The sequence below is a fragment of the Nocardia cyriacigeorgica genome (assembly GCF_010858045.1).
Taxonomy (GTDB): domain Bacteria; phylum Actinomycetota; class Actinomycetes; order Mycobacteriales; family Mycobacteriaceae; genus Nocardia; species Nocardia cyriacigeorgica_E.
In genome coordinates, this window is the sequence record NZ_JAAGVC010000033.1 from 1 (window position 1) to 57,671 (window position 57,671).

At 65.3% G+C, this 57,671-nt stretch carries 38 protein-coding genes, 1 pseudogene and 1 riboswitch; of the genes and pseudogenes, 23 read left to right on the plus strand and 16 right to left on the minus strand.

The annotated features are described in order from the left end of the window. Window positions 1-431: WS/DGAT domain-containing protein (locus GV790_RS22280; RefSeq protein WP_163815672.1), on the plus strand; the 431-nt coding region annotated here is incomplete at its 5' end. A 471-nt stretch (window positions 432-902) separates the two neighbouring features. Here GV790_RS22280 and GV790_RS22285 read toward each other — a convergent pair. After that, window positions 903-1,274, minus strand: coding sequence for a hypothetical protein (locus GV790_RS22285; RefSeq protein ID WP_163815674.1), 372 nt, complete (start codon window positions 1,272-1,274; stop codon window positions 903-905). Window positions 1,275-1,461: 187 nt separating this feature from the next. Here GV790_RS22285 and GV790_RS22290 point away from each other — a divergent pair, with 187 nt between their 5' ends. Continuing rightward, a complete protein-coding gene (locus GV790_RS22290) occupies window positions 1,462-3,606 on the plus strand; it encodes an AIPR family protein (protein ID WP_163815676.1) in 2,145 nt (714 codons plus the stop codon). 43 nt (window positions 3,607-3,649) lie between these two features. Here GV790_RS22290 and GV790_RS22295 read toward each other — a convergent pair whose 3' ends face one another. From GV790_RS22295 to GV790_RS22315, 5 genes are all read right to left on the minus strand, one after another. Then, window positions 3,650-5,194 carry a serine/threonine-protein kinase gene (locus GV790_RS22295; RefSeq protein ID WP_218586455.1) on the minus strand — a complete coding sequence of 515 codons (1,545 nt, stop codon included), beginning with the start codon at window positions 5,192-5,194 and terminating at the stop codon, window positions 3,650-3,652. Window positions 5,195-5,298: 104 nt separating this feature from the next. Beyond that, window positions 5,299-8,466 carry a type I restriction endonuclease subunit R gene (locus GV790_RS22300; RefSeq protein WP_163815680.1) on the minus strand — a complete coding sequence of 1,056 codons (3,168 nt, stop codon included), beginning with the start codon at window positions 8,464-8,466 and terminating at the stop codon, window positions 5,299-5,301. A gap of 5 nt (window positions 8,467-8,471) precedes the next feature. Next, window positions 8,472-9,689, minus strand: a complete 1,218-nt coding sequence (locus GV790_RS22305) for a restriction endonuclease subunit S (RefSeq protein WP_163815682.1) — start codon at window positions 9,687-9,689, stop codon at window positions 8,472-8,474. Next, window positions 9,686-11,677, minus strand: a complete 1,992-nt coding sequence (locus tag GV790_RS22310; protein ID WP_163815684.1) for a type I restriction-modification system subunit M — start codon at window positions 11,675-11,677, stop codon at window positions 9,686-9,688. The genes GV790_RS22305 and GV790_RS22310 overlap by 4 nt, the downstream gene beginning before the upstream one ends. Then, window positions 11,674-13,683 carry an N-6 DNA methylase gene (locus GV790_RS22315; protein WP_163815686.1) on the minus strand — a complete coding sequence of 670 codons (2,010 nt, stop codon included), beginning with the start codon at window positions 13,681-13,683 and terminating at the stop codon, window positions 11,674-11,676. The genes GV790_RS22310 and GV790_RS22315 overlap by 4 nt, the downstream gene beginning before the upstream one ends. Before the next feature lie 171 nt (window positions 13,684-13,854). Here GV790_RS22315 and GV790_RS22320 point away from each other — a divergent pair, with 171 nt between their 5' ends. From GV790_RS22320 to GV790_RS22340, 5 genes are all read left to right on the plus strand, one after another. Continuing rightward, a complete protein-coding gene (locus tag GV790_RS22320) occupies window positions 13,855-14,193 on the plus strand; it encodes a hypothetical protein (RefSeq protein WP_218586456.1) in 339 nt (112 codons plus the stop codon). A 15-nt stretch (window positions 14,194-14,208) separates the two neighbouring features. Then, window positions 14,209-14,499, plus strand: a complete 291-nt coding sequence (locus GV790_RS22325; RefSeq protein ID WP_163815688.1) for a hypothetical protein — start codon at window positions 14,209-14,211, stop codon at window positions 14,497-14,499. Between the two features lie 178 nt (window positions 14,500-14,677). Then, window positions 14,678-15,052 carry a DUF732 domain-containing protein gene (locus GV790_RS22330; protein WP_163815690.1) on the plus strand — a complete coding sequence of 125 codons (375 nt, stop codon included), beginning with the start codon at window positions 14,678-14,680 and terminating at the stop codon, window positions 15,050-15,052. A 77-nt stretch (window positions 15,053-15,129) separates the two neighbouring features. Further along, window positions 15,130-15,753 carry a DUF4352 domain-containing protein gene (locus tag GV790_RS22335; RefSeq protein WP_163815692.1) on the plus strand — a complete coding sequence of 208 codons (624 nt, stop codon included), beginning with the start codon at window positions 15,130-15,132 and terminating at the stop codon, window positions 15,751-15,753. Between the two features lie 235 nt (window positions 15,754-15,988). Continuing rightward, the gene (locus GV790_RS22340) at window positions 15,989-18,235 is read left to right on the plus strand and encodes a 3'-5' exonuclease (RefSeq protein WP_163815696.1); all 2,247 of its coding nucleotides are present in this window, start codon (window positions 15,989-15,991) and stop codon (window positions 18,233-18,235) included. Window positions 18,236-18,304: 69 nt separating this feature from the next. On the opposite strand, the gene GV790_RS22345 is transcribed toward GV790_RS22340, so the two are convergent. Together GV790_RS22345 and GV790_RS22350 are read right to left on the minus strand one after the other, a co-directional pair. Further along, window positions 18,305-23,257, minus strand: coding sequence for a DEAD/DEAH box helicase (locus GV790_RS22345; RefSeq protein WP_163815698.1), 4,953 nt, complete (start codon window positions 23,255-23,257; stop codon window positions 18,305-18,307). Next, a complete protein-coding gene (locus tag GV790_RS22350) occupies window positions 23,254-26,640 on the minus strand; it encodes a hypothetical protein (protein ID WP_163815700.1) in 3,387 nt (1,128 codons plus the stop codon). The genes GV790_RS22345 and GV790_RS22350 overlap by 4 nt, the downstream gene beginning before the upstream one ends. Before the next feature lie 175 nt (window positions 26,641-26,815). Here GV790_RS22350 and GV790_RS22355 point away from each other — a divergent pair, with 175 nt between their 5' ends. Next, on the plus strand, window positions 26,816-29,029 hold the full coding sequence (locus tag GV790_RS22355; RefSeq protein ID WP_163815703.1) for a DEAD/DEAH box helicase: 2,214 nt from the start codon (window positions 26,816-26,818) through the stop codon (window positions 29,027-29,029). Here the strand turns inward: GV790_RS22355 and GV790_RS22360 are convergent. Next, the gene (locus tag GV790_RS22360; protein ID WP_163815705.1) at window positions 29,024-34,336 is read right to left on the minus strand and encodes an AAA domain-containing protein; all 5,313 of its coding nucleotides are present in this window, start codon (window positions 34,334-34,336) and stop codon (window positions 29,024-29,026) included. The two genes, GV790_RS22355 and GV790_RS22360, sit on opposite strands and share 6 nt — an antisense overlap. Before the next feature lie 294 nt (window positions 34,337-34,630). Next, window positions 34,631-35,263 carry a hypothetical protein gene (locus GV790_RS22365; RefSeq protein ID WP_163815708.1) on the minus strand — a complete coding sequence of 211 codons (633 nt, stop codon included), beginning with the start codon at window positions 35,261-35,263 and terminating at the stop codon, window positions 34,631-34,633. Between the two features lie 236 nt (window positions 35,264-35,499). Between GV790_RS22365 and GV790_RS31910 the strand changes: the two are divergent. Both GV790_RS31910 and GV790_RS31800 read left to right on the plus strand, forming a co-directional pair. Further along, window positions 35,500-35,646: pseudogene (locus GV790_RS31910) on the plus strand (DUF4236 domain-containing protein); the annotation flags it as partial. 144 nt (window positions 35,647-35,790) lie between these two features. Further along, the gene (locus tag GV790_RS31800; protein ID WP_309139028.1) at window positions 35,791-36,609 is read left to right on the plus strand and encodes a DUF2510 domain-containing protein; all 819 of its coding nucleotides are present in this window, start codon (window positions 35,791-35,793) and stop codon (window positions 36,607-36,609) included. A 76-nt stretch (window positions 36,610-36,685) separates the two neighbouring features. Here GV790_RS31800 and GV790_RS22375 read toward each other — a convergent pair whose 3' ends face one another. After that, window positions 36,686-38,401: an N-6 DNA methylase gene (locus GV790_RS22375; RefSeq protein WP_256673464.1), complete on the minus strand. Its 1,716-nt coding sequence runs from the start codon at window positions 38,399-38,401 to the stop codon at window positions 36,686-36,688. Here GV790_RS22375 and GV790_RS31805 point away from each other — a divergent pair. Then, on the plus strand, window positions 38,309-38,929 hold the full coding sequence (locus GV790_RS31805; protein WP_256673468.1) for a hypothetical protein: 621 nt from the start codon (window positions 38,309-38,311) through the stop codon (window positions 38,927-38,929). The two genes, GV790_RS22375 and GV790_RS31805, sit on opposite strands and share 93 nt — an antisense overlap. A gap of 73 nt (window positions 38,930-39,002) precedes the next feature. Here GV790_RS31805 and GV790_RS22380 read toward each other — a convergent pair whose 3' ends face one another. Then, a complete protein-coding gene (locus GV790_RS22380) occupies window positions 39,003-39,338 on the minus strand; it encodes a hypothetical protein (protein WP_163815714.1) in 336 nt (111 codons plus the stop codon). A gap of 910 nt (window positions 39,339-40,248) precedes the next feature. Between GV790_RS22380 and GV790_RS22385 the strand changes: the two genes are divergently transcribed. Then, a complete protein-coding gene (locus tag GV790_RS22385) occupies window positions 40,249-40,653 on the plus strand; it encodes a hypothetical protein (RefSeq protein ID WP_163815717.1) in 405 nt (134 codons plus the stop codon). A gap of 128 nt (window positions 40,654-40,781) precedes the next feature. Here the strand turns inward: GV790_RS22385 and GV790_RS22390 are convergent, their stop codons facing one another. After that, window positions 40,782-41,300, minus strand: coding sequence for an MmpS family transport accessory protein (locus tag GV790_RS22390; protein WP_256673456.1), 519 nt, complete (start codon window positions 41,298-41,300; stop codon window positions 40,782-40,784). Between the two features lie 313 nt (window positions 41,301-41,613). Between GV790_RS22390 and GV790_RS22395 the strand changes: the two genes are divergently transcribed. The 6 genes from GV790_RS22395 to GV790_RS22420 all read left to right on the plus strand — a co-directional run bounded on the left by GV790_RS22395 (window position 41,614) and on the right by GV790_RS22420 (window position 46,408). Further along, window positions 41,614-42,195, plus strand: coding sequence for a dihydrofolate reductase family protein (locus GV790_RS22395; RefSeq protein WP_163815719.1), 582 nt, complete (start codon window positions 41,614-41,616; stop codon window positions 42,193-42,195). Next, on the plus strand, window positions 42,192-42,605 hold the full coding sequence (locus GV790_RS22400; protein ID WP_163815722.1) for a VOC family protein: 414 nt from the start codon (window positions 42,192-42,194) through the stop codon (window positions 42,603-42,605). The genes GV790_RS22395 and GV790_RS22400 overlap by 4 nt, the downstream gene beginning before the upstream one ends. Before the next feature lie 195 nt (window positions 42,606-42,800). After that, window positions 42,801-43,283, plus strand: a complete 483-nt coding sequence (locus GV790_RS22405; protein ID WP_163815724.1) for a hypothetical protein — start codon at window positions 42,801-42,803, stop codon at window positions 43,281-43,283. A 45-nt stretch (window positions 43,284-43,328) separates the two neighbouring features. Then, on the plus strand, window positions 43,329-43,673 hold the full coding sequence (locus GV790_RS22410) for a hypothetical protein (protein ID WP_232052021.1): 345 nt from the start codon (window positions 43,329-43,331) through the stop codon (window positions 43,671-43,673). A 714-nt stretch (window positions 43,674-44,387) separates the two neighbouring features. Next, entirely contained in the window at window positions 44,388-44,642 is a 255-nt protein-coding gene (locus GV790_RS22415) for a hypothetical protein (protein WP_014350007.1), read from the plus strand. Between the two features lie 95 nt (window positions 44,643-44,737). Then, window positions 44,738-46,408, plus strand: coding sequence for a bifunctional metallophosphatase/5'-nucleotidase (locus GV790_RS22420; RefSeq protein ID WP_256673457.1), 1,671 nt, complete (start codon window positions 44,738-44,740; stop codon window positions 46,406-46,408). Window positions 46,409-46,537: 129 nt separating this feature from the next. Here GV790_RS22420 and GV790_RS22425 read toward each other — a convergent pair whose 3' ends face one another. Continuing rightward, entirely contained in the window at window positions 46,538-47,245 is a 708-nt protein-coding gene (locus GV790_RS22425) for a histidine phosphatase family protein (protein WP_280212716.1), read from the minus strand. 4 nt (window positions 47,246-47,249) lie between these two features. After that, entirely contained in the window at window positions 47,250-49,601 is a 2,352-nt protein-coding gene (locus GV790_RS22430) for a UvrD-helicase domain-containing protein (protein WP_309139029.1), read from the minus strand. 261 nt (window positions 49,602-49,862) lie between these two features. Here GV790_RS22430 and GV790_RS22435 point away from each other — a divergent pair, with 261 nt between their 5' ends. The 4 genes from GV790_RS22435 (at window position 49,863) to GV790_RS22450 (ending at window position 55,962) form a co-directional block, all read left to right on the plus strand. Further along, window positions 49,863-50,216, plus strand: coding sequence for an Rv3235 family protein (locus GV790_RS22435; RefSeq protein ID WP_163815726.1), 354 nt, complete (start codon window positions 49,863-49,865; stop codon window positions 50,214-50,216). 217 nt (window positions 50,217-50,433) lie between these two features. Further along, window positions 50,434-52,434, plus strand: coding sequence for a UvrD-helicase domain-containing protein (locus GV790_RS22440; RefSeq protein WP_163815728.1), 2,001 nt, complete (start codon window positions 50,434-50,436; stop codon window positions 52,432-52,434). A gap of 118 nt (window positions 52,435-52,552) precedes the next feature. Beyond that, a complete protein-coding gene (locus GV790_RS22445; protein ID WP_163815730.1) occupies window positions 52,553-54,715 on the plus strand; it encodes an elongation factor G-like protein EF-G2 in 2,163 nt (720 codons plus the stop codon). Window positions 54,716-54,887: 172 nt separating this feature from the next. Next, a riboswitch (M-box (ykoK) riboswitch) is annotated at window positions 54,888-55,064 on the plus strand. Window positions 55,065-55,248: 184 nt separating this feature from the next. Then, the gene (locus tag GV790_RS22450) at window positions 55,249-55,962 is read left to right on the plus strand and encodes an MgtC/SapB family protein (protein WP_163815732.1); all 714 of its coding nucleotides are present in this window, start codon (window positions 55,249-55,251) and stop codon (window positions 55,960-55,962) included. A gap of 45 nt (window positions 55,963-56,007) precedes the next feature. Here the strand turns inward: GV790_RS22450 and GV790_RS22455 are convergent, their stop codons facing one another. After that, on the minus strand, window positions 56,008-56,346 hold the full coding sequence (locus GV790_RS22455; protein WP_163815735.1) for an ArsR/SmtB family transcription factor: 339 nt from the start codon (window positions 56,344-56,346) through the stop codon (window positions 56,008-56,010). A gap of 83 nt (window positions 56,347-56,429) precedes the next feature. On the opposite strand from GV790_RS22455, the gene GV790_RS22460 reads away from it, so the two are divergent. Next, window positions 56,430-57,653, plus strand: coding sequence for an MFS transporter (locus GV790_RS22460; RefSeq protein WP_163815737.1), 1,224 nt, complete (start codon window positions 56,430-56,432; stop codon window positions 57,651-57,653). Window positions 57,654-57,671 lie beyond the last annotated feature (18 nt).

Below are 57,671 nucleotides of genomic sequence, written 5' to 3' on the forward strand. Positions count from 1 at the left end.
GCCTCCAAGCCATCCACCACTCCGCAACCCTAGAAAAACAACGCACCACCACCCCCACCGTCCTCCGCACCGAATCCCGAGTAGAAACCTCCCCCGCCTGGCTCCTCCGCCTGGCCGGCTGGGCCCGAGCCCAACGCACCTTCGAAACGGCCACAACGGTTCCCCTGATGAACACCACCATCAGCAACGTCCCGCCGGTCGCGACCGACCTCGAATTCCTCGGGAGACCGATAGCCAGGATCTTCGGCGTGCTACCGACGATGGATGGGGACGGTTTGCGTCACCTGATCACGTCGCAGGGCGAGGAGATCGTCATCTCGTTCAGCACGGATACGTCGATGATGCCGGACCCGGAGCACTACGGCGACCTGCTCCGCGAATCGTTCCGCTCGCTCGGCGACGCTCTCACCCAACAGCCGACCAACCACTGACACATGGCGACGCGCCGACCGCACACACGGGCCGGGCCGCCGCATTCGACACCGTCAGTGGCGCGCTCCGCCACTCATGGGGTTGAGCTGCGACGAGGCATGGCAGCGATTGCTCCGATCGCTCATCACCAGGCTCGCCGGCACACCGGATCGGCACGCCCCACCTGGCGGGCCAACCCGCGGGCGAGAACGCCCGGCATTGGCCGGATTGCCTGGCAGGCAACTACGTCTGTGTCGGCTGGGCGGCTGGGACGAGTCGGCGATCTCGTCCTGACTGTCCTAGCCACTGGCGGAGGCTCGACGTTCTTCGGCAAGGTGGCCGGTCGCATCGGATCTCACCTGGGCAAGTTGCTCACCAACTCGGTCCCGGCCACACCATCCGCTGATCAACAAGGTGATCGGCGGCAACCGCGTCGCGGATTACGGAGCGAACCCGCAGGTCCCAAGCCCGATCGAGGTCTTCCCTGTCGCCTAGGCTTTTGCTTTCGCCGCGATCATTGCCTCGGCAATCGTCGCGTGGTCACAACCTTCCCAGGTGGCCGGCTGCAGATTGCGGGCCTGAACGAACTGGTCGAGCATCGACTCCAGTTCTCGGCGGTGCTTGGTCAACGACCGTGAGACGAGCTTGTGATGTGCCTCGGAAGTCTTCAGCACCGTGTGGGTGGTCCGCAGCTCGCGCAGACCGACTACCAGGGCGACATCAGCACGATACTGCTCACACAGAATATTCCGCGCACTGGCGATAGTCTGCTCGAAATGTTCCGGCTCGGTGACTCGCACCTGCTCGAGCCGCAGCCGCTGCCACAGGAACAACGATTTCTGTGCGACAACCAGCAGCTGCAAAGCTCTGCACGACCGAGCGGCGCACGGGCTCGCGCGCAGCACCCCTCGGTCTCACGAAGCGGCCGGGCGGGCCGAGTCGTGCACCGTTTGCCGTCGAATAACATTGCTGTTCAGGTACTCTGACGAAACCCGGGCCGCGCAGTACCCGGAGTATCCAGCGAGACCACCCCGGCCAGAAAGGACGCGCGTGAGCAGCACCTCGCGTGGCGAGCATATCGATGTCCCCAGCCAGGTGCGTCAGGTAGCCCGCTTCCTTCGCAACACCTACATCGAGCCCGGGCTGCTCGACCTCAGCGATCTCGACGACAAGCCGGAAGAAGAACGTTCACCCCGAGCGCTTTCCCGGGCATTGGCCGCGCAGGCGGTCCGCGTCGTCACCGGATTCGGTCCCGAACAGGCCGCGCAAACGGTGATCGATGGTGTGGCCGACCAGGGAATCGACGCGTTGGCGGTCGTCGAGGGCCCTGACCCACACATCTACCTCGTGCAGGCGAAGTGGAGCAAGACCGGACGCGCCCCGAGTGAGCGGTCGGCCGTGCAGGAGTTACTGCACGGGCTGCGCCTCATCGACGATGAGGACTACGCGCCGTTCAATCCCCGCGGCCGGCATCTCGCCGAATACGCCGGAAAAGTAATGACCTCCGACGCGGTCCCGGTGACCCAGGTGATCGCTCTGATGCGGGCCGACGAGGTCACCCCTGGATTCCGGGACGCGATCGAGCACGGGGAGAAGGAGTTCAACCGGCACGGCGAAATCCTGAATCACCGGATCATTCTGGCCCCCGAGATCTGGCAGTCGGTACGCGATGATCATTCGGCAGATCCCATTGTGCTGTCGGTCGATCTCTTTCCGTGGTTCAGTATCTCGACGCCATACGAGTCCTATCAGGGTGTTGTCGACGCCGAGCAGGTTGCCCAATGGGTGGATGCCGGTTCGCACCTGTACAACTTGAACATTCGTAATCCACTCGGTCGCACGTCGATCAACAACGGTTTGATCGAAACCCTGACGACCGAGCCCTCTGCCTTCTGGTACTTCAACAACGGCATCACGATCCTCTGTGATTCGGTGCAGAAGGCGGGTCAGTCGATGCGAAATCCGTATAGTCGTCCGCTTGGGCTGACCTTGCATAACGCCAGCGTGGTCAACGGAGCCCAGACCGTCCGGTCCATCGCGGAGGCTGTGGCCTGCGAACCTGATGCCGCCGAGGCACAAGTCGGTGTCCGCATCATCGTGACCGGTGAAGAGAAGGAATTCGCCAAGAAGACCACTCAGGCCACGAACCGCCAAAACCGGGTCGAGCAGCGTGATTTCATAGCTCTGGAGTCGGTGCAGGCCGAAATCATGGCGGAGCTTCGTGCCGAGCTCGGCCTGGAATACGGTGTCAGGCGCGGCGAGCTCGACCCTCCGCCAGAGTCCGGCTGTTCGGTCGTGGAAGCTGCATGTGCATTGGCCTGTGCCCATCCGGACAGCCAGTACGCGGCGCGCATCGCGACCGACCTCGACGTCCTGTGGGAACGCGGCCCCCAGGGAATCCATGATGCCCTATTTCGCCCGCGTCCGAGCGCCTACCTACTGTGGAACGCCGTCAATATTTTACGGGAGGTGCGGACCAGCCTGTATGCCCTGCGCTCTCGTTACGAGGGGCGTGCGATTGCACTCGCCGAGCATGGCGTCTATCTGCTCGCCCACCTCGTGTTCCGGAGTCTCGACACCGAGGCCATCAGCGAACCGGACCAAGACCTCATCTGGCTGGCAGGGGCTCGACCGCAAGTCCCTGGGATCGTCGGTATCCTTCTGCCTGCGGTCGTTGCGGCGATCGACGACCTATATGGAGAACGCTCGCAAATACGCGCTGTGTGCGCCGACGTCGAGCGCAGTCGCGAGGTTGTCGCACGTGTCCTCGCCGGAGACGCGGACCAGTCGGCGCCAATTGCTGGAAACAAGTACAAGCGCAGTCGCACGACGAAACGCCAACGGCGCCCGACTGCCGTGTCGGTGTTGATCGACCGGAATGTCCTGCCCGAGGGCGAACCCCTGACGTTGGTCGCCGGCCACCCTTCCGAGGCCGAAGCGATGCGGGACTGGCTTGCCGAGGACCCCCAACGTGCGAGAGCAACCTGGGCTCTGCATCGGTTGAAGCCGATCCTGTGGGCCGTCGACGGCAAACAGTATTCACCCTCTGGCCTGGTCAGTCTCATGTGGGAGTGGGCAGGCTGGGCGAACCGCCCGGTCGCCAACCAGGGCACCCGGCGTTGGGTGACGTCGACTGGCGACACATTGGCTGATCTCGCCTGGCGGGCACTCGAGGAACTCGAGGAGTCCGACTGATTCGGTGACTCGGGGTTGCGAACCACGCGTAGCCGCCGGCCATTCAGAGTGCGGCCAGCAGCTCCCCCACCTCCACGGTGAAGGGATCGCGGTGACCTTTGATCATCGTCAGATCCTCCAGCAGCGCGTGCAGCATCGCGCGGGCGGCCGCGAGGTCACCGGTCTCACGTTTCAGATCCCCGATCTCGAAGCGCAGGTCCAGCGCCAATTCGGATCCGCTGCCGTCGGCGGCGGTCACCTCGGCGAGCACCTGTTCGAGTTCGGCCAGGCCGGTCTCGATGTCCCCCAACGCCATCCGCCCGCGAGCAGCGCCGGCGCGGCATTCCAGGGCGGAGCGGCTGAGGCGGCCCTCGGCGCGCTGGTAGGCCTTGGCGAGCAGGTCGAATTCGCGGCAGGCGCGGCGATCCTCGCCGGCCAGCGCCCATGCCGCGGCTACCTGCTTGCGCAGGCTCAGCACCTGGACGTTTTCCTTGCCCAATACCGAGGCGGCGCTGTCGATCACCGTGCTCAGCGCATCCGCGGCCTGCGCGAATCGTCCGCTCTCGAGCAGCGACCAGTAGCGGTGCTCGGCATCCGATATCGCGGTCTGCATATGCTGCGCCGACATCGGCGCGGTGGGCGCCGACGGCTGCGGCCGCAGGCGGGTGGGTTCGATCTGGCCAATCTCCAGCGGCGCGTTCGGCCGCCGGAATATGCGCGTCGGATCCGGGAATCCGGGCAGGTACAGCTCGGTGGGTGCCACAGGGGTACCCGGTCCGGGCAGGAACGGCAGGAGGCGCTCATAGACGGTGAAGGCATCGGCGGGGCGGCGCTGTGGGTCCTTCTGCACCAGATCGAGCACGAGCTGTTCGAACTCCGGTGGAACGTCGAGACCGAGTTGCCGCAGCGGAACCGGCGCCTGTTCGGTATGCGCCAGCATGATCGAGAACTCCGAGTCGGCCTCGAACAGCGGTTGGCCGCTGATCATTTCGTGAATCAGGCAGCCGAGCGCATACAGGTCGCTGAGCGGAGTGACCCGGCGGCCGTGCACCCGTTCGGGAGCCATATAGCGAAGCGTGCCGATCTGCTGGCCGGTAACCGTCAGCTTCGGTGCCGAACTGTCGAGGATGGCGGCGATACCGAAGTCGATGACCTTCACCGCACCGTCGCGGGTGATCAGAACGTTCCCGGGTTTGAGATCGCGATGCACGACCGGCAACGCGTGGGCGTACGACAGCACTGTGGCGATCTGGGCGGCCACCGACGCCACCCACGACAGTGGCAGCGGGTGGTCCGGATCGATGTAGTTCTGCAACGGAACACCGTCGATGAGTTCCATCACCAGGTAGACCGTCTCGAACGACGCATCCAGCACGGCGTCGAACACCTGCGGTACCCCATGGTGACGGATACGCGCGGTGACCCTGGCTTCGCGGCGGAAGCGCTCGGTGAATTCCTCGGCCTGCTCCGCGGTCACCACCTGGTCGACGCGAATGGTTTTCACCGCGACTTCCCGGTCGAGCACGATGTCGTAGCCACGCCATACCGAGCCCATGCCACCGGATGAGATCTGTTCGGTGAGCTCGTACCGGTTATCGATGCGCCGCACCCGCATTGACCGTCCCCTGTTCCCCTACACCACTATCGGCAGGCTTCGCCGCGCCCGCACCATATGCGACCCGGCTGGCGACGCGGCCGAACCTGGCACGCCGATCACGCTACGCCGTCCAAACCGTGCTGTCGCCGGATCATCCGCCAGGCGGCGCGGCTTGCGTGCCGGTTGAGCGTTTCCTTGAACGCGGGCTCGGAACTGCTGAAGTACTTGTTGCCGAGGTCGGCGACGGTGTCGAAATGTTCCATCATCTTGTCCTGGAACACCTCGACGAATTTGCCCTGGAATTCGTCTTCGCTGCGGTTGGCGACGGCGGCCAGCTGCACCCCGGGATCGGCCAGTGCCTCCTGGTACGGCTTGGCCAGGTCGCCTTCGTCGAATTCGGTGCCGAACCGTTCGTTGAGTTGCTCGATCAGCTCCGAGAGCAGCGATTTCTCCGGCTCCTTCGGCGCGGCAGCGTTCTCGCCGAACCCGGGCAGTGTGGCCGGACCTTCCGGTGCCAGCCCAAGATCGAGGTCCCCGATGTGCTGAACCCTGACGTGGCTGAGATCCACCTGCCCCACATCCACACCGCCGTCGGCGCGACGCGGCAGCACGTTCAGCAGATGCTTGCCGTACAGATGCAGCAGTTCGAGCTCGGCATCCTGATACGGCACGATCTGGGCGAGGAACCCGTACTTGCGCACGTAATCGCGCAGCTCGATCCGGAACTGTTCGGCCAGCTCCACATCCGATTCCTCATCGCTATGCAGCAGCGCGCTGAACCGGTCGACCGCGGGCTGAAGGTGCCGATACAGCTCCGCGTGCAGCTTCTGCCACTTGGCCTGCGATCCGGCCGCCTGCTGTTCGGCGACCAGGTATGCCTCCGCGAACGACCGCATCTCCGATTCGATCAGGATCGGTGCGGCCATCACCTTGGTCTGTGCCAGATACAGCAGGTTCGGGTCGGTCGGCATCGTCTCGGCCAGCTCGTAGTACGGCCGGAACGATTCCTGGATGTCCTCACCGTCATTGGCGAAATCGAGCACGGCGAGATCGGCCTGGGTTTTCAGCTCATGGGTGCGGTTGAGCCGCGACAAGGTCTGCACCGCGGCGATACCGTGCAGCTTCTTGTTCACGTACATGGTGGTGAGCAGCGGCTGATCGAAACCGGTCTGGTATTTCTCGGCGACCACCAGGATCCGGTACTCCTGCTGCCCGGCACCGCCCGAACGGGTGGCGAGGTCGTCCGCGCGGGTGTAGGCGAAGGCCTTCGGCAGCTGGGATTCCGGCAAACCGCCGTTCTCCTTGGATTCGGTGGTCTCCTCACCCTCGTAGTCGAGGGCACCCGAGAATGCCACCAGCACACCGATATCCGGATACTTCTTGTCGTAACCGATATCGGCCAGGTGTCGTTTGATCGCCCGCGCCATCGCGACGGCGCTCTTACGGGAATCGGTGACAACCATCGCCTTGGCCCGGCCGCCCAGCAGATCCCGGGTGTGTTCGACGAAGTGCTCCACGATCACCTGCGCTTGCTGCACAACCGTGGAGGGATGGGTGAGTGCGAACCGGGCCAGCATCGTCTTGGCCTTGGATTCGGGGACCTCACGGTCGGAGGGGTTCTCGTTGACGAGGCGGTAGAACGTCTTGTAGGTGACGTAGTTGCGCAGCGGGTCGAGGATGAAGCCTTCCTCGATGGCCTGGCGCATCGAATAGGTGTGGAAGGGGCGATACCGGTCGCCGTCCAAGGTGCCGAACGATTCGAGGGTCTTGGCCTTGGGCGTTGCCGTGAAGGCGAAGTACGACAGATTCGGCGCCTGCGCGCGTTCGGCCGCCTTACGGTCGAGACGCTGTTCCAGCTTCAGCTCCGTCGCGCCGTTGTCCTCGTCGTCGGCATCCAGGCCGAGATCGCGCAAGGCCGCGCGGACCGCGGTCGCGGCATCACCGGACTGTGACGAATGCGCCTCGTCCACGATGATCGCGAACTTCCCGCCACGCAGCTCGGTGGGATTGCGGCGCAGGAAATCCAGCAGCGCCGGGAAAGTGTGCAGGGTGACGGTGATGATCTTGCCGGATTCCTGGGTGAGCGCCTTGGCCAGCTGCTCGGATTTCGCCCCCTGCTTATCGTCGATCTTGACGACCAGCCCATGCACCCGCTCGAAACTGCCGACGGTCTCGCGCAGCTGACTGTCCAGATTGCGCCGGTCGGTAATGATGATGATCTTGTCGAACACCGGAGTGCCAGGCTGCAGCCCGGCCGCCGGATCGAGCAGCGCAGGGTCAGCAGCGGTGTGCAGATCGGTGAGCCGGTGCGCGAGCCAGCCGATGGTGTTCGACTTACCCGAGCCGGCCGAGGCCATCACCAGATAGTTGTGTCCCGCGCCGTGCGTGGCCGCATGCGCGGTGAGCTTCTTGACCACATCCCACTGGTGGTAACGCGGGAAGATGATCGTCCGGTTGCCCCGCCCGCCCGGGCCTTTCGACTCGTGCGTATGCACGAACCGTTCCAGCAGATCGAGCCAGTTGTCCGGATGCCAGATCTGATCCCACAGGTAGGCCGTCGCATGCTTGCCCTCCACCGTCGGCGCCGGATTGCCAGCACCACCGGCCTTCCCCGGCCCCTCGGAACCGGTATTGAACGGCAGAAACCGCGTCTTCTTACCCTTCAGCTGGGTCGCCACGAACACCAGGTGCGGATCGACCGCGAAGTTCGCGATCACCCGCCGGGTGAAGATCAGCTCGCTGGGATCGCGTTCGCTGCGATACTGCTCTTTCGCATGCTCCACAGTCTGCCCGGTGAGCGGATTCTTCAACTCCGCCGTCGCCACCGGAATCCCATTGAGCAGCAAGGCGAGATCGAGCCGATGCTTGGCATCGGCCTGCTTCGTCGCATACGGCAGCTCCCGCACCACGGTGAGCCGATTCTTGCTGTAATCATCCAGGTCATCCGCCGAAGTCACCAAATTTGGCTTGAAATACGCCAGCCTGATCCGCACCCCACGATCCTTCACCCCCGAGCGCAGCGTCTCGATCAGCCCCTTCACCCCGATCTGCTGATCCACCGCCTTCGCGAACCCCAGCTCGGCGGCATGCTGGTCACCACCGTAGAAGGAGACCAGCTCATCCCACTCCTGCTGCTGAGTGGCGCCGATGAAGGCGAGCAGTTCACCCAGGTCCATGCCGAGCTCGGGCTTGTACTCGTGCGGATTACCCTGGTACCAGCCATTTTCATGCATGGCTGCGACGATGGAATCGCCGAAGGTGAGTTCGTCATGGACTGGGCTCATTGCGATTATACCCCCTGGGTTGTGTTTCGGCCGCTTGCGGTTGTTACGTCGAATTGGCCGGTTACGGCGGCGGTGATGAGGGCCTGGCGGCGTTCGGAAAGGAGGTGTAAAGCTGATAACAAGGTCGAGCAAGCCGACGATACCGAATCCATCGTCGACGACAGTTCTTCGATTAGCGGCTGAGGCGCCACCGGAATTGGTATCCTATAGCGACGCAACTGTTCCCCCGTCAAGTGAGGTATGGTCGCCAGGTTTCCTCCAGCATCAAATACCCCCGAAGTCTTGGCCAGCCGCAACCAATACATCAGCCACTCGACAGGCAGTTCGCCCCTGCTTCTCACACGGTGTAACGACTTTTGAAAGTAGCAGTCGTCAATTCTCCCGTCCCATACACCCGCCTCGGCGACACCGGCCCCACCCTCGCATACAAGCAGATCACCCGGATTCAGTGAGTAGCGCCTGACCTCACTAGGGGTGAATTCCATGGTTGCGACGTCGTCGGTATTTATTTTGAACCAACCAACGTTGGCGTTTCGAAGGTACGGGCGCTGGCGATCACCGCCGGCACGTTCGGGATTCAGCATCTTGCCCAGTTCAGTATCGAAGTACGCGTATATTGGGCCGATCCCCCAGGTGGCCGGCACTTCTGGTAGCCAATCCCACCCCGTGGCCCGGCGCGGACCGTCGCAACCGGCACCCGAAAGCATGCTCCCAATGGCCGCTAGATTCCGATCCTCCAGCAGCTGGATCTGCCTTTTCCGAGCACTAACCAATTGATCGATGCGGGAGGTTTCGGCGTCGAGGAAGTCGGCGATGCGGCGCTGCTCCTCCAGCGGAGGCGGTGCCGGAATCAGCGTACTGTACGCAAACTCTCTCGATAGCCCCGGTACACCAACATCCTGTGAAGGGCCCTTCAAGTCAATCGCAAGCAGGACGTAGTAGAGCCACCGCAGATTGACTCGAGTGAGACAAGAGTCGATGAAGTAGGACGTATCGATCGCGAACCCGTCACTAGAAATCCAGTGCACCGAACCATAGCTACCCTTGCGCCCGACAACGATCGCAGGGCCACGAAAATTGGGAGAATTGTGGCTGCCTGATACTCCGCCCGAGCCTACTACGGGCACGTTCCCGTCGACCCTTGCATCAGAGGCCAGGGCATCGCCGTACGCCATGCGAGCGATCCGGCGTAATGGAATCCATCCCCGAACTGCGCTGCTCACTTCGTCACCTCCCCCAGCAACTCCTGAATCTCCGCCTCCAACGCCTTCAACTCCGCATCGATCTCCTCCAGCGGCCGTGGCGGCGTGTACACGTAGAAGTGCCTGGTGAACGGGATTTCGTACCCGATCTTGGTCTTGCTGTGGTCGATCCACGCATCCGGCACATGTGGGAGCACTTCGCGGGCGAGGTAGTCGTTGACGTCCTCTTCCAGTGGAACGTTCTCGTAATCTCGCAGCTCGGTGTCGGGTTCGGGGGAACCTTTGACGAGCTGGACCTCCCCTTCGGGATCGCGCACGCAGAGAGCGTCACGGAAGGCCTTGGCGAATGGGGCGCCAGTGGGCCAGGGTTCGCCGGCGCCCGCTACCGCGTCCTTGAGGGCGGTGATAGCGTCCGCCTTGGTTTTCCAGGTGGAGCCGACAAGGGGGCGGAGCAGATCACTGAAGACAGCGGTGTCGGCATACTGTTTGCGGACGGGAGCCGAGGCGGCGAGTTGGTCGAGAGCTTCCTCGGTGAGTTCGAAACGCACGCGCAGCGGGCGTTCGACGGTGATGCGCTGGTAGCCGAAATCGCTGTTGGCGAAGACCTTCACCTTGCTGTGCAGGGGGTGGCCTGGGTCGGCGGCCACGTCGAGGGCGTCGCGGTAGAGGCGCGTGATCTCGGCGATCTGGTCTTTGCCGACGAGTTTGCGCTTATCGCCCAGGGATTTCCGCATCTTCTGCCAGTAATCGCGCGCATCCAGCAGCACCACCTTGCCTTGATGCTCGGGTGATTTGCGGTTGGTGAGGATCCAGAAGTAGGTGGAGATGCCAGTGTTGTAGAACAGCTGATCCGGCAGCGCGACGATCGCCTCGAGCCAGTCGTTTTCGATGATCCACCGGCGGATATTGGATTCACCGGATTCGGCGGCGCCGGTGAACAGCGGCGAACCATTGAAGACGATGGCGATGCGGCTGCCGCCACCATCGGGGCCGACGGGCTTCATCTTCGAGATCATGTGTTGCAGGAACAGCAGAGACCCGTCATTGATCCGGGGCAGGCCGGCACCGAAGCGGCCCGCATCGCCGAGGGTCTTGTGCTCCCATTCGACGGCGTCCTTGACCTTCTTCCACTCCACCCCGAACGGCGGATTGGCCAGCAGATAGTCGGCGCGCAGATGCTTGTGCCCGTCATCGCTGAACGAATTGCCGAACACGATGTTATCGGGGTCCTGATCCTTGATCATCAGATCCGAGCGGCAGATGGCCCACGATTCGGGGTTCAGCTCCTGGCCGTAAACCTCCACCCGCGCATGCGGATTCAGTTCCTTGATGTGTTCCTCGGCCGCGCTGAGCATGCCACCGGTGCCGCAGGCGGGGTCGAGCACCTTGCGGGTGACACCGGGCGTACCCACCAGATCGATATCCGGTGCGATCAGCAAATTCACCATGAGCTCGATGACCTCGCGCGGCGTGAAGTGCTCACCGGCGGTCTCATTCGACTGTTCCGCGAATCGCCGGATCAGCTCCTCGAACACATAACCCATATTGTGGTTGGACACCACCGCGGGACGCAGGTCCAGATCGGCGAACTTGCCAATCACCTGATACAGCAGACCGGCACCGTCGAGACGCTTGATCTGCTGCGCGAACTCGTACTTCTCCAGCACTTCCCGCGCGTTGTCGGAGAACCCGCCGACGTAGTTGGTCATGTTCTTCGCCACCTGCCCCGGATCGGACAGGATCGACTTCAAAGTCAGCGGCGTGACGTTGTAGAAGCGAACCCCCGACGCCTTCTTCAGGAACGGATCCAGGTCAAGGTCGCTACCCTTGCGCGCCTCCACCACCGCGAGCACCTTCTCCCGCGTCGGCTCCAGCACACACTCCAGCCTCCGCAGCACGGTGAACGGCAGGATCACCTTGCCGTAGTCGGACTGCTTGTAATCCCCACGCAGCAGATCAGCGACCGACCATGCGTGATTGGCCAGTTCGGTGTGCTTGTTGGTGTTCACTTCCTACCTTTCCGAGATGTCGGTTCCGCGGCGGCGGAGTGGTCGTGCGGTTCGAGCGCGCCGACGGTGAGGCCGGCGGTGACGAGTTCGGTCAGTCTGCCCGCGGTGTCGTCGGCGCGGCGGGCGGCTGTGCGTAAACGATGTAGCTGACGGAAGGCGGCACCGTAGCGCTGTTGCTGCTCGAGCGGCAGCAGCGGGATGCGCAGGCGGCTGGGGATCACGCGGATCGTGGTCGCGCCGACCATGGCCGCGGTGTTGTCGGGTCCGGTGGCGAATCCGGCGAGGAACCACGGGTCGACGCGGGTCGGGTCCGGGCGCAGCAGGAAGACACTCGGCCCGAGCACGGCGCCCGCGTCTGCGGTACCCGCGACCCTGGCGCCGAGCCGGCCATCGCGGGTGGCGCGCAATTGCGGGATCACCACATCGCCGGGTTCGATCACCACCACCGAACCGGCCCAGTCCGTATCGACCACTGCCGACGGGGCGGCACCGGTGGCCAGATCGCGGCCGGTGAGCACCGGCCTGCCGAGATCGGCTTCGGCCACCGGCTCGGCGTCCTCACGCGACCGGTACGCGAGCACCCGCAGTGCGCCGCCCTTGTCGAGATCGGCAACGGTCGCGGTACGCCACGGCTTCTCCTCGGCAGCGGAGAGTTCGGGCAGCTCATCGAACGCACCACGCAGGGCCGAGATCTCACCCGACAGTTCGAGCACGGTGGTTTCGACGGCATCCACCGTCCGGCCGGCGTCGACCGCGGCACGGACGTACCGCCCGGGAGTCAGGTCGACGTCTTCGTCGAGCACGTCCATCACACGCACCACAGCCGCTACATCGGCGGCAGCGGCGGATTTGATATCACCGCGATCGAAGGCGCGCCACGCCTCGAGGGTGGTATCGGACAGATCCCGCCACGCGCTCGGATGCCCCACCGCGGCATCGCGCCCGGACACATCGATGAACAGCACGTCATCGGCACCGGAGCCGTCCGGGCCACGCAACACCCACAGTTGCAACCCCAGCTGCCGTGGCGGCGCAGCACCCGCCGGTAGTCCGATGACCGCGCGCAGCGCGCCCTGACGCAGCAGCTCACCCCGAATGCGGCGGCCCGTAGGGCGTGAGGCGACGGCGGGCGGCAGCAGCAGCACGCCGGTCCCCCCTGGCCGCAGGTGCGCCAACGCGTGCTGCACCCATGCCAGCTCCGATTCCCCACGTGGTGGCACGCCGTACTTCCAGCGCGGGTCCAGAGCCAGTTCATCGGCACCCCAATCACGCTGCTGATAGGGCGGATTGCACAACACAGCGTCTACTTCGACTCCGGGGAACGCATCGCCGGTAAGACTGTCGCCGGTGCGAACGGCGCTCTCGGCGCCCGGGGCGTTCACCGACAACAAGATCGCGGCTCGCTGCGCCTGGACGGGCAGTATGTCCTGGCCGAAGCAGGCGTGGGCCCCGGCGCGGGAGGCCGCGACCAGCAGGCTGCCGCTCCCGCAGGCCGGATCAAGGACCCGGTCGATGGATTCCCCCGCCGAGGGACGGGCGAGCTCGGCCATGAGGTCGCCGACCCCGTCCGGAGTGAGGTAGACACCCGTCGTCGGGGCTTCCTCCAGACCGCGCTCGGCCAGCGCCTCCACCGTCTGCGCCACACCCGCGTCGGCCACCGCCGCACGGATCGCCCGCACTACCTCGGAATCGGTGTTCCCGCGTGTCGAGGCGCCGGCTCTTGCCGTGGCGGCGAGCTCGTCCATGAGCCAGGGGATGTCCGACGGCGCGACCTGCGCGCGCAGCAGAGTGCGCAGTTCCCGCAGCGGTGACTCCGCCGACTCCACGCCGTGCTCACGCAACCAATCCCGGACATCACCGAGGTCGAACACCGGTCGCGATTCGCTGCCGCCCGCGGGAGGCGGGAAGTCGGGGTGCCGCCGGCGCCAGTTGCTGACGGTCGCTCGGGTGACACCGGCCAGCCGGGAAATCTCCGCGGCGGTGACCAGTGGGGCGGTCTCTGACATACGCCTCCTCTCGTGTGTGGATAGCTTTGCCTATCGTCACGTTAAAGTCAATCACCAAACTAATGATTGACAATGTTTTCAGCATCTGGGTATTGTTGCGTTGCGTCAGCGGGAACAGTCCGGTTCGTCGCACCGTTCAGCCCGATCAGCTTGTGTCACAGGAGGTTTGCCATGCGTTATCACCGCGATCAGCTCACCGATCGTGCACACGACCGGGGCGCACGGCGCCGGCTCACCACGCGCGGCCACCGGCCCCTGCGCCTGCGGCACGGAGACGACCTGCGCGATCTGCCTCCGCTACCACGCCGATCCCGATGCGAGACGACCGGCAAGATCCGCTACTTCGACCCCGAGACCGCGGAGCTGGCGCTGGCCGGAATCGATCACCGCGATCCCCGGCGGCGCGAACGGCGCACCTATCGCTGCCACCACTGCGCTGGATGGCACCTGACCAGCCAGCCGCTCGACAACAGCCATATCCCTACCGCCGGCGCGACGCCGGCGGACTGACCCAGGAGAGAACCCGTGTTCACTCGACTCGCCACCGCCCTCACCGCTTCCGCCGCAGCCGCCCTCGTCGCCGGTCTCGGCGCCGGCACCGCCCAGGCCGAAACACATATCCGCCACTACTCCGGCTACGACGCCGAATGGGCGTGCAACGCCGATAAGGCAGCCCTGGGGAGCGTCCCCGGATCCGTGGTGTTGTGCGATCGGCTCAACGGCGGCCGGTACCGGCTCTCCGTCGTACCCCATGCCGAGATTCCGCTGCACATGCTGACGCTGATGGCGACCGGCAGCTTCGACGGACTCTCATGATCCGCTGACCCATCCCTGACGGCAAGCCGCCGCCAGACCGCCGACCGCAAACCCAGGATGGTTCGCGGTCCGATCACCCCTGCCCAGATGAGGCAGCCTTGCGCGCCGACCATCACCGGTCCGGGCGCGACACCTACTGACCGAAACCCTTTCCGTCCGAATAGATTCGAGGTTCGCCATGCGCACACTCGCGCATTCCTTCGCCCTCCTGAGCATCACCGCCGCCCTCGTCACGGGCGGCGCGCAGGCTGCCACCGCCGCGCCCATCGACTCCGGCTCCGCCAGCGGCAGCGCCGGCTCCGGCAGCTCCGGCCCGCAGCGCAGCGCGGCCGACCGGGAGTTCCTTCGCGAAAGCTACTACGACGACGAGAGCTACAACGTCCAGGACGCCGCCATCGGCCTCGCGCACAGCCAGTGCGGATACCTGGACGCGTACGGAAATTCGGCGACCAACCGCATCTACCTGGCCGAAAGCTCCAGGGACGCCGTCGAATACCCCTACATCTTCCTGCATGCCGCGATCGACGCGTACTGCCCCTGGCACCGCATCTGACTGCTCGCCCGCTTCCCTGAACCACCGCCACCGCGCCCCGGCAAACCCGCCGGGGCACACCCTCCCCAGGAGTCTCGATGACCTACCAGACCGGCCCCCAGCCCTACCCGCACCCGTTCCAGCCGCCGCAGCCGCCCAAGCGCAAGATGCCTGTCTGGCCGTGGATTCTGATCGGCGCCGTCATCCTGCTGTGCGGCGGATGTTTCGGAATCGTCGGCATCGCGGCGAACAACTCGTCCGATAGCGACGCGACCTTCACCACCGCCGCGAGCCCGGAACCGGGCAAACCCGCCGAAGCGAAGTCGGACACCGCACCCGCCGGCGCCTCGGTCCGCGACGGCAAGTTCGAATTCACCGTCACTGCAGTGGATCCTCCGGTGTCGACCGTCGGCGACAACCCCTACATGCGAAAGACCGCACAGGGCGAATACATCCTCGTGCACGTCACCGTGACGAACATCGGTGACCGGCCGCAAACCTACTTCAGCAGCAACCAGAAGCTGTTCGACGATCAGGGCCGCCGGTACGAGAACGACACCATGGCCGAAATCAACGTCAACGACCACCTCTCCACGCCGATCAACCCGGGCAATTCGGTCGAGGTCACCATCGTCTTCGACGTTCCTGTCGGGACAGTGCCCGCATCGCTCGAGCTGCACGATTCGATGTTCTCGGGTGGGGCGAAAGTCGCACTGCGATGACTCCAAGTCGTGCCCAGAGCACCGTTTCCACCAGCGCGCACAGTCGGCGCCCGCACTACGTATCCGCGATGAACGGCCGGTACCGGCTGGTCGGACCTCCGAACGCACTGACGCGTAACGAATCCGCGTCGCTTCACGGTTCATTACGATGGGCTATCGAGCACACGGGCGCACCAGGCACAACACCGTATCGGCTCGGAGCGACGTGTGATCTCGAGAGCGAAGGGGCGTAGTGATGGGGAATGCATATGTCGTACTGGCGGCGAACACCAAGTCGATGCCGAAGCTCGATGGATCGGTCAAGAAGCGGGTTTACGACTTCCTCGACAAGGTCCAGACCGACCACACCGCGCCCGGCTTGCATATCGAACCGATCAAAGGAGCCGTCGACTCGCGGGTCCGTACCGGCCGGGTAGACATGAACTTTCGCGCGATCATGTTCCGGATCGACGCCAAGCTCGGGGACACCACCTACATCTACCTCGGCACGTGGAAGCACGATGTGGCCAACAAGCTGGCCCAGCAGTCCACTCTGCGCGTCAATCCCGTCAACGGGGTCCTCGAAGGCATCGTCGGTGAGCTGGATGGCCGCAACGACCGCAAGAAGCGGTCGATGGTACCGGACCCGACCGGTCAGCTGGCCGAACTGGCGGTGCACTCCCCCGTCGGCTATCTGGTGCACGTCGGATTCACCCTTGCCGAACTGACCGACCGGCTGGGTCTGGATCCGGACTTGGCCGCACGCGCCTTGGCGGCACCGGATCAAGACGGCGTGCTCAGCGTCGCCCAGACGACCGATGTGGCCTGGCAGCAGAACGCGCTGCTCGAGCTCTCGGTCGGACGCAGCATCGACGAGATCCGCGACATCCTCGGCTTCACCGATCAGCCTGTCGACCAGACACTGGACGATGACGAGCAGGTACTCGCCGCGCTCGACCACCCCGCGACCAAAATGCAGTTCACCCTCGTCGACGACAACGAGGAGCTGCGCCGCGTCATCGAAGGTGGCGACTTCGCAGTGTGGCGGACCTTCCTACACCCGAATCAGCGCAGGTTCGTCGAAAAGGATCAGCGTGGCGCGTTCCGGCTCTCCGGTGGTGCGGGCACCGGCAAGACCGTCGTCGCCCTGCACCGCGCCCGGTACCTCGCCCAGCGCAATCCCGACGCGAGGATCATCCTCACCACCTACAACAAGACCCTGGCGCTGGACTTGCTCGGAAGTTTGCGAGCCCTCGACCCAGCCATCACGATCGCGGACCGGCCTGGTGAACGAGGTGTCTACGTCGCAGGCCTGGACAAGCTCGCCGCTGCCGTGCTCCGGCAGGGCGACGACCTGGGCCCGGCCCTGGAGACCGTCTTCGGTCCGGGCGACACCACCCCGCGGCGCAAGCGCATCTACAACGACGACAACGCATGGGCGACGGCGGTCCGTGAGACGAAATCGACTCTCGACCCTCGGTTGTCGCATTCGTCGTTCCTGGCCGGGGAGTACCTCGGGGTCGTGCTCGGCAACCGGATCACGTCGCTCGAGCAGTACCTCAAGGTGCCGCGCGCGGGTCGAGGTGTCCGGCTGTCACGGCCACAACGTTCGGCCGTCTGGCAGGTGATCGAGCAGTTCCGTAGGAATGGCCGCACACAGGGGGCGATGACCTTCCCGGAGGCTATGGCGGTCGCGGCCGCGCACCTGCGTCTCGGGGTCGATTCCGGTGCTGGATATCTCGCCGACCATGTGATCGTCGACGAGGCTCAGGACCTGCACGCCACACATTGGCAGCTGCTGCGGTCACTGGTGGCGGATGGCCCGAACGACCTGTTCATCGCCGAGGACTCGCATCAGCGGATCTACGGTCAGCCGGTGGTCTTGCACCGCCTCGGCATCAATATCCGAGGTGGGAGGTCGAGTCGGCTCACGCTCAACTACCGGACCACGGCGCAGAATCTGCATTTCGCGGTGAGCATCCTCGAAGGCGCGGACTACCACGACCTCGAAGAGGGTGCCGAGTCCACCGCCGGATACACCTCCGCCAGGCTCGGCCCGAATCCGCTGCTGGTGGAATGTGATTCCAGCGCGCATGAATTGGATGTCGTGGTCGACCAGGTGGCGCATTGGCTGGAGAAAGACGAGCTGTACCCCGGGAACATCGCGGTCCTCACCCGCGGGCAGAAGGAGCGCGACGCGTTCGTTCGAGCGCTGAATCAGCACGATATTCCCGCCCAGGTTCTCGGCGACGATCCGGCGACGCCGGATCATGTTCAGGTTCTCACCATGCATCGGGCCAAGGGCATGGAATTCCGCTGCGTCATCCTCGCCGGTGTGGACCAGGACCACGTGCCGCTTCAGACCATGCTGCGCAACGTGCCCGAGGAGGAACAGGCGGAGGCGCATCAGCGGGAACGATCACTGCTCTATGTGGCCGCCAGCCGTGCGCGTGACCAGCTGGTTGTCACGTGGTCCGGCACGCGCTCCACGCTACTGCGCTGAGCCGGCGCATTCCGCCGAGCTGCCCGCACACCCCACTGGGGCTGTGCGGGCATCCGGTGTTGGGTGTACTCAGCGTCCAGAGAGCAAGGCACCGAGCTGCGCGGCGTCGGCGCGCTCGACTGGGAGCACCCGGTAGCCGTCGGCGGCGAGCGCGGCGTCGCGTTCCTCGTCGATCCCCTCGACGACCACCACCTTGGCTCCCGGCCAGGCGATCTCCACCGGCCAGTAGTATTTGCCGGCCTCCGTGCCCACCTCGGGCTCGGGGACCGCGCGCTGAGACAGTTCGGCAAGCAGCTGCCGCACCGCGTCCGATATGTAGACGGCGTTGTCGCCCCACTGCTCGCCGACGGGTTCGGTGGTGTCCATCAGGCCGAGCCGTGCGAAGATCTCCAGCGCACCGGCCCGCGTCAGCTGGTCGTGGAAACGTTCGTTCCGGAACGACCGCAAACATCCGTAACAGGAAGTCTCGACACCGCATTCGCATCGGTTCACTCGGTCCGCCGCGACAACCAGGACCCGTTCGAGCTCCTTGGCGATCTGCTTCGCCGCACCGGCACCGGCCGGGACGGTGTCGAACAGGACGATGCTGCGCCTGCCGTCCGCACTCCACGACAGGGTGCCGTCGATATCATCGCGGCTGATCTCCAACGCTTCGGACGCCCCTTCGAGCAAGGCATAGAGCACCGAGAGCCACGTCGATTCCGACTCCTTGTCGTAAGAGACATCCTCGGAGAAGGTGAACTCGGCGACATCGGTTTCGTACCGGTGCACCAGCGAAACCACGTCGAGTCGGCCATCACACGGCGCTCCGGTCGCCGGGCGATGATGCGGTTTGCCCCGTTTCCGTTCCTTGACATTGGGATCGGCCCACCCGCACCAGCCACACAGCAGAAAACCTCCGCCGGCTCCCTCACCGATCACCGCGAGCCGAGCTCGGGTACCTGCCCGCGCGTACACTTCCGCGTCGCCCTCAGCAGGCCACGCATAGACATCGGAACTCTCGCCGATGGATTCGACATAGCTGGCGCCGAACCACGACCGCCGCGGCGGCTCGGACCGCACATCCTGGGCAATACGATCGGCGACGAAGCCGAACTCGGGCAGCACCGCCGTCCGGATGGCACCGAAATCCTGCTGGCAGTTGGGGCATACCGCCGCCGCATCGAGGACGTGCCCGCATTCGAAGTGGTTGCATTCCTTGCATACCCGGTATTGCAATTGCTCGAGCTCGCGTTTGGGCACCTTGTGCAGGCCGCGCGAGGTCCACACCTTGCCACCGGCCACCACTTGGTTTCCCGGTGCATAGTCGTAAATGGCCTGGCCGAGGTCTCTGGAAAGTTCCAGTCGAGCACCGACATCGCCCTCGCAATGCGCGGTGCGCAGCTCCACGGTGTCAACCGGGAACCCGTACTTGGGCAGGATGTTCTTGTTAGCGAGATATCCGAGCAGCTCCCGCCCGCGAATCGTGTTGATCGTGTGTTTCAGTCGCGCGCAGACCGAGTACTGCTGCGCGGCTGCGGCGTCGTCGAGCAACTGCTGGAAGGTCGCGATATCGCTGCGGATATCGCGTTCGGTATCGGCAAGCAATGCGCAGAGCGGCTCAACCCACTCATCACTTTCGATCCCCAATTCCTGCGCCGTCGATGAGGGCAGCACGGCCCGCAGCGATTCGCGAACACCAGGAGGCACAGGAGTAAGGAAATATCGCACGGCCGCGGCAGCGGAGTCGCCCCCACCGTCGCTGGGACCGAAGAAGGAACCCGCATCACGCCATTCCGAGCCATCCGTATCGAAACAGGCACGCAGGTAAGCGGCCAGCGCGACCGAATGCGCGTGCCGCCGGCCGATACGGGCATTGTCGATCGGTATCCACGGAATGCGCATCCGGCCGGCGATCATCGCCTCCGGTTTCTGGAACTTCGACAGATCGTGCGAGCTGCGTTTGGCATAGGTCACCACCAGTGCTGCCGCGGCGGCTCGCCGGCCGGCGCGACCGGCCCGCTGCACATAGTTCGCCGTCTTGGGCGGCATATTCCGTAGCATGACCGACTGGAGTTCACCCACGTCGACGCCGAGTTCGAAGGTCGTCGAACACGACAGCACGTTGATCTCGCCGTCGACGAACTTGCGCTGCACCTCCGCGGCTTGTTGCGCCACCCACTGCGCGGTGTGTTCACGCGCGGACAACGGCAGCAGCTCCAAGGTCCGGTAACTGGTTCGATAGTGGTTGGTGTCCTGGTCCAGGTCCGGGATGTCGTACTCGGCCAGCGTTCCGTCGCACGCACCGTGCGGACACAGTTGCCGGATGTTGTGGGTGGTGAGCCGGCGGCAGGCCGAGCACCGGTACCACTTCCGTTCCGATCCGGGCAGTATCCGCAGGGTGGTGTGGTCGAGCTGGTAGACGATCCCGCTGCCACGATCGTTTTCCGCCGCCAAGAAAGTGTGGCATCTACACGGTTCCAGCAGGAACTTCCAGCACGCGCCGAGCACTTCGTCGGCCGAGTGGGTGCTGCCGAGAGCCTCGAGTACTTTACGTACCAGCAGGATTCGGTTGTTCGTCGTCCCGGGCCGGCCACCAGGACACCAACTGAGGATCTGCCGACCTCGATCCGAGTCCATCGAGCGGATCCGGACCTTGGTATTGCGGGGCTCGAAAATCGCATCCTGGATGTCGACTCCGTCCAGCAGGGTCATAGCGCCCTGCAAGCGGACAGTCTTGACCAGTTCTTCCAATAGCGCCCAGAACTCGTCACCGGTGAGGCCCAGCTGGGTGAAGCCGCGCGGAATCTGTGCCTTACCGCAGCGTGCCAGCGTCACCGCCATCAAACCGAGGCCCTCGAGCGACTGGCGCTGGTCCATCGACATGAGCTCGGCCATCACCCACGGATTCACCTCACGCAGCTTTCCCGTTCGGGTGGCCTGCTCGTCGAAATGACGCGCGCGCTCGGCGACAGCGCGGACACCATCGGCCAGATCTTCCGCAGACAACGGGTCACCCGCGTACTTGGGGTCATCGAGAGTCCGCACCAAGTATCGGCGAACAAGCATGCGCCCATAGGTCGCGGCCAGATAGGGCGCGGCGAACGCCGCCGACTGCCGGGAGTCGGAGAACATCAGCAGCTTCCGGCCGCCGCCGACGAGCTCGGCGGACGCATTGTCGGCGGTGGGCAGATGCTGATACAACGCGGTGGTGATCACCGCGGGCGCGGCATTGGTGTCGGTACGCAATCTGCGGATCACCTGCGTGGCAAGCGCACCGCATTCGGTGCATTTGCTCATCACCCGCTGTGCTGCGGGATGTTCCCGCACATTCAGCGCGGGGCCACCCGGACATTCGGGCTTGCAGCTTGCTGCGGCGCCGCGGCCGAGTGCGCCGCAACCGGTGCACAAAATGCGTCGCCCGGTTTCGATGCCCGGCTCACGGTCACCGGAAAGCGTTGATTCGTCCTCGTCAATCGTGTCGTCGGTGGCGGCCTCTGTCAGCACCAGCCATTTGACCTTCGAATCCCGTTTGCACGGCCGGAAGTACTGACGGCCTTCGACCTGCAGAGATTCGCCGGCCAGATGCACCGCCCCACACCGTTCACACGCACCGAATTCGAATACGGCTCGGCCGGTTTCCGGATCCTGTTCGTGTCTGCTGAGCAGCACCCGCGGGCCGGCATCGGTGAAGCTGACGTACGCGCCTTCGGTCGCGCGCACGAACATGTGATAGCGAGCCGACAGCACGGGGTTCCCACCGCTGTCGAATACCTTGGATCCGAGAGCGACCAAGGCCTCCAATTTCCGCTGTGCCAGCTCGTCGCCGGACCACACCTTCTCCGCCAATGTGGCGACATCGACCGGACCGGCCAACGCGGCCGCCTTGACGTCGGCAATTCGGCGTTCTCGGTCAAGTGCTTCGGCAATATCGGCACATCCCGATTCCGCTGCGATCGAGCTGAGGTCGGCATCGGGGTCGGCGAGTTCGAGCAGCTTGTCATCATCGATGGTCCAGGTCGGTTCGTCCCGGCAGCGCATCCGTGTTGCCGTCACCAAATCCTGGCGGTCGGTGTCGTCTTCGATGAACTCGAGTTCGACATCGAACAGCTTGCGGGCGAACGCCATCGCCTCTCTGCCCTGTTCCTCCTCAGAGCTGCCCGACAATGACGCCGAGGTCGCGATGCACTGCACCTGCCGGTCGCGGGCAACGCGATCGCGCAATCTGCGCAACAGTAAGGCAACTTCACAACCCTGGGCGCCGTCGTACACATGCGCCTCATCGAGCGCGATGAAACGCCAGTTTCCCGCGTGCTCGCCATCGAACAGCTCCATGTCACGCGGACGCAGCAGCAGATATTCGAGCATCGCGTAGTTGGTGAGCAGGATGTGCGGTGGCGACTCACGCATTTCCTCTCGACTGAGCAACTCGTTCGGTAGCCGTTCGGTGCCCGGGTGCATGGCGTGGAATACCGAGTCCGCATCGGCACGGCGCTCTCTGGTTTCACCGGTGTAGCGGCCGAAGGTGATCTCCGGAGTGGCTCGCAGCAGGTCCCGCAGGCGTTGCAGCTGATCGTTGGCGAGAGCGTTCATCGGGTACAGCAGCAGCGCACGCACGCCAGGGCCGAGCGTCCCTGCCGCCTGCTGTGTGACCAGCTCGTTCAGGATCGGCAGCAGGAAACTTTCGGTTTTACCGGAACCAGTGCCCGTGCTGACGACGAGGTTGCGCCCGGCCACGGCCTTGCGGACGGCGATCTCCTGATGCCGGTACAGCGGCCGATCCAGCGACATGGTGGACTCGAACGCGGCGAAGGCGGGATGCAGTACGCCATCGTTGATGAGCTGCCGCAGGGAGGCACCCGGCTCGTAGGGTGGGGTGAGTTCGAGCAGCGGCCCCTTCGTCAGCAGTGCGGTGTCATCGACCGCTTGGTCGAAGGCTGCCGCAAGAGCGGGGTCGCGCGGGCCGATCAGTGTTTTCAGATACCGCTTGTACGCTGCCTCGATATCGGCGGCGGCTGCCAAGGGGTCGAGGCGGTCGCTCACGGTTGGCCTCCGATCAGGTTGTCGTTCTGTGCATAGCAGGCGAGAGCGTCGGCGATCAGCACGTCCGCGGCGACCATCGCCGGACAAAGTTCGGCCAATCGCGCCCATGCGGCGCGGGTGGAGTCGGTCATCACCGGTCGGCGCAGGAGACCACGTGCGGCAAGGCGGGAGCTGGTCGCCAGCAGCAGCGATTGCAGCGACATCAGCAGCCACGGATGTTCGGTGGTGTCGGCACCGTCGAGCACTTCGTTTCTTGCCTTCACGATGTCGTGGACCCACGGCGAGGCCCGCCACAGCGGGGTGAACAGGCCGGCCGCGCCCTTGGTGAGGGTCATGCATTGTGGATCGTTCTGCCAGGCGATTCGTTGCGCGAATGCTTCGAACATGGCCGCTTGCCGGGTGGTGTCATCCAGTAATGCCTCCGGCACGATCTCCAGTGCCTGCTTCATCGCGTCGATCTGTCCTGGCATCAGCTGCTCGCGCTGGTGGAGCAGCACGCTGCCCGCCTCGAAGACGCCTGCACGCAGCCGACTCGTCTGGCCGGCCAGCAGCTCCACCAGCGTCTCGCCACCCGAGTTCTTCAGGCCGCCCACGATCTCCGCGATCGACTCCGATGACCGCAAACTCACCCATGGCAGGTCGGCGATATCCATCAGGCTCCCGAGCCAGGGATTGGTATGTGCGCCGAGCCGGATCGGTGAAGAGAAATCCTGCTCCACCAGACCGGTCCGGATCAGCAACGCCGGAAAGGTTTCCTGTGCGAAGGTGCTTCGCTCCAGTGCCTCCAGCGACGAGCGCGGGTCCGCTCCCAGCGCCCTGTCCAGGCCGGCGCGAAGCAGCCGGTCCGCGTGATCGTTGCCGTCCGCTCCCGCCAGCACGGTCCAGACATCGGCGAGCGCCGATAGATCGGCCGGGGCAGCACCGCAGCCCGCGAGGAATCGCGACAGCTGCTCCCGGACCGGATCGGCATCGCTCATCCATCCCGGTTGATCGACATGAACTGCGGTGGAGTCCGGGCGGTCCGGCACCGGCGTCACCGACCATGGATCATCCACGAACACCTGGATGGTCAACGGACCGGCATCAGCCCAGCCCGGCGGCAGATCGCCGTGCCCGTCAGCATCGATCGGCACGAGCTCAGGCTCCCGCCACGGCGCTGTGTCCGCCCAGACATAGGCCGCGAGATCCGCGGTTCCCCGCACACCGCTGCACACGAGCCGGCCGCCGCTGATCTCGGCGCCGGTGCACAGTAGTGGCGGCCGGATCAACGCCACCGCGACGCGGTGCGTCCTCCGGTCCGCGGTGTCGATGCGCGCCAGGAGGACCGTGCGCTGCAACCGGCGGGCGGTGTCGACGAACGCCCTGGTCGGCACGTGGAATACGTTGCCTCTGCTGACCTGGGGCTGCTCGATCTGGACGATATGTCCGGCCGAATCGGCCAGGGCCATATCCACCTCGACCTCGCCCGGTACCCGCACTGCGACGACGGCGTGTTCGGTCAAGTCCTCCGGCGCCAGCACCGTGGTCGCGGTTCGCCACGTGGCCGCCGTGCCGACCTCATCCACCCGCATCTCGACATGCGGCGGACGCACCACCAACCGCTCCTCTCGGGCACCGGATCGCACCCGGATCTCGGATTCGCGTGTGTTTCGATCGAATTCGAGCACCTCGCGGTCCAGCACGAGTGGGGCCAGTCCGGCGAGCTCGGTCCGGCTGGGGGTGAGACCGTCACCATCCGGCAGCCGGAATTCCACGCCGTGGTCTACCGCCAGGCCCTCGGCCATGAACAGGGTGTGCCGCAGGTCCGCGCCGAGCGGTCCGCTCACCACCACGTCGAACAGTCCGAGCAGGCCGGTATCGAGTCCATCGAACGGATCGAGTTCGGTCGGTTCGTCGGCCGACTCCCATTCGTCGTCGGTCAACCAGTCACTGGTGTCGGATCGGCGCACACGGACCCGCCATACCGTGGGTTCGGCTCCGATGGGTGGCAAGGCGACGGCCGGGCGTTCGCTGTACACCGGAAGTCCACGACGCGTCGTCACCCCATCGACGGGCTCGGGGAGCTCCAACTCCGCCGCGCCGATCGGCCGGGTCTGCCGTATCGGTCCCAGCTGTCCGTTTTCCCGGCGCAGCTGGACAGCATCGATATCACTGAGATCACAGATGCGTGCGCACCATTCGCTCCAACCGACCGGCTCGCATTCGGCCAGGAAAGGGATAGCGGTATCCCGGGTAGCATCCATCAACCTCGCCGCGCGCGGGTGTACCGCGATCACCTCGTCGCGTGGCAACGGAGAGTGCGCGGGCACCTGGCGCCCATCACTATCGAACAGCAACAGCGGGTTGGCCTTGTCGATCAGTGAGATCCAATGGTGCGCACCCGATTCCGGATGATCCAGCACGATCTGGCGGACGCGGCGAGCAATGGGCACCGGCGTGGCGGGGTGGTCGTCACCGTCGCCGTATCCCCAGCGGTGTTCGGCATAGACCTTCTTCGCATCACCGTCGAACGACACCAACCACGGTGACTCGGGCGATTGTGCCGGATGGGGGATCTCGAGCACGATTTGATCGTCGACGCGCGAGTAGGAAATCGCCGGCCGCCGCTGCCGGGCGATCGCGGTCCGCTCGACGGTGGCCGAACCGAACGGTCGCTCTTGCAGGCGCTCGATCAACGCCTCGAGCATCACATGCGGCAATCCGGTCGTCGAGGTATCCAGGTCCAGATCGTTTCCCGCCTCGGGGTGTTCGAGCATGTAGGCGGCGAAATCGATGATCCGGTCGACGATGTCCACCGCCACCTCACCGGCGAACCGCAGGAAATTGCGTACCGGGACATCGAGCGAGCCGAGGCGGTACTCCATCCCCGGCTCGGTCAGCCAGGCGAACACCGCGGCACCACGTGCGTCACGACCGTGCGCCACATGCTGCTCGATCACATCGACAAGGTCGTCCAGGCAGTGCACGGGTATTCCGGCATGCACGGCCATCACTTGGACGTACTGGTGGTCCAGCTCCAGGAACTCCCGCAGCCCGAACTTGCGCAGGAGCGGTCTGAGCTTCCTCCGCAGCAGGTTCTCGAACTCGGCATCGGGATTCAGGTCGAGTTCGGCCCAGAACGTATCCCAATACTTGTTCTGTTCGTAGGCGATCGCCGCGTGGCCGATGAGGGTAACGAGCGTCAGTGCCGGGAATCGATCGATGATCCGGTCGACGGGGACCTGATGCCGATGGCGCTGAACCAGCAGTCCGAAAAGTTCTCGATCTCGCTCGATCTCCTCGGTCTGCAAGTTCAACTCGATGAACAGCGATACCCGCCGCAAATCGTTCGCTCGTACGAACTCCTCGTTCTCGGCCTGCTGCCACACGAACGATTCGGGCACCCAACTGCCCCCCTCCACGACACACCCCACCGACACAGCGGTGGGACTCGACACGACAGCTCATCTTCGCACCTGAATCGACTCCGAGACGGCGGATCTCGTGTGGCCGAACCGGTGACCACACCGTCATACCAGGACGCTAGGCTCCGGTGGGAACCAGGCAGGAGGTGGCGGAGTGCGCGATCGGTTGTTGCGGCGGATCATCGAGCTGCTCACGGCGCAGCCTTGGCTCACCGCGGCACAGCTGGCAGCGGCGATCGCTGATGCCGCTGTCACCCGCAGCGACGTGAACAGCATTCTCCATCGCCACCGCGATGATCTGTTCGAGCGCGACGAAAGCCGGACACCGCCGCGGTGGGCATTACGAGCAGGAGTCGGTAGCGGACGGGCATCAAATGCGGAAGGGGGCGGGTCACCGTCCAAGCGGCCCACGCGGCCCAAGAGTTCGGTGTATTGCGGACCCGAACTTCGCGACTGGCAGCGCGTGGCGCTCGACGACTGGGGCAGCCACGATCATCGCGCGGTCATCGAATCGGTGGACGGTTCGGGCAAAACGCTGGTCGGAGTCGTCGCCGCAGCCGAGGCGGTCGACGCCGGGCGCCGGGCCGTCGTCCTCGTCTCCGGCGTCGAACAACAGGACCGTTGGTCGAGGGTGCTGCAATCCTCGCTACCGACGTGCCGAGTCGAGCGACTCGGCGGTTCCGGCAAAGCGCTGACAACAGCGGACGTGGTGGTCGGGCCCGCAGCTGCGTTGGCGAGGACGCGTTTCGGTCGCGCCGGCGACGTCATCCCCACCGTTCTCATCGTGGACGATGTACACGATTACGGTCCAGGAACCTACGCCAAAGCACTCGACGACGGCTACCAGTGGCGGCTTGGCCTCACAGCGGCACTCGAACGCTCCGACGATCTCGTCGAATCGGTTCTGCTCCCCTATTTCGGCACGATCATTCCCGGGTGCGATTATGCCCGCGCCGTGACCGACGGACTCCTTCCCAAGATCCGCGTTGTCCAGGTCGAAGTGCAGTTGACCGACGCCGAAGCCACTAAGCTGCATCAGCTCGAGGCTCAGATCGAACACCTCACCGACATGCTGGTCGGCAATTACGGTGCACCCGACCCGCACAGCAGCGCATTCGATAAGTTCGTTCGGTCGCTGGCCGGCGGCCGTTATGCCGCGGCGCAGTACGCCAAGAAGTATCTGAATGCTATCGCCGACCACACCGCGCTCCTGGCCGAATGCAAAGCGAAGAGCGACTTGGTGCGTGCTCTCCCGCCCGCACTGCCGGACCACACGCAAATGATCCTGTTCACCGACCGTGCATCCTCGGCCGGTCACATCGCCCGGGCACTCACGGACCAGGGGCTCACTGCCGCCATCAGCGGCGTGGGGGCGGCGAAATCCGACCGCGACGCCGTCGCCCTCGGACTGCGTGAAGGAACCATCCGGGCGTTGGTCGAACCACGAACGCTGGACGAGTCGCTCGTTGTGCCGGAGGCCGGGCTCGGCGTGATCCTGACTTCGGCCCGCTCGGACAGACAGATGATCCAACGCATGGGCCGGCTCATTCGACCGAACAGACCGCACCCGATCGTGTTCGTGGTCGCCATTGTCCAGGGCACGCCCGAAGATCCCGCACAGGGATCGGCCCGATCGCATCTGCGCCTGCTGTGGCAGATCGCCGAGCGTGCCGCGAAAACGGATGCCTCGCGAGCACCAGACATACTGCGACGCATGCTGCGCCCGGATGAGCCGGTCGACGCCGAGACCACAACCGATACTTCCGCGAATCGCTCAACATCAGCTTCACCGGCGGTCGCCGCGACGGTGCGTCCATCCGTGCCTTCGAACTCGGCAGGCGCGCAGCGGGTCCCCGTCGTTTCGAGTGGATCGCAGCAGCCCGCGCAACCATTGGCCAAGCCGACGTCGGTGCCAAGCGCGACATCAGCGCCGGTGCCCGAAATCGCTGAGCCTGCACCCTCGAACACGATGGACCCCACCTTCGACATGACTGTCGAACTCGTCGGTCAGCTCCATACCCAGGGGGGTATCGCCACAGCAGACGAAGTCGGCGATTTGATCGGTCTCACCGATCCGGACGACATGCGTGCAGTCGTTGCTGCGGCTGCCGCTCAGGGCCATCTCGACTTCAGCCCGATCGAGGACGGGGCCGACGAACTGATACTGCTATCCGCCGAGGCAGGCGGCACACCCGCGCAACGCCGCGATGCCGCCGCCGCTGTGGCGGAGTGGGCCGTGCGGGCCGATGACCCGATCGATGAGTTCCACGACCTGGTCACCCGGCTGGGCCCGATACGGGTATGCGACCACCGGCTGATCCAGATTGCCGCGTTCTTGCGCGGAACAACTCCGATCGCACTCCTATGACGATGCGGATGCCCGGTCAGTAGCCAGGGCTCGCGCGAAGGGCCACACCAGCGCGAGCGCCGCAATGGCCCGGTCGGTCAATTGCGGCTGTCCGAGTTCCACCAGCACCGCCCGCATCAGGGCCGCGCGGTCGTGCCAGCCGATCTGTTCGGCACAGTGCGACACCGTCTCGGCCAGTTCCCGGGCCGGAATTTCGTCTATCGGTCGCACACCGAGGGTCCGCCGACGCGATACCGGCTGTCCGGAGAGTCGATAGGCGGACCGGATGGGGTCGGCGAGGCGGAGCGGATCGTCCTCGAGGAGATCGCCGGTCTCTACCGCGTACCGCAATGCGTCGATAACGGCGTCCCGCGTTGCCCCGGAGTCGACACCACCCTTATCCCGCAGCAACGCGGTAACCAACCGCCGTCCGGACACGGGACCTTCGACACCCACAATCCGGACGAGGTGCGCAATCACCGTCGAGCGATTTGCTTCGGCGGGATTCGCGGCGGTGAGGAGACCGGTGAAAGCCTGGTACTCGGCGATCGAAGGTGCATCACCCGTGCTGGAAACCTCGTCCGTCGCCACCACAGCGACGGCCTCGGACCAAGAAGACCCATCGGACTGATCGTCCGCATAATCGTCTGTCCCGACTGAACCGAATTCGCCCGGGACGGTTGGCGGCTCGGCATCGACCGCAGCTGACAGCGAGGCCGTCGTCAGATCCGCTGGCTCCGTCGCGACCGTAACGATCGGGGCCACCGACCGTACCGGCGTCTCATGGGGGAAGGTCGGTTCGCCGTTCTTCTCGTCGGCCGTGTCCGCCTGCCACATCGTCTCGGAGGTCGGCGTCGGATCGTCCACGCGGTCCCCCACCCCGGATGTGCTCATCGAAGGTGACGGCTCTCCCGCCACGGCGACATCGTCGTCCGGGATCGGCATGATGTTCAGCTCGTCGAACAGCTGCCACAGCGGAGTCAGACACGCGTCGGGACCCGCCACGAATCGCGACTGACGAATCCGGAAGAACGGCCACCCGCACCTTTCCAGATCACGCTGCCGCGCGAGCTCTCGATGGAACTGTTCCGGGCCGTCCCAGCTGTCACCCTCACATTCGAGCGCGACTTTCGCGTGGGCACCGGTGACCACCAGGTCGATGTCATGACCGGCCGCGTCATAATGGGCGCTCACTTGGTAACCGCGGTCGACCAGAAGGTTGTACACCCGCTGCTCGAACAGCGATTCGAATGGCGTGACGACCCGGTCGTCGGGGACTTTCTCGGGCCGGGCCGCCGAGGATGCCGTGTGGCCGGACCGCTGGGTTTCCAGACAGTAGTTCAACAGCTGATACCGCATGTCATCGGTATTATTCAGCTGATCCAACGTCATCGAGTGAAACAGCCACAGCTGATCCCGCGCCCGCGAAACAGCCACGTTGTATCGCTGCACTATTTGTTCCCGCGTTTGCGCGACGATGCGAGTATCGGGACCTGGCGCTTTGACCATCGACAGGAAAATGATGTCGCGTTCAGCGCCTTGAAAATCGGCAGCGTCGCCGCATCGCAATTGCCTGCGCGCGATCTCTTCGGGTTGCAGTCGCTGAACCAGTTTGTCCCAGATCAGTTTCGCCTGAGCCTGGCCGAGCAGGGAAATCACGCCGAAGGACTTGCCCGCGTACTTCGGATCATCGATGCATTGGGCCACCTGCTGGACGATGCGCTCGGCTTCCGACGCATTCACATTGTTCTTCCCGCTCTCGGCATCGGCGACGTACACCGTTCGAATAGGTGGCAGTCGGTCGGCACCGTAGAGACGCACCGGGAGCAGTCGAATGTGCTGCGGCTCGTAGGCAATTCTGTTCGAGAATTCGATGATTTCCGGCACACACCGGCGATGCTCCACCAACGTGAGACGGGTGGGAAACCGCATCGCCGCTTCATCGAACAGGCTCCGTTGTGGCTCCTCCCACGACGCGCGGAACCGATCATTCGGCAGGTACTGGGCCGCGAGTGCCCGCAACTGGTTCTGATCGATGCCGACACCGGCGGGTGAGACCTGCTTGTCGTCGCCGATGACGACGATCCGCGGCGCCAGATATTGCAGGAAGACAGATTCGAGTCCGGCCTGCGACGCCTCGTCCACGACAACCACATCGAACATGTTCTGTTCGATATCGAGCTGCTCGACCACGCGATAGATCGGCATGATCCACACCGGGACCGCGGAGCGGCAGCGGGCGAGAGTCTGCTGAATATCGATTTGCCGTCGCGCCGCGTATTGGCCTTTGCCCTTGCCCAGCTTGCGGACCAACTGCACATACTGGCGCAGGTCCGAGCGGGAGGTATGGGTCAAACGCCCCGGTCCTACGGCACGATCCCAGGACCTTGCCACAGCTACTACCGTCGCTTCGTCTCGCAACGCGGATTCCACCTGGTCCAGGCGGTGGAACAGAGTGTTGGTCTCCTCGTCGACATGGTCGGCGAGCCACCGGTCGACGCGCGCCCAGTTCCACGCGCTGGACAGCTCGGCCAGCCGGGCCGGCCAGTGTTCATCGTGTGGATCGGCAGCGATCGCATCTCGCAGCTTCGGCAGCGCACTCATCCGAGCCCCGAGCTCGTGTCGGCGCCTGTGCCTTCCCCGAAGTTCGTTCAGTTCCCCCAGCCGCGCGTACGCGGCCCGGTATCTGACCGGATCGTATTGCGCGATCGCCGCATACAGCTCTTGGATGTTGGCGGTATTGTGCGGATCGTTGTATGCGACCCGGACCCTGTCATGTAGCCGGGCTATCGGCTCTTCGCTCGCCCGCAGCTCGCTCATTGCCGCGACCGCATCGAAGGCGTCCACCAGGGTCCGCACGGTCCGCGGCTCGGACCAATCGGGCTCGGCCAACCCGTAGGTGCGCAGCTTGGCTCCGGCCTCCACGAGCTCGGTACCGAACCGGACGACCTGTCGAAGTTGATCGAATCGATCGCGATGCCACGCCAAGCGACTCCGCAGCGATCCGGCCGGCGGAGTCAGCAGCCCGTGCCAGATCCTGTCCAGCTGATTCAGCAACCGAGTTGCCTCGGCGAACTGACGGAACCTTTCGAGCTGGTCGGCCGAAGCGGGGATGCGGCCGTCGACCCGGACGCGTTCGAACAGCGGTGCGGCATCCTTGACCACCCGAGGCGCTGTCAGCCCGGTCTTCGGCGAACCGTCGGAATGGGTCTTGATCTCGCCGTGGGACCGGATGCGTGCCAGTAGTGCTTCCGCCAGCGAAACCAAAGGTCCCAGGTCATCCCCGGATACCGTGACGTCGGTGATGCCGAGGGCAACGATCATCTCCTCAGCGGGGCTCAACAGCTCCGCGAGCTGACCGGCCCGTATCTGCCACTCGCCCGCACTGCCGGCGCGAATATCGGCAATCGCGTCGCGGTACCACTCGTCACGCGATTGGGCCAGCTCCGATCCTTGCTGGTCGAGCCCGACGACCAACCCCTGCAACTCGCTCCTGGTCGCCGGCGTGAGCTCAACGATCCGCCGCACCAACTCGGTGCTACCCACATGCTGGTACTCCCGGCAGCGCTGGACTGCCGCGGCGTGACGAGCAAACCACTGCTCGACATCTGCCATTGGCGCCACATCACCAAAGGTGAGCAACGGAGGGGCCGCGACTTCTGGATCCCGCAGCGCATCATCGAGCAACAATCGACGCCATTCCTCGATGTCGGTGGAAGCGACCGGCAGCGACTCATCGGCACGTGGCGTGGCAAGCCCGCGGAGCCATTCATATCGCGGTCCATCGTCACGGTGACGCAATACGATGTCGGTGAGCGTCCCGCTGTACCCGGCAATTTCGTGGCGCGCGACCTCGCGCTCCCGTGCCCGCAGCAAACGCTCCTTGATTTCGGTGCGTTGCCGCCGCAGCGAATCAATTCGCTGTCCCGCCGCCTCGATCACTTTCATCGATCGTGCTTGGTCGTACTCACTCGCTGCCGCGGAGATCTTCTCGACCGCGGCCTCCAGGTCGGTGAACGCATCGCGGGAGGTGCCGACGACGGCGACACAGAGCGGCTTGATCTCATCGCGGAGCTTGCCGCGCACCTCCTCGAGGGCACGGTCTGTCTGTGCGGTGACAAGCACCCGCTTTCCCTGCGCCAGCAGATGGGTGATCAGCGCGGCGGCGGTGTGGGTCTTTCCCGTGCCCGGCGGTCCCTGCACGATCGTGTGCGCGCTGGTATCGACATGGTCGAGGATGCCCAACTGAACCGGGTTGAGCTGCAAAGGCAGAAAAGCGTCCTGGCCATCTCGCACGATCGCGCCATCGTCGGGTGTGGCCGTGCGCGCTGGAACGTACTCGGGGTCGACCAGATTACGGATACCCTCGGGCACTTCGCGATGCTCCCGAATGCGGGCGCCTATCGACCGCAAAACCCGCACGAGCCCACGCTTACCGCGCGGGCGCAAGATCAATACGGGTGCATATGCACCTGCCGGTTCCGGCGTGGGCACGGCAGCAGCCATCTCGTCCTGATAGGTTGCCGAAGGATCGATACAATTGATCAATCGCCGGACCAGCCTGGCGATTCCTGACCGATCAAATGGGTCGATTCCGTCATCGCGAGCTGAATCCTCAGCCGCGCGCAGCAAGCCGGGCGCGGCGAGCTGGGTATTCTCCAAGAAATCCAGCAGCTCGACCGACAGCCCCGAGGCACTCGTCTCGGCGGTCACCGAGATCTGGCCCGAATCCGTGTCGAAGTCGACCTTGACCGGCACTGTCAGCACATGCCGTCGAACTGTGCTGTGGTTTTTCGGCTTCCAACTGAGACAGCCGAGACCGAGCACAGCCTCCCTCGTCTCCGATGAGGCGCTCAGCTCGGTGTACATGTCGTAGAGGTCGTGATAGAGCCTCGATGCCAACCTGTCACGGCGAGCTTGCGCAGCCCACGGCCGCCATTTCCGGAGCCACTGCTCGAACCGGTCTACGACCTCAGGGTGATCGTCGAGTCTCAGCTCCTGCGCAGCTCCCGGACGCGTCTCACGCAGGCAGGGCTCGTCCTCCGGATCGTCAAGCCTGCCTGGTTGCAACCACTCTCTAACCTCAGAGTCGACAAGCTGCGGTGGTTGTTCCAGGCGGATCTTCCCAACGACCAGAAAGGGGGATCCAGCAGACTCGAGCTCCAATCGCACAGCCTGGTGAATCGGACGCTCCGACAACCAGATCACCGACCCGAGATCGGCGACATCACAGGTACGTGTGGTGCCGATGTCCTGTACCCGCGCCAGATACTCGAACAGGCTCGCCGCTCGATTCACCACATCCTGGTCCGACCGCCCCTCACCCATGCCCCGCACCTACTCCTCCTCGCCCGCGGACCAGCACCGTCTCCGACGGTATCGTTGCTTCCGCTGATTCCGCTACACTGCGATATCCGACCGGAATGGCGCGAGTTGGGCCTGCACCCGTTCGGTTCTTTCCCCGAGGTCGGGTGCCAGCCGACGCATAGCGATCATCTCTGCCTGGTGCTCCGCGACCGGCCTCCGGTGTACCTCGGCCTCCGATGGTGCCGAAGTCATGTACTCAGCGGGTATCAGCGAAATTCACTGCGGCTCATGGTGATCACGACCAGTGCTGGAGCATCATCGCCCGATAGCGGCCGCCGCCCTGTTCATCTCCTCGAACAGCTCCCGTCGCCACCTCATCTGCTGTTCGACAGTGCCCCGGTAGCCGCTCGGCCCGGTACTACGGTGGTGAAAGAGCTTCAGGCTGCGTGCCGTCATCGGATACGACTGCTGGAACAGACCCCAGCCGCGTTCGGGCACCTTCCCGAAAATGAACACCGCACGTAGTCGCGGCAACCGCGCGATCACCTGGATCGGCAGGTCGACGCCTTCGTGTAGGTATGGATCTCGCGCCTGGGCCTTCAGCTCCCCGAATCCCTTCACGTACCAGGGGTAGAAGTTCCAGCCCACGCAGTCCATGCGATCGATGCCGGCGTGGTCGAGTGCTTCGGCGATGCGTGCGGCCGCTGGATCGCTGTTCTCCACAGACAGCAGCCCCGAGCCACCCGAGGCCTCCAGCCGGGTCTTCTCCCCCGGCGACAACGTCAGCAGTAATAGACGGGCCTGCGATCCGCCGAACTCTGGGGAGATATGCGGAACGAACTCCTTGGGCTTCTTCGCCCGCAATGTGTCGACATACTCGTTCAGTTCCCGAACGTGCGGGGCGTAGATGGCTGCGCGGACATCGTCACGGTAGGTCGAAACACTCATCTGTCGATACATGCTTGCTGTACCCTCCTGGCCCGCATCCCGGATGTATTGCCGACCATCTCATGTGGCATCGACATTCACATCGGTGGCGCCTCGAGACATCGCGGCGGGACTACTGGCCGATCACCAGCGGCATCAGCGGTAATACCCCATCGACCTGCTCCGATGTACTCACAGCGACCGCTTCCGAGCGATAACGGGCAATCGCGGGCGGCCGATGAGGCAGGAGGCGCACCGTGGGGTTCTATCTGCGCAAGAGTGTGAGTGCCGGTCCCTTTCGGTTCAACCTGTCGCAGTCGGGACTCGGCGTCTCGGCCGGGGTGAAGGGGCTCCGGGTCGGCACCGGCCCGCGCGCGACCTATGTGCACATGGGCTCCGACGGGCTGTACTACCGGACCAGCCTTTCCGATCCACGCCGCTCCCGGCCCGGCCGCACGGCCCCGGTCGTGACACCGTCGAGGCAGGTGATCCAGGAATTACCGGCCGTCACCGTTCTCCGTCTGGAGTACGGCACCCCGACCGATCTGGTGCAGGACCTCAACGCGGCTTCGCATCGTTTTCCGCTGTCGCCTGCCGCATGGCTGAAAGGCCAGCTGCGGGTGCCGGTCATCTACGACGTCTACGGTGCCCCGGCCCAGGCGTTCGAGGCGCTGAACCGCGCATTCGACGGTATCCGCGGCATGCACGGGCGATGGCTGATCGATGCCAAAGCGGATCTGGCGTTGCCTTACGATCGCAAGATCAATGCGGGAGCGTCGTCGCTGGTTGCCCGGCAAGCGGTGACCCCGGTCGAGACCGGACCGAAGTGGCTCGCCACCAACATCGCGGTTCCGGGACTGCGGGCGAAAGAGTTCAGCCTCTACTTCCTGCCCGATCAGATGCTCGTCCAGATCGGCAAGCAATTCGCGTCGTGGAGATACCACGATGTGACCGCCACCCTCGGCCACGGCCGGATGATCGAAAACGGGACCGTGCCGCCGGATGCCGTGCAGGTGGCCACTACCTGGCAGTACGCGAACAAAGATGGCGGACCGGACCGGCGGTTCAAGTACAACCGCATGCTTCCGGTGATGCGCTACGCGGAACTACAGATCACCGGGCCCGGGCTCACCCTGCGCTGGCAGTTCTCCGATCTCCTTGGGGCCGAAGCCTTCACCTCCCGACTCAAAGCCATGCCGACACTTGCGGCCGAGACCACCGCCCGCGGCGAAACTCAGCAGGCACAACCCGCGCAAACCGCATCCCCGGCCGCGCCCACCTACCCTCCCGGCTGGTACCCCGACCCCCAGCGCGTCGCCAGTTGGCGGTGGTGGAGCGGGAAGGCGTGGACCGACCACACCGGTTGACACCCGGCGCGCCTCGACCTCGCGTAGGCATCCAGCCCGGACAGCAAAACCTGCCCACACCGAGGTAGCCCGTCGATTAGGGCGACGTAATAGCGCCCAGCCGCCCGTCCAGCAAGCCATCCGATAACGCGGCGTGCAGCCCTTTCATGGCCGACATCATGCCGCCGAGGTCTTCGATGGTGTCGTTCAGTTCCCGCAGCAGGGTTGCGATGCGTTGTTGTTCCTCGATCGGCGGGACGGCGATCTCGATGCGGCCGAGCGCTTGGCTGCCGATCGAGGGAATCGACCTCACGGCCGCCTGCTTCTCCACCCTCGCCGAGGACCACACCAGGTACTCGAAGAGGTATGCCGGATCTACCTTTTCGGAGTCTGGCCGTAGGCGCGTGACGTTCGGGTTCAGCAGCCACCCACGCTCTTCCGCGGTCACCAGGGCGTAATGGCCGACCGTCCCGGTCCGGACGCACACGATGTCGTTCTCGGCGGTCCGGTATGGCTCGAGTTTGGCCGGCACCGGGCCGGTTTTACCGAGGTCGGATTTCTTGAAGCGCCGCGTGCCGATGTTTTTCGGCCTGATCACCGTGACTGTTCCCGAGTCGGTGATCCTCATCAGCGGACCGTAGCTTCCCGATGGTCCCGGCTGGATCGTGCATACCTCGGATAGTGGTCGCCGCTGCCAGCCCGCCGGCAGGCCACTGCCTTCCAGGGCAAGTTTGCCGAACCGGAGTCGCGACCACTTCCCCAGGTCGATGCTCGCCAGGCGCTCAGCGATCTCTTCCTGGTGCTCTTCTGCCCGCGACCGGTACGTCTCGGCCTCCGAGGGTGCGGAGATCAGGTATTCCTCCGGTATCAGCGAATAGTCCGCGGCCGCTACGGCTTCAGCGGAGACAAGCACCGCACGCCCGCCGGAGGGGAGGTCCGCCACGCCCTTCCCGGCAATGGATTGCGGATCGCGGACCAGTTCGGCGATCCGCTCACCATGATCGAGCTGGGGCAGCGCACCGGTGTGCCGACGGGTGATCATCGGCAGTGCGTCGACGAACAGGATGCGACGGTCCTCGGCGGGCCTGTCCTCGGTCTGATGACGTAGCACCCAGACTGCGGTGTCGACCGCTGAGGCCGGAAACAGCGCACTGGGCAGATGGATGATCGCGCAGACTGCACCGGATTCGACCATGGCCATCCGCAGCTTGTGCTCGCTGGGGTTGGCGCTGGCGCCCGCCGCGGCAGGCATGAGGATGGCGGCGCGGCCGCTGTCGCTGGTCATGGCGATCGCCGATTGCACCCACGCGTAGTTGTCATTGTGCGGCGGGGGCGCGATACCGAAATGCCAGTCGACCTTCGTGTTCGATCCGGCTGATCCGATGTTGAACGCCGGGTTCGCCACCACCGCGTCGAATCGTCCGGTGTCTCTGCGCCGCCACGGCTGGGCCGGGCCGACGCTCACGGCTGCCGGTGTGCCGTGCACGATCAGGTTCATATTCGCGCGTCGCGCGGCCGCGTGATCGGTACAGATGCCGGTGATCGTCACCGAGTCGGTCACCGCGCCGGGTACGGCGAGGATCAATTCGCCGTAGCGGGTGCAGGGGTCGATGATCGATGCCAGTGTCGCGCCGGGTGCCACCGCACAGGCACCGAGCAGCGCGGCTATCTCCGGCGGGGTGTGGTAGGTGTCGCTGCGGGCCGCGGGGCGCGCGAACTCGTGCAGCAGTGCGCCGAATCCGCGCACTCCGACCTGCGTGCACAGTCCGATCAGCTCCCGCACACCGGCGATGCTGCCGTGTTCCAGGCGCATGATTACCGGGCCGGCGGCCGGTGTCAGTCCTCGCCCGCGCATGGCCAGATCGATTCCGCCGGCCACGACGCTGAGCAGACCCTTCACGCTCCGGTGTGGCATCGCCGACGCCGCCGCCTGCTCGATCTGATGCCACTGCTCCGGCGCACAGATCCAGGTGAACGCGAGCAGCAGCGCCGCATCGTAATAGTCGGCCTCGCTCACTCTGTGGAAGCGAAAACCGCGATGCCACAGCGTTTTCAGCGCGGGCAGGCAGTTCTTCGTGCCGGGATCGACATCACGGAGATCGCTGCGCGGTGCGCGTTCGGCGAGGGCGCGGCGGAACCGGGCGCCGTAGGTCGCATCGTCACGCTCGCCGGGTCGGCGATACCGCGCGGGCACCGAACGGATATCGAGCCAATCCGCTACCTCATGCGCTGCGTACAGGCGCTCCTTGCCGACGGATTCTCCATCCGGGAAGCCGAGCTTGCGTTTGGTCCAGTTGCTGGCTGTACCGCCCGCGACGCCGACCAGCTCGGCGATCTCTGAAATCAGGAGCCGCTGTTGCAGCGGGTCAGCCGGCAACGACATGTGTGTCCTTTCGACTCTCATCCCGAGTACCTCACATGACCCTCCCGAGGACCAGAGGCACGAACTGCTCCGACAACGCCATGCCCATGCCCATGCCCATGCCCATACCCATACTCGTGCGGACCGGGTCGGACAGGTTTCTGAGCACCACCAGCTGAAGCGTTTTGCTCCAGCCCCAGCAGCGGCTCGCGATCAGCCTGGACTGACGGTCCTGGGCATCGAGCTCGTCCGCCGGCGGGATGTCCGACCGCGCCGAATGGAGGTCTGCCGGATCCGGGCTCGGCTGATCACCACCGGTCGCCTCGTCGTCGTGTGCGCTCTGATCGCCGGGTTCGGATGCGGCGGCGCGATCGTTGTTGTCGGGCATGGTCCCCCTCCACTGGCTGGAAGCTCGTCGGGTAATGCCGTGAACGCTAGCGCCGCATCGGCGGGAAGCACAATAATTAGGTACATGTCAGTTGTCATCGATTCACTCTGGTTGTCAACGCTAATCCGCGCAATAGCGCCGTAACTATGCAGGTAGAGCGGGGTACATCAGCGTTCCGATTGACTTACTCAGCGATGATTACTGATGGTTGAGTTGGTTGCGTAGCAATAGTGCGCAATTGAAGCGTCGAGCGCTTCACCGATCGCGATGCCGACGTGAGGCACGGCTGGTTACGGATCAGACGTACCGCTCGACGGCACCACGGAACCCGGATCCGCGCGCCCCTCTCGCTGCCGGATCCCGAACTGCGCCACATCACGGCCCAGCCGTTCAACGAAGCCGAATCGGAGGAGCATTTCAGCCGAAGGCGTTCCATGGATCTGCTCGCCGCCGCTCCGCAGTGCACGGTGCTGGCGGGCCGCCAGGAAATCGGGTTCGGTGGAGACCAGTGTCCTCACCGACGAGGTGGAGGGACCCCGCATCCTGTTGCTGGCCGGCCGATCCTGGCAGACCCATATCGACTGGCAGCGACGGCAGGTCTATGTCGAGGCCACCGAGATCGCCGGCCGCGCCAAGTGGAGCTCCGTGCCCGACGGTGGGTCCTTCGCTCTCGCCCGCGGAGTGCGGGAGGTACTGGTCGGCGCCGTCCCCGTCGGCATGACCCTCACCAAGCGGGCCAAGGCCCCCCACTGGACGACCAGCGCCTGCAACGCGCCGACCATATCGCCGCCGACACCTTCGCGATCACCCGCAACGATCGCGGCGACTGGCACTCCTCGGCGCAGGCGCCCTCGTCGGCACAGACGACCCCGTTGGCAGCATCCCCGCCGGCCTTGACGGCCACGGAACCTTGGTATTCACCCTGGTCCCGGTCGCTCCCGGCTTCACGTTCGAGTCGTCGGCGCAACAGGGTTCTGATCTGAACGACTTCCGCACGATCATCACTGCCGAGGCCGGAAGTCAGGCACGCATTCGACTGAGCTACTTCAACCATGGCAACACGGTGCAGCGCCAGGTGGTGATACGCACTCAATTCACCGGAACCATCCAGTTCGTTCCCGGCCAGACGGTCTTGGTCAACGCCAATTATCCGAAAGGCACTCGTATTCAAGTCGGTTTCGGCGACAGTGGAGTGGACATCGGAGACTACCTGCCCAAAGGCAACGCGGTCCTTTTACTTCACAGTAACGCTATCCGGCTCACCATGTTCACAGGAACAGCTGAAGTCCACAATGACAACCGAGAACGGCGGTAGCTACGACACCGTGTTGGTGCGTATCGCGGGACGAGGTTGTTGAGCCGGTGAATCTCGCCCGAGCACCCTTGGCCTGCACCGCAGTAGACTCGGTGCGCGGGCGGCCGGAATGACCGCCCACGTGTACCCTACTTCTCCCCTGCATCTCCTGAACAGCTCGCCGATGCAAACGGACCACTCGATGTCTGCTCCGATATAACCTTTTCTCCGACCAAGATTCGGCAGGTGATCCCTCCGCCGTCGGCGTTGTTCGTGGCGGTCATTGAGACATACTTGCCGAGGCCGTCGATCATCACGTCTTTACTCCACGGAAGCGAGATCGAAGTTTCCTGAGCCATGTTCAGGTCTCGCCCGGAGTAGATAACGGACGCTTCACTACTGGTGCCTTCCACACGGTAGGTCACGGTGACCTCGCGCTCGGATTCCTTGTCGATTTCGTTGGCGACTCCGCCTACAAAGGCCAAGCACCCGCCGATGATCAGAACGAAAAACAGGACGATGCCGCCGACGATCCAGGGCCATACTCGCTTCTTCTTCGGCGGCTGGTAGTAGCCCTGGGGTGGCATGCCGGGCGGCGGATACTGCCCCTGCGGGTACCCATGAGGCCCGCTGGGATATTGCGGCTGATCACCCGGTGGGTTGGTCAATGCGACTCCTCTGGTCAGGGCACGACATTTCGTGCATGTGAGATTTAGATCACACACCAGTGGATGGGTGTTACAGGCCTTACGGTCGGGTGCTCCCACGCCTCGCTACGCCAGAATCCTGCCGATCAAGGTTCGCGTCAATGCCGCTTAAACCGGAATCTCGCCAGCCTCCATCCACACGCTCGAATCGGGCGTGTCGTAACGCGCTCGATTCACGCCGAAGCGATGAGTTCGGCCGCTGCGCGGAGTCTTCCTATGTGACACCCCGCAACCGGAAGGCGAGCATCCTCACCTCGGAGGAGATGGAGGCCAGATGAGCAATCCGATTCGGCTGTATATGACGATGTCGCTCGACGGCTATATCGCCGGTCCGGACGATCGTCCGGGCCAGGAGCTCGGGCGGGGCGGGGGACGGCTCTTCAATTGGCTCGACGACCGGGAATCCGAGGGGCCCAGCGGGCAGGTTTATCGCGAGGCAATGGAGACCGGTGCGGTGATTTCCGGGCGTCGGACCTTCGAACTCGCGGGGCGCTGGCAGGGGGATCATCACGATGGTGTGCCGATCTTCGTCCTCACCCATCATGTCGATGACGGGGACGTGCCGCCCGGGCATGCGCGGTTCGTCACCGACGTCGACGAATGTGCTCGTCAGGCGCGCGCGGCCGCTGGGGGCCGGGCGGTGATGGTCCATGGGGCGGGTGCGGCCCAGGCTCTGCTGCGGGCCGGGCAGATCGACGAGATGGAGATCCATCTGGTTCCGGTTCTCCTCGGGGGCGGCCGGCGGCTGTTCGATCAACTAGGTGACCGCGTCGAACTCGAACTCGTCCGGCGGCTCGAGGACCGCGACGTCACGCACCTCCGGTATCGGGTGCGCCGATCCGAGGAGGGCAAGTGAATACGCTCTTCGTCGCGTTCCGCGTCACCGACCTGGATCGCTCGCTCGATTTCTACACCGCCCTCGGCTACATCGAGCTCGGCCGGGTCGATAGTGGCGGCGGGACTCTCCTCGCGCTACTCCAGTTCCCCGGCGAGCCGGCTGCCTCGCTCGAACTCGTCCACCGCCCCGCCGATGGACGCGTCGACGTGGGCAGCGGTGTCGACCACCTCGCGATCCAGGTGGATACCCTTGCCGACACTCTGGAGCGGCTGACCCGCGTCGGTCTGGAGCCAGGGCCCGTGGAGTATCCGGGCGGGCCCGACGGACCGAAGACATCGTGGCTCACCGACCCCGATGGCTACCGGATCGAGCTGGTCGAGTGGCCGCCCGGACACCCCGGCGGGATAACCTCCGCGGACTTCTCCTGAATGGTGCGATGGGCGGGCGCGCTCGCTCATCGCGAGACCAGATGCCGGCCTCGAGCGGTCTGCGTTGTGCGTGCCCTGCGGCTGAACCTTCTGATTCCGGGCGGACGGGTTGGTACACACCACGGCCTCGATACCATGCACCCCCGCGCGGATCCGGTCATACTCCCCCGTCCCCTCGTCCCGCATCATGAACCCATGTCGGATTTGAAATGGGACGACGTCAAGAACTTCTTCGACCCCGCTGTCATGGGCGCACTGCCGGACGTCTACGTGCACGACACGACCGTCGAGGACTGGCAGGCCGTGTTCGATTTGGTTCGGTCCAGTGGGTGGGAGTGGGAGTTTCGGGAGGGGGACGAGGTCAGGGCGTTGCCTTCGGCTGCCGAGGTGTTGGGGCGGGGCGACGATGACGAGGTGGTGAGTCTGCGGGTTCGGGTGGCGCCGGAGTTGGAGGCGATATTTCGGCCGTGGGATGAGACGCAGGTGGAGTTCGATGTCGACCTGCGGGAGTTGCAGGGGCAGGTGGGGGTCGATGTGTTGTGCGGGTTCCTGGGCGCTGTCGGGCGGCTGCTGGGGAAGAAAGTGGTGATGGAGGCCGAGGGGGATTTCGGGCATCCGGTGCTCGGGTATTCGCCCGAACAGGATCGGGTGGTGGTGCTGGCGGAGCCGGAGAGCTGAGCGGTTGGGCCACCAGGCAGGTGATTGCGGACCTACACTGGGCGGGTGTTTGTTCGACGGCTGATCGCAGCGTCCATGTTCGCCACTCTGACCGCGTTCGGCGCGGGTGCCTGCACCATGCAGGGTGATGGATACAAGAGCGAGTGCAAGGTCGAGGGCTGCGTCATCACCTTCGAGCGCGGAGTCGACGCCGAGGCGAACGTGCTCGGGCTGAAGGTCAAGGTGGTCTCGGTGGAGGGGAACATGGTCACCCTCTCGGTCGGCGGGCAGGAAGTGTCTGTGCCGGTCGGTGAATCGGGGTCCGCCGAGGGCAACACGGTGACGGTGCGTGAGGTGACCGACAGCCAGGTGGTGGTCGAGATTTCCTCCGGGTTGCAGCCCGGCGGCTGATCCGACGGCGAGCGCTACGCCGAATCGCTTCCGCTCATGCCTGCCTGGTTGGCGAGCATCGGCGAGAAGGCCGGGATCATGCCGATCGTGTCATCCCCGGCGCGACCGGTGTCCCCATGGGGCTTCCGAAGACGCTCGAACGGGTGGCCGAGTCAGTGGCGGCGGCTCGTCAGCTCTACCCCGAGGCGCCGCGACCGGTCTCCCCGGTCCCCTACACCCTCGATTCCGTACGGTCGGTGATCCCGTTCACGGTGACCCGTGAACACCTCGCCTGGGCAGGAATCCGCTCGGCCGAAGCGACTTTGGCGGGCCGCCAGATCTACGGGCAGCAACATCAGGCGCTGCAAGCCGACCTCGAGGCCGGACTTGTCGACGACCTGGTAGCGAAGCTGTTGCATATGCGCGTGCCCAACGGCATGGCATCGACGGTCGCACCGTGGACCGATACCGTGCCCATGCTGCCCCCCGGCCCACAATGTGTCGCTGACCAACGTCGACACCGGGGGCACGTTCGTGGCGCCCTGGGACGTGCTCGCACGCGAAGTCCCACTCGAACCGGTGGCAGGCCTTTACCCGGAGGCGTTACTAGGTCGAATTCCATCCTGGCGCAGAGACAATGGCGCGCCTGACGGCGGCATCCGCAGCAAGGCTGGCCTGATCGCACTCGACCCGACATGAGAGAATCAACGGCGTTTCACAAGTGAATGGAGCAAGATGAGAATCGCCGCTGTTCTCGGTACGTCCGCTGTTGCTGTCGGGCTGGTCCTGTCGGTTCCGGTGCAGGCTTCGGCGCAGCCGGGGTCCGGATGCCACGAATCCTACGATCCGTGTGTGCCGATCACGTCCGATGTGGACTGTGCCGGTGGGAGTGGGAACGGGCCGGAGTACACCGGGCGGGTGCGGGTGATCGGACCGGATGAGTACGACCTCGACCGCGACGGGAACGGGATCGGCTGCGAGAACAGCTGATTCCGGTGGCCGGGATCCGGGCGGGCTGCCCGGATCCCGCAGAATTCACCCCTCCGTCGCATTCCGGCTCACCTGATCTGGCACCGTCGGCACGCATGAGCGTCTGTCATCGCATCGTCGCCCTCTGCGCCGGACTGCTCAGCGTGAGCCTGCTTGCCGGATGCACCTCCGAGCCGCCGGCGTCGCCTGATACGACCCCACTCGTCTCGACGGACGATCTGCCCGAGGCCAAGCCCGGCGAGGTGCATCTGTTCGGATTCAATGACCTGCACGGGCATCTGCAACCGCCGGAAGGTTCGAATGGACAGATCGCCGGGCACGAGGCGGGTGGAGCCGCCTACCTGGCGACGCATCTGGCGCGGCTGCGCACGGCCTACCCGGAGAGCGCGGTGCTGCTGGCCGGTGACAACTTCGGTGCCAGTCCGTTGGTGTCGTCGCTGTTCCACGACGAGCCGACGGTGCAGTATCTGAATGCGCTGCGACCTGCGGCGTCGGCCGTCGGGAACCACGAACTCGATGACGGTGTGCTGGAGCTGGCCCGGATGCAGCAGGGAGGGTGCGCGCTCGACGGGTGCTCGCCCGGAGCGCCGTTCACGGGGGCGGAGTTTCCCTACCTCGCGGCGAACATGACCAACAGCGAGGGGAAGCTGCCGCCCGGGCTTCGGCCGTGGACGATGATCGAGGCAGGCGGGCACAAGATCGGTGTGGTCGGTGTCGTGACACCAGAAACCGCTCAGATCGTTTTCCCGGAGGGCATTCGCGGATACAGCTTCAGCGATCCGGCGGACGCGGTCAACCGACACGTGCCGGACATGCTCAGCGCGGGCGCCGAGGTCATCGTCGGGTTGGTGCACGACGGCGGGAAACAGCAGGTGCCCGACGCCGACTACAACGGATGCGCGAACATCACGCCGAACGTGCCCGAGCTGGCCCGGCGCACCGATCCGGCGGTGCGCGTGCTGTTCACCGCCCACAGTCATCAGTCCTATGTGTGCGAATTCGACGGCAAGATCGTGACGCAGGCGGCCTCGTATGGGCGGCTGATCACCGACGTCACGCTGCGCTTCGGTAACGGTGGCGTGGACATTCGGGCCGTCAACCGGGTGGTGACCCGGGACGTAGCGCCGGATCCGGCCACGGTCGAGCTGATCGACTTCTTCGCCGCCGAAGCCGCGCCGAGGGCCGAGCGGGTGGTGGGAACCGCGGCCGAACCCTTGCCGAAATCGGCTGCACCGGGCGCGGAATCGCCGTTGGGCGATGTGATCGCCGATGCCATGCTCGACACGACTGCCGGACCCGCGCAGGCGGTGGCGGCGTTCATGAATCCGGGTGGGGTGCGCGCCGATATCGGGGCGGGTCCGATCACGTTCGGCAGCATCTACCAGTCGCAGCCGTTCGGCAATCAGGTGGTGACCGTCAGCCTGACCGGTCGTCAGATTGTCGAGCTGCTCGAACAACAGTGGAGCAAGCCGGATAAGCCGATCGTCCTGTCGGTGGCGGGCATCTCCTACGCCTATGACGATGCGGCGCCGATGGGCAACAAGGTCGATAGAAGCAGCATCCGAATCGGCGGAGAGCCGGTGAACGAGGTTGCGGTGTATCGGGTGACGACGAACAACTTCCTCGCCTCCGGTGGTGATGGGTTCAGTGTGTTCACCCGCGGGACCGATCTGACCGTTGGGCCGATGGATCTCGATGCGCTGGAGGCCTACCTCAACGGACGCGGACCGGTCGCACCACCGGCTCTCCGAGTGGAGCAGCGCTGATCTTGGTTGCTGCCCACCCGCACGCGCCGCCCACGAAGACCACGTTGACGCCAGCGCGGTCACCAGGCACGACCGCGACCGAATGGACTAGGCACAGATGATGCCGGTCGCGGCTCGAACCGCGTCCGATCAGGCGATGCTCTCGTTCACACTGGCACCCCAGCGCACGAGCTTCAGCCGCCCTTGATCCTGAATCCACTGGGAAATTGACGCATTCGGGACCGGCGGCAGTTCGTCGAACAGCTCCGACCCCGGACCTGCGAAGATGCGACGCAGCGCGGCGATGGTCGCATCGTGGGCGACGATCAGGATGTGGGCTCGGGCGGCGGGGCGTTCGAGGTCGTTGATGAGATCGCGCACCCGCAGGGTGACGTCGGCGAGCGATTCGCCACCTGGCGGGCGGTAGAACCAATCCCCCAGGCGCGCTCGGCGTTCGGCTTCTTCGGGAGCGTCGCGCCGAATCGCGGCGGGTGACCACAGCTCCAGCGCGCCCATTTCGCGGTCCCGCAGGCGTTCGTCGACCACCACGACCGGATCGTCGCCGCCACCGTGCGCGGCCTGCTCCATCGCCGCCCACGTGTGTCGCGTGCGCAGATATGGCGAGCAGAGAACAATCCGGGGACGGTCGCCGCCGAGCCGGGACCACCACGCGCCGAGTGCCGCAGCCTGCTGCCGGCCCAGCGCGGACAGTTCGATGGTCCGATCAGGGACGCGAGGGCGGGTGTCGGCGTCGGGACGTTCGGCGGCAGCGTTCACGGTGCTCTGGCCGTGTCTGATCGCCCAGACACCGGCGATCTCGGTCGGCCGGGGAAGCGGGTAGGCGATCGCTTCATCCACCGTGTCAGTCTGTCAGATAGGCGACCCACAGGTAGTCCCGTGGCCGGCTCACCGCCACCAATCGTTGACGTGCGATTAGTTCCGCGCGGTCTCGGGCGCCGCCGGTGAGGTGGGCGGTATCGAATGGCTTGTCCGCGATGTGGAAGACGGCGGCGAAATCCATGCCCTTGGCCCGATAGACGGTGCCGACCTTGATGCAGTCGAGTTGCGTGCCGTCGTATTCTTCGAGCGAAAGCACCGGGAAGTTGGCCTGTTCCAGGACTTCTTGGAAGTGCGCCGCATCCTTTCTGGTGTTGACGATGACGGCGATATCGGTGGCGGCCAGACCCGAGTCCTTGATCGCGCGGACCAGCACCGTGTCGATATCGGCGCGGCCGACGAAACGCTCGCTGGCATCGCCGCCGGGTAGCACCGAGTCGCTGTCACGCAGCACGAATCCGCGACCACCGTCCAGATCGTCGACACTGTTTCCTGCCTCGATCTGCTGGGTGTAGCGCAGGATCGCTTCGCGGTTGCGGTAGTTCCGCCGCAGTATGCGCCCGCGCCCCAGCAGTGGAATTCCGGCATCGGAGATGCGCCAGCCACCCGCATAGACCTGCTGCTGCCCGTCGCCGACCATGAGCAGGTTCGCGTCCGGGCCACCGCCGGCGATCTGGTGGACCAGGCGCAGCTGCATCAAGGTGAAATCCTGGACCTCGTCGACGACGACCATCGCGTAATCTTCGGTGCTGTCCAACGGCCTGGCCCGCAATTCATCGATCGCCTTGCGGATGATGTCGTTGAAATCGTCGGCGCCACGATTGGCCATGCGTGCCTGATACGGGCGATACAGGTGCTCCCACACGTAGTCCCGGCGGCTGCCGTGGAGTTGAATACCGTCGCGGCCGGTGCGTTTGATCGCTTTGTACGCATCGCGCGTCTCCAGGCCACGGCCTTTGATCGTGCGATCCAGCTCGTCTTGCCAATACTGGTAATCGGTGCCCTCGATCCGGCCCAGCACCTCGCGCGCCCGGCTCCAGGCGCGGGCGAAGGCATCTTCTCTGATGGTGGAGTCGAGGTAGTAGGGGACTTCGCGGCGTTTCAAGAACTCGATCGTCCACGCGTGCAGGCCGATGAACTTTGCCCGGCCACGCGCGTGCGGGGCCAGATGAGCAAAGCTCTGCTCGTGATAGGCGGGCAGTGTCTTGACGAAGCTGGTGAACAGCAGCCTGCCAGGATTGTGTTTGGCGAAATGCGCCATCCGATGCAGCGCTACCACCGTTTTCCCGGTGCCCGCCGGGCCGCTGAATCGGGCCGGGCCGGTGAAATTCGCGTGCACCAGGGCGAGCTGTTCCGGGTCGAGGAACGTCATCCACTCGCGGAAAGGGCGGGCCAACCCGTTCGCCCTCGCATCCTCTGCCAGCGACGATTCGCCGAACAGACCGTCGGATGCCACCGCGTCGGCAGCGGGCGCGGATTCGGTGGAAATGCGTTGATACCAGGTCAATCGGTCCGACACCGTCAAGGCGATGTCGCGGGCACGGCGCTTCGACAGCTTGGTCTCGCCCGCGATGAGTGTTTCGCGAATGGTCGATTCATCGACCGCGAGAAACTGATCGTGCGGTTCCACCCGCGCCGCCGAGGTCATCAGCAGCATGATGTCGAGCATGTGCGGGACGAACTGTTCACGCCCGAACAGCAGGCCCGCGAAGGCCTCCTCGGCATGTTTGCGGACCCGGGCCAGATAAGCGCGCGAGGGCACGACATCGGTGAACACCAAGGCGTACACACCCGTACGGCCGATCGCGAACCCTGATGCTCGCCCCTCGTTGTCGCCGGCGCGATCGACCAATAGATGCCAATCGCGTTCGGACAACGGAACCGAAAGAAACCGCCGCTGCGCCGCCGTGAGCCGCGGCAGATCAGCGAGTTCGCGCTCGACCCACCGGCGCCTGCGCTCACGAGCAATGTCGGTCATGAGTGATCCCCTGCTTTCGGATGATGTTTGCATCCGAGGAGGAAGTTTACCGGAACATTGTTGCTTCAACAGTGAATTCTGCTCGTTGCCAACATAATTGGCGAATGTTCTTGCAGATGTCGTTGCATTTGCTTCGCACGGTTCGGCAGCCGGATCAGTGCGTGATCCACGCGAGTCGACGACTGCGTCGGTGACGGCACACCGGCTGATGGTCCGGCGCCCCGCACCTCCCGACACCGCACCGGCAGCCCGCTGGCCACCCGCCGTCCGCAGCCGGAGCCGCAGATCAACAAGGCGATTCCGCGCCCGGCAGGACGTTCGACACGACACGCCGTCGGCTTCCGAAAACGCCGTTCCGACAGGGCGTGTGCGACGGATCCCGGGCGAAACCTGGCGCACGGAATTCCACGAATGCCATGCTGCTCACAGCCGATCGCGATCCGGCGATCATCTGCGAGGGGGATGTCGATGGATGAGTTCCGCATCGAACTGCTGCCTATTCCCATGTACGAACCTCCGTCGCGGCCGTACACGCCGCGCGGTTCGCGGAATCCGCTACCGGAAGGCCATGAGGCCGTGCCGTGCCGGAGTCGCTTACGCCCTCGGACGGCGCAGGCCCCCCATCGAGAACCCGCAGGAATCCGCCGGGCGGCGTGCTCGGTGGCGAGGTCGAATCACGGCGGTGAGGCGTTGGAACAGGCACGGCTGGCCGCCGAACGATCGCTGCGGGTGGCACTGGAAGTACTCGACCATCGACGGCCCGTCTCGCAGCTGTCGGGCATTGCCGATGAACGCACGGTCGCGGCGGTCGGCACCTTGGTGCGGGCCGACCTCGTGCCGAGCAGGGAACTCGGCGCCGCCGTCCTGGCGGGGCTACATGTGGAGATGATCGACGAGCAGACGGCGGAGATCTGCGCCCGCTATCTGCGCGGTTCGCGCCGGCTTGCGCTAGCGGCACGGATCGAGCGATCGGGTACCCGAGATTGGCACCTGACCGCGCTGCGGTTGAGCTGACCACGCCGGGCGCGGATCGGTCCCGCGGATGGCGGCGGGCATGGCATCGAAGGGCGTGGTGATCATGGCGCCGCCGGCACCGCAGCGGCGCGGGAATCGTACGGTCGAGCCGCTCCGTGGATTGGTTACGTTCTGGTCTCCGGCATCGAAACCCGCACGGCCGCAAGGGATCAACCGTACTGTTGATTGCTGGAAGTCGAGCAGCAAGGGGGTCGCGATGACCAACAGCGATTCGAGACGGACCAGGGTGTATCAGACCCTTCGGCAGATTCCGGACCTCACCCCGCGGCATCGGAACTTCTTGAGCGTGCCGTTGATCGACGACGCCTGGCATGTGCTCCTACACCGAGACTTGCCCCATCATCCGGCGAACGAGGCTGCCGCGATCGTGGTCGGCAGCCGCGGCGTGCACCTGCTGATCTTCGTCGAGCCAGGACGGCGGTTCCACCGCACCGACGACATCGCCCGCACGGCACGGCCGTTCGTCGCAGGGCTGCACAATGATCGGCATTACCTCGTCGCACAACGCATGCGCACGATCCTGCTGTTGCCCGACGGCGTCGCGGTAGCGGGTTCCGGACGCGACATTCCGACGCGGCCTGCCGACTTCGCCGCGACCTTGTCGCGGCTGGACAGGGATTTCAGCCCAGCACGAGCGCGGGCGATCGCGGACGAGATCGAGTCAAGGGCGGCGTCGAACTACCGGCGGATACGCATCGAAGCACCAGAGCCGAATCCCACGGAATCGGCACTGCTCGACCGCTCGGATCTGGTGGCGCAACAGCGGGCGAGCGCCGCCAACCGCCCACTCGATGAGTGGACGACCTTTCGCGACCCGGAACTGATCGATCTGATCAATCGGACGTTCGGCGGCCCGGCACGGATCAGTGGTCCGGCGGGCACCGGGAAAACGGTGGTAGCGCTGCATCGGATGGCCCGCCACCTTCGGCACAACAGCGGGCCGGTGCTGTACACAACCTTCGTCACCACCCTTGCGGCTTGTCAGCGCACATATTTTCGACGCCTCGCGCCCGTGGTTCGCGATCGGGCCGAATTCGCCGGACTGCACGCATGGGCGAGACAGCTGATAGACAACCGCGGCGGCCATATCGAGATCGAGCCCACTCGGACCGATGACGCCTTCCAGCAAGCCTGGCGCCACGCCGGGACGACCCTCGCCGCCATCGATGCCCGCGCCGATTACTGGCGGACCGAAATCGATCGGGTCATCAAGGGTCGCGGCATCCCGGACCTCCCGCACTACTGGGAACACGACCGCACCGGACGCAGCGGCCCTGATCTGAATCGCGACCAACGCGAACTCGTCTGGAACGAGCTCTATCTCCCGTACTGCGACATCCTGCGTCGACAGCGGCTCGGCGACTTCAACGACATGATCACCCTTGCGCTCGAGATGCTGACCGAGAAGCCGTACGAGAAGCCCTACGGGATGGTCGTCGTCGACGAGATCCAGGACATCACCCTCAACGGGCTCCGCCTGGCCCACGCCATCGCCGGCGGTGGTGCGGACGCACCACTGCTACTCGTCGGCGACGGCCAGCAACAGGTGTACGAGGGCGGCTGCCGACCGGCCGATGCCGGTATCGACGTGCGCGGACGCACGGCGGTGCTCCGCGTGAACTACCGCAACAGAGAAGCGGTCTACCGCCGGGCCGTGACGGTCAACGCGGTGAACGCCCTCGGCCGGTTCGACGGGTTGCCCGGATGCGCACTCAACGAGGCGCGCTTCGTGCTACCCGGCGGCGCGACCGTCGACTGGCAGGGCTCGGTCGATGAGCTCGACGCCGCCCTGCTCGCCGCCATCCGTCGACGCTCGGCCCCGCTGGGTGAACTCGCCGTCATCACGACGACCCGCCAACTCGCCGCCACGGTCGTCGACGGACTGCGGAAGGCAGGCGTCGGCGCGACCGCGCTGGAGGACTACCGCGGCGAGCGCACGGACAAGATCAAAGTGGGCACCGTTCACCGGGCGAAGGGCCTCGAGTTCAGGGGAATCTTCTACGTCACCGAACCACCCCGGCCGTTGACACCCGGTTCCCCGGGAGCCGATCGGCAACGGGCCGAGCTCTGGGACCGCCAGACAATGGTCGCCATCACCCGGGCGCGTGACTTCGCCTGGGTCGGGTTCCTCGCTCGCACGCCGGACCGGCGCGACCACGGCTGGGATCGGGTCAACCGTGCGACGTCGATCGGCTAGAGGTGCACGCGACCTCGGGCGATTCCGCTTCCGAACTGTTCGTCGAACCGTGGACGCGAGTACCTCGGCGGTGGGAAGCTCGATATAACCGCGTGTCGATTCCCGAGGACGGTGAGTCATGGTGGACAGAGCGAACGGGGTGGGGCGGCCGGAGGCCATCCGGAATGTGGTGCTGGTCGGGGGTAGCGGGTCGGGGAAAACGACATTGGTGGAGGCGTTGGCGCTGGCCACCGGGTCGGTGAACCGGGCGGGGCGGGTGGAGGACGGTACCTCGCTGTCGGATTACGACGAGATCGAACAACGTCAGCACCGGTCGGTGCAATTGTCGGTGGTGCCGGTGCAGTGGGAGGGGGTGAAGATCAACCTGATCGATACACCGGGGTATGCGGATTTCGTCGGCGAACTGCGCGCCGGGTTGCGGGCGGCGGATGCGGCGTTGTTCGTGGTGTCGGCAGCCGAAGGGGTGGAAGGAGTCGCCGGATCGACCCGAGCTCTGTGGGAGGAATGCGCGAGCGTGGGGATGCCGCGCGCCATCGTGCTCACGCATCTGGATACCGCGCGCGCCGACTTCGAGGAGATGACGCGGACCTGTCAGGCGCTGCTCGGCCGCGAATCGGCGGAGAATGTGCTGCCACTGCATCTGCCGGTGTACGGACCCGCCGCCGCCGATGGCCATCGGCCGGCGACCGGATTGATGGAGCTGCTGGAACAGCGGATCGCCGACTATTCGACCGGCCGGCGCACCTGGAAGGAACCCTCCGACGCAGAGCTGGCGATGATCGGACCGGCCAGGGACCGGCTGATCGAGGGCATCATCGCCGAAAGCGAAGACGAAACCCTGATGGAGCGGTACCTCGGCGGCGAGACGATCGAGCTGAGCACGCTGATCAGAGACCTGGAGCGCGCGGTGGTGCGCGCCAGCTTCCACCCCGTTCTGTTCGCGGCGCCCGCCGCCGAGGAGGGGTTGCAGGGGCTCGGCACCCTGGAAATGCTCGAGCTGATGACCGCCGGGTTCCCCACCCCCGCCGAACACGAGGTGTCGGCGGTGCATCTGGCGAACGGCTCGAAACCCACTCCCCTGCACTGTGATCCGTCCGGCGAGCTGGCGGCCGAGGTCATCCGGACCTCGTCGGATCCGTACGTCGGCCGGGTCTCGCTGGTGCGGGTGTTCTCCGGCACCCTGCACGCCGACGACACCGTGCACATCTGCGGGCACGGCTCGGGCACCGACCACGACGCCGACGAACGCGTCGGCGGGATCACCGCCCCGTTCGGTAAGCAGCAACGCCCGCTGCGCGAGGCCGTCGCCGGTGACATCGCCTATGTCACCAAGCTCGGTCACGCCGAAACCGGCGACACCCTGTCCGGTACCGGCTCGCCGCTGCTGATCGAACCGTGGCAGATGCCGGAACCCCTGCTGCCCATCGCGATTCGCGCGCACAGCAAGGCCGATGAGGACAAGCTGTCGCAGAGCCTGTCGCGGCTGGTGGCCGAGGATCCGGCGATCCGGGTGGAGAACAACGACCGCACCCACCAGCTGGTGCTGTGGTGCCTGGGTGAGGCGCATCGTGACGTCGCGCTGGAACGGTTGCGCACCCGGTTCGGTGTGCAGGTCGATACCGAAGAACACAAGGTCGCGCTGCGGGAAACCTTCGGCGGCAAGGCAACCGGGCGCGGCAGGCATGTGAAGCAGTCCGGCGGGCACGGGCAGTACGCGGTGTGTGAGATCGAGGTCGAGCCGCTGCCGGAGGGATCGGGGATCGAGTTCGTCGACAAGGTGGTCGGCGGGGCGGTGCCCCGGCAGTTCGTCAGCTCGGTGGAGAAGGGCGTGCGCGCGCAGGCCGCGCGCGGTGTCGCCACGGGATATCCGCTGGTCGATGTGCGGGTGACGTTGCTCGACGGTAAGGCGCATTCGGTCGATTCCTCCGATGCCGCATTCCAGACCGCCGGTGCGCTCGCGCTGCGCGAGGCGGCGGCAGGCGGCCGGATCGATCTGCTCGAACCGATCGCGGAGGTTCGGGTCAAGGTGCCCGACGACTACCTCGGGGCCGCGCTCACCGACCTCTCGGTGCGCCGCGCTCGCATCCTCGGCACCGAACCGGCCGAGAGGGGGCGCACGCTGATCCGCGCGGAGGTTCCCGAACTCGAACTGTCCCGGTATGCGGTGGATCTGCGCTCGCTGACCCACGGCGTCGCGCACTTCAGCCGCGACTACCTACGTCATGACCCGATGCCGGCGCAGCTGGCGGAGCGGGTGCGGAAGGAATCGGTGTCGGCCTGACGCCTCCGCACTCGCCACGGCGTTTCGGTCGACGAACCAGCGCGCCGACAAGCCGCAGGATGTGCCGGCGCACACCGTGCCGAAGGGTCACGGCTCGAGCGATTCGACCGCTGTGATGGCGGTCCCCAATGGGTTGCGGACACGGTGCCCGGGGTGTTTACTTTTCGGCGCTAGGTGCCATCGTTCGCTGAGGCTCCTTCACGGAAACAGGCCGGCGACCCCGAACGTCGAGAGACGCCCCGGGTCAGGACAGGCTTCCCCGGCTTAAGGGGTGGCCCCGACCGGCTCCCACCGCCCGCAGGTGGGTTCACGCCGTGGAGTGCCAAAGGTCTGACGAGGAGTGGTACCCACCGGTGATCGACGCCGGTCCACTCCCTCGGCGCAGGAAGGGAGGTGGATGTCGTGTCCGACGGCAGTCATATACGCCGTGCCATCACACAGTCACCACGCCAGCTTCACCGCCGCGCCCTCGGCTGACTCCGCCGATCCGCCCGCGGGTGCGAGGTGGCGCGCCGAGCGGAAGAGGTTCTGCCATGACCACCTTCGATATGCTGCTGCGTCTCGGGACCGGAGTCGGGCTGGGTGCCCTGATCGGGATCGAACGCCAATACCGTGCCCGCATGGCCGGGCTGCGCACCAACGCGCTGGTCGCCGGCGGTGCGACCCTGTTCGTGCTGTTGTCCGCCCATGGTTTCCACGGTGAGGTTGCCGACCCGACGCGGGTCGCGGCACAGATCGTCTCCGGGATCGGGTTCCTCGGTGCGGGCGTCATCATCCGCGACGGGCTCAACGTGCGCGGGCTCAACACCGCCGCGACCCTGTGGTGCGCCGCCGCCGTCGGCGCGCTCGCCGGGGCGGGCATGTATCTCACCGCCGCGGCCGGAACACTCGCGGTGGTCGGGGTGAACATCGCATTGCGTGCGGCCGGCCGGGCCGTCGATCGCCGGCCGGAGGCCGGAGCCGAACGCCCGGTGCGGTACGTGTTCACCGCTGTCACCGACGACGCCAACGAACCGCAGGTGCGGGCACTACTGGTCCAGTCGTTGACCCGTACCGATTTCCGCCTGGTCGCGGTGGCGAGCGCCAACGGCGAAACCAGCGGTCAGGTGATGGTGCGGGCCGACCTGGTCGGCGATCAGCGTGATGACCGGGAAATGGAGTCGGCGGTGAGCCGGCTGAGCCTCGAACCAGCGGTCACCAGCGTCGGCTGGCGGATCGCCGGGATGGCGTCGGAAGTACCCGCGTGACCTCGCGGCACGCCCGCGGCGACCACGGCGGACACTCTGTTCTGCTCACTCATCGCCCGTCGCGGCGATGAGATCGAGCAGCCCCGGGAACCGCTCGTTGAGATCCTCCGTGCGCAGGCGGCTGCGCCGTTCGAGCCCGTACTGCCGTTGATGGATCACACCGGCCTCGCGCAGGGCCTTGAAGTGGTGGGTGAGGCTCGATTTGGGGCGGTCGAAGCCGAACCAGCCGCACGGATGGTCGAAGTCGTCGGACTCGAGCAGGAGCTTGCGGGCGATAGTCATCCGCAGCGGCTCGGACAGTGCGCCCATGACGCGTTCGAGGCGGATCTCGGCCGCCGCCGGCTCCGGCAGCAGCGGGGGCAGTGCCTCTGACTCATCGTGCATGCCGCCACCCTACCGCACTTGTACGAGTTTTCTCGTACTGCTAGCTTCCAGTACGAGAAAACTCGTACAAGGAGGTTCATGTGGTGGCAGTCGCGGCTACGGCCGAACCGGTCGGATCGAGATGGCACCTCGCGCACGCGGCCTGGGCGGTGACGGCGGTGTTCGCGCTGTCGAACTCCCCGACGCCGCTCTACGTGCACTGGCAGCACGAGATGCGGTTCTCCCCGGCGACGCTCACGGTGGTGTTCGCCGCCTACATCGCGGGCCTGGTGGCCGCGCTTCTCGTCGCCGGGCGGGCAGCGGATAGCTTCGGCCGCAAGCGTGTCGTCATCCCCGGGATCCTGATCGCACTGGTGTCGGCGGGGCTGTTCATAGTCGCCCACACGGTCACGGAGCTGATCGTGGCCAGGCTGCTGGTCGGGGTTGCCGTCGGGATCGTGGTGTCCGCGGGCATGGCCGCGGTGGTGGATCTGGGTGGCGAACAGCGGCGCGGGCAGACGTCGATGCTCGCGTCGATCGCGATGGTCTTCGGTGCCGGACTCGGGCCGCTGCTCGGCGGCGCGATCTATCAGACCACCGATTCGCCCGTGCTGCCGGTGTTCACGGTGAACATCGCACTGCTGATCGTGGCGCTGATCGGCTATGTGCGGCTTCCGCTGGCACAGCCCGCGCGGCAACCGCACGCGACCGCATCCGCAGGCACGGCGGGTTTTCCGTGGCCGCGCCTGCCCCGTGTCCCCAACCGGAACCGCATCCATATCGCGAGCGGCGCGGCCGTTTTCGCCCCCGGGCTGACCGCTACGTCTTTCGTGCTGTCGCTCGGACCGTCACTGCTGATCCTCGCGGTGGGCAATACGTCACCGCTACTGGCGGGCGGAGCGGCGAGCCTGATGTTCCTGGCCGCGACCGGGTCTCAGCTCGCGCTCACCCGGTTCACCGTGGATCGCTTGTTCGCGCTCGGCGCCGCGAGCACCGTACTCGCCATGCTGGCCGTCATCCTGACCGTCCTCACGAAGAGCCCGGTCCTGTTCGTCGCCGCCGCCGTCCTCGCCGGCACCGGCCAGGGCCTCGGACAACTGGGCGGCCTGCGTCTCATCGCCCAGCACGTCGAGTCGCAACGGCGCGCCGAAGCCAACGCTGCGCTCAATATCTGCGCATACCTTCCGGCCGCGGTTCTCACCGTTGGCACCGGATACGCGGTCAGCGAATGGGGTATGCCCGCTGCGGCGACGGCACTCGCGGGCGTCCTCGGCACGCTCGGCCTCGCACTGGGATTTGCCGCTCGCCAATGGAATTCGCAGACATGAGCACGCGGCGTCGCGCGC

Bases quoted from the DNA above. Each gene is read 5' to 3' on its own strand.
- GV790_RS22300 (WP_163815680.1), bottom strand. From the start codon at position 8,466: ATGAGCCCAGTCCATGACGAACTCACCTTCGGCGATTCCATCGTCGCA.
- GV790_RS22315 (WP_163815686.1), bottom strand. From the start codon at position 13,683: ATGTCAGAGACCGCCCCACTGGTCACCGCCGCGGAGATTTCCCGGCTG.
- GV790_RS22320 (WP_218586456.1), top strand. From the start codon at position 13,855: ATGCGTTATCACCGCGATCAGCTCACCGATCGTGCACACGACCGGGGC.
- GV790_RS22330 (WP_163815690.1), top strand. From the start codon at position 14,678: ATGCGCACACTCGCGCATTCCTTCGCCCTCCTGAGCATCACCGCCGCC.
- GV790_RS22335 (WP_163815692.1), top strand. From the start codon at position 15,130: ATGACCTACCAGACCGGCCCCCAGCCCTACCCGCACCCGTTCCAGCCG.
- GV790_RS22340 (WP_163815696.1), top strand. From the start codon at position 15,989: ATGGGGAATGCATATGTCGTACTGGCGGCGAACACCAAGTCGATGCCG.
- GV790_RS22360 (WP_163815705.1), bottom strand. From the start codon at position 34,336: ATGGGTGAGGGGCGGTCGGACCAGGATGTGGTGAATCGAGCGGCGAGC.
- GV790_RS22365 (WP_163815708.1), bottom strand. From the start codon at position 35,263: ATGAGTGTTTCGACCTACCGTGACGATGTCCGCGCAGCCATCTACGCC.
- GV790_RS22375 (WP_256673464.1), bottom strand. From the start codon at position 38,401: ATGCGCCTGGAACACGGCAGCATCGCCGGTGTGCGGGAGCTGATCGGA.
- GV790_RS22380 (WP_163815714.1), bottom strand. From the start codon at position 39,338: ATGCCCGACAACAACGATCGCGCCGCCGCATCCGAACCCGGCGATCAG.
- GV790_RS22395 (WP_163815719.1), top strand. From the start codon at position 41,614: ATGAGCAATCCGATTCGGCTGTATATGACGATGTCGCTCGACGGCTAT.
- GV790_RS22405 (WP_163815724.1), top strand. From the start codon at position 42,801: ATGTCGGATTTGAAATGGGACGACGTCAAGAACTTCTTCGACCCCGCT.
- GV790_RS22415 (WP_014350007.1), top strand. From the start codon at position 44,388: ATGAGAATCGCCGCTGTTCTCGGTACGTCCGCTGTTGCTGTCGGGCTG.
- GV790_RS22420 (WP_256673457.1), top strand. From the start codon at position 44,738: ATGAGCGTCTGTCATCGCATCGTCGCCCTCTGCGCCGGACTGCTCAGC.
- GV790_RS22440 (WP_163815728.1), top strand. From the start codon at position 50,434: ATGACCAACAGCGATTCGAGACGGACCAGGGTGTATCAGACCCTTCGG.
- GV790_RS22445 (WP_163815730.1), top strand. From the start codon at position 52,553: ATGGTGGACAGAGCGAACGGGGTGGGGCGGCCGGAGGCCATCCGGAAT.
- GV790_RS22450 (WP_163815732.1), top strand. From the start codon at position 55,249: ATGACCACCTTCGATATGCTGCTGCGTCTCGGGACCGGAGTCGGGCTG.
- GV790_RS22455 (WP_163815735.1), bottom strand. From the start codon at position 56,346: ATGCACGATGAGTCAGAGGCACTGCCCCCGCTGCTGCCGGAGCCGGCG.